This window comes from Burkholderia sp. LFS061 (assembly GCF_047978125.1).
Taxonomy (GTDB): domain Bacteria; phylum Pseudomonadota; class Gammaproteobacteria; order Burkholderiales; family Burkholderiaceae; genus Burkholderia; species Burkholderia pyrrocinia_C.
The window spans coordinates 1-48,313 of record NZ_JBFPFS010000050.1 but is presented as its reverse complement, the minus strand read 5'-3'; the positions used below and the strand labels follow the sequence as shown (position 1 = coordinate 48,313).

41 protein-coding genes and 1 pseudogene are annotated in these 48,313 nt (G+C 67.0%); 13 read left to right on the top strand and 29 right to left on the bottom strand.

Going from position 1 to position 48,313, the window contains the following annotated elements:
* Together ACNQQL_RS30670 and ACNQQL_RS30665 are read right to left on the bottom strand one after the other, a co-directional pair.
* Positions 1-213: pseudogene (locus tag ACNQQL_RS30670) on the bottom strand (ammonia channel protein); the annotation flags it as partial.
* 37 nt (positions 214-250) lie between these two features.
* Positions 251-589 (bottom strand): P-II family nitrogen regulator, encoded by a 339-nt coding sequence (locus ACNQQL_RS30665; RefSeq protein ID WP_006398175.1) that lies wholly within the window; start codon positions 587-589, stop codon positions 251-253.
* 355 nt (positions 590-944) lie between these two features.
* Here ACNQQL_RS30665 and ACNQQL_RS30660 point away from each other — a divergent pair, with 355 nt between their 5' ends.
* Both ACNQQL_RS30660 and ACNQQL_RS30655 read left to right on the top strand, forming a co-directional pair.
* Positions 945-1,196: an accessory factor UbiK family protein gene (locus tag ACNQQL_RS30660; RefSeq protein ID WP_034179125.1), complete on the top strand. Its 252-nt coding sequence runs from the start codon at positions 945-947 to the stop codon at positions 1,194-1,196.
* A gap of 213 nt (positions 1,197-1,409) precedes the next feature.
* Entirely contained in the window at positions 1,410-3,014 is a 1,605-nt protein-coding gene (locus tag ACNQQL_RS30655; protein WP_347067917.1) for a YifB family Mg chelatase-like AAA ATPase, read from the top strand.
* 972 nt (positions 3,015-3,986) lie between these two features.
* On the opposite strand, the gene ACNQQL_RS30650 is transcribed toward ACNQQL_RS30655, so the two are convergent.
* Positions 3,987-4,307 (bottom strand): hypothetical protein, encoded by a 321-nt coding sequence (locus ACNQQL_RS30650; protein WP_347067915.1) that lies wholly within the window; start codon positions 4,305-4,307, stop codon positions 3,987-3,989.
* A gap of 33 nt (positions 4,308-4,340) precedes the next feature.
* Here ACNQQL_RS30650 and ACNQQL_RS30645 point away from each other — a divergent pair, with 33 nt between their 5' ends.
* Genes ACNQQL_RS30645 through ACNQQL_RS30625 form a run of 5 tightly spaced genes read left to right on the top strand, consistent with a single transcriptional unit; the run spans position 4,341 to position 9,830 of the window.
* Complete coding sequence (locus ACNQQL_RS30645) at positions 4,341-4,685, top strand: hypothetical protein (protein ID WP_347067913.1); 345 nt, start codon at positions 4,341-4,343, stop codon at positions 4,683-4,685.
* The gene (locus tag ACNQQL_RS30640; protein ID WP_347067911.1) at positions 4,682-5,944 is read left to right on the top strand and encodes a heme-binding protein; all 1,263 of its coding nucleotides are present in this window, start codon (positions 4,682-4,684) and stop codon (positions 5,942-5,944) included. The genes ACNQQL_RS30645 and ACNQQL_RS30640 overlap by 4 nt, the downstream gene beginning before the upstream one ends.
* 19 nt (positions 5,945-5,963) lie before the next feature.
* Positions 5,964-8,045: a ferritin-like domain-containing protein gene (locus ACNQQL_RS30635; RefSeq protein WP_347067909.1), complete on the top strand. Its 2,082-nt coding sequence runs from the start codon at positions 5,964-5,966 to the stop codon at positions 8,043-8,045.
* A 10-nt stretch (positions 8,046-8,055) separates the two neighbouring features.
* Complete coding sequence (locus ACNQQL_RS30630; RefSeq protein WP_072437294.1) at positions 8,056-9,009, top strand: DUF692 domain-containing protein; 954 nt, start codon at positions 8,056-8,058, stop codon at positions 9,007-9,009.
* A gap of 17 nt (positions 9,010-9,026) precedes the next feature.
* Complete coding sequence (locus ACNQQL_RS30625; RefSeq protein ID WP_347067906.1) at positions 9,027-9,830, top strand: DNA-binding domain-containing protein; 804 nt, start codon at positions 9,027-9,029, stop codon at positions 9,828-9,830.
* A gap of 534 nt (positions 9,831-10,364) precedes the next feature.
* On the opposite strand, the gene ACNQQL_RS30620 is transcribed toward ACNQQL_RS30625, so the two are convergent.
* The gene (locus tag ACNQQL_RS30620; RefSeq protein WP_347067904.1) at positions 10,365-10,937 is read right to left on the bottom strand and encodes a hypothetical protein; all 573 of its coding nucleotides are present in this window, start codon (positions 10,935-10,937) and stop codon (positions 10,365-10,367) included.
* Positions 10,938-11,099: 162 nt separating this feature from the next.
* Between ACNQQL_RS30620 and ACNQQL_RS30615 the strand changes: the two genes are divergently transcribed.
* The gene (locus ACNQQL_RS30615; RefSeq protein WP_111016032.1) at positions 11,100-11,636 is read left to right on the top strand and encodes a peroxiredoxin family protein; all 537 of its coding nucleotides are present in this window, start codon (positions 11,100-11,102) and stop codon (positions 11,634-11,636) included.
* A 97-nt stretch (positions 11,637-11,733) separates the two neighbouring features.
* On the opposite strand, the gene ACNQQL_RS30610 is transcribed toward ACNQQL_RS30615, so the two are convergent.
* The 9 genes from ACNQQL_RS30610 to ACNQQL_RS30570 form a co-directional block, all read right to left on the bottom strand.
* Complete coding sequence (locus ACNQQL_RS30610) at positions 11,734-13,089, bottom strand: sigma-54-dependent transcriptional regulator (RefSeq protein ID WP_034179129.1); 1,356 nt, start codon at positions 13,087-13,089, stop codon at positions 11,734-11,736.
* Between the two features lie 80 nt (positions 13,090-13,169).
* A complete protein-coding gene (locus tag ACNQQL_RS30605) occupies positions 13,170-15,179 on the bottom strand; it encodes a sensor histidine kinase (protein ID WP_347067902.1) in 2,010 nt (669 codons plus the stop codon).
* A gap of 4 nt (positions 15,180-15,183) precedes the next feature.
* Positions 15,184-16,473: a dicarboxylate/amino acid:cation symporter gene (locus ACNQQL_RS30600; protein WP_034179131.1), complete on the bottom strand. Its 1,290-nt coding sequence runs from the start codon at positions 16,471-16,473 to the stop codon at positions 15,184-15,186.
* Positions 16,474-16,871: 398 nt separating this feature from the next.
* On the bottom strand, positions 16,872-18,557 hold the full coding sequence (locus ACNQQL_RS30595; protein ID WP_347067899.1) for a cation acetate symporter: 1,686 nt from the start codon (positions 18,555-18,557) through the stop codon (positions 16,872-16,874).
* 11 nt (positions 18,558-18,568) lie between these two features.
* Positions 18,569-18,874 (bottom strand): DUF485 domain-containing protein, encoded by a 306-nt coding sequence (locus ACNQQL_RS30590; RefSeq protein WP_014895931.1) that lies wholly within the window; start codon positions 18,872-18,874, stop codon positions 18,569-18,571.
* A 287-nt stretch (positions 18,875-19,161) separates the two neighbouring features.
* Complete coding sequence (locus ACNQQL_RS30585; RefSeq protein ID WP_347067897.1) at positions 19,162-20,367, bottom strand: CaiB/BaiF CoA-transferase family protein; 1,206 nt, start codon at positions 20,365-20,367, stop codon at positions 19,162-19,164.
* A 30-nt stretch (positions 20,368-20,397) separates the two neighbouring features.
* Positions 20,398-21,540 carry an acyl-CoA dehydrogenase family protein gene (locus ACNQQL_RS30580; protein WP_347067895.1) on the bottom strand — a complete coding sequence of 381 codons (1,143 nt, stop codon included), beginning with the start codon at positions 21,538-21,540 and terminating at the stop codon, positions 20,398-20,400.
* Positions 21,541-21,554: 14 nt separating this feature from the next.
* Positions 21,555-22,763, bottom strand: coding sequence for an acyl-CoA dehydrogenase family protein (locus ACNQQL_RS30575; RefSeq protein WP_347067893.1), 1,209 nt, complete (start codon positions 22,761-22,763; stop codon positions 21,555-21,557).
* A 29-nt stretch (positions 22,764-22,792) separates the two neighbouring features.
* Entirely contained in the window at positions 22,793-24,919 is a 2,127-nt protein-coding gene (locus ACNQQL_RS30570) for a 3-hydroxyacyl-CoA dehydrogenase NAD-binding domain-containing protein (protein ID WP_347067891.1), read from the bottom strand.
* A 154-nt stretch (positions 24,920-25,073) separates the two neighbouring features.
* On the opposite strand from ACNQQL_RS30570, the gene ACNQQL_RS30565 reads away from it, so the two are divergent.
* From ACNQQL_RS30565 to ACNQQL_RS30555, 3 genes are all read left to right on the top strand, one after another.
* Positions 25,074-26,036 carry a LysR family transcriptional regulator gene (locus ACNQQL_RS30565; protein ID WP_347067889.1) on the top strand — a complete coding sequence of 321 codons (963 nt, stop codon included), beginning with the start codon at positions 25,074-25,076 and terminating at the stop codon, positions 26,034-26,036.
* Between the two features lie 71 nt (positions 26,037-26,107).
* Complete coding sequence (ggt, locus tag ACNQQL_RS30560; RefSeq protein ID WP_347067887.1) at positions 26,108-27,982, top strand: gamma-glutamyltransferase; 1,875 nt, start codon at positions 26,108-26,110, stop codon at positions 27,980-27,982.
* A 268-nt stretch (positions 27,983-28,250) separates the two neighbouring features.
* On the top strand, positions 28,251-30,110 hold the full coding sequence (locus ACNQQL_RS30555) for a YadA family autotransporter adhesin (RefSeq protein WP_347067885.1): 1,860 nt from the start codon (positions 28,251-28,253) through the stop codon (positions 30,108-30,110).
* A gap of 152 nt (positions 30,111-30,262) precedes the next feature.
* Here the strand turns inward: ACNQQL_RS30555 and ACNQQL_RS30550 are convergent, their stop codons facing one another.
* The 6 genes from ACNQQL_RS30550 to ACNQQL_RS30525 form a co-directional block, all read right to left on the bottom strand.
* Positions 30,263-31,231 (bottom strand): ABC transporter permease subunit, encoded by a 969-nt coding sequence (locus ACNQQL_RS30550; RefSeq protein WP_347067883.1) that lies wholly within the window; start codon positions 31,229-31,231, stop codon positions 30,263-30,265.
* Positions 31,228-32,025, bottom strand: coding sequence for an ABC transporter ATP-binding protein (locus ACNQQL_RS30545; protein WP_347067881.1), 798 nt, complete (start codon positions 32,023-32,025; stop codon positions 31,228-31,230). The genes ACNQQL_RS30550 and ACNQQL_RS30545 overlap by 4 nt, the downstream gene beginning before the upstream one ends.
* Positions 32,026-32,059: 34 nt before the next feature.
* Complete coding sequence (tauA, locus tag ACNQQL_RS30540) at positions 32,060-33,076, bottom strand: taurine ABC transporter substrate-binding protein (RefSeq protein ID WP_347067879.1); 1,017 nt, start codon at positions 33,074-33,076, stop codon at positions 32,060-32,062.
* 255 nt (positions 33,077-33,331) lie between these two features.
* Positions 33,332-34,324 carry a lipoyl synthase gene (gene lipA / locus ACNQQL_RS30535; protein ID WP_105389606.1) on the bottom strand — a complete coding sequence of 331 codons (993 nt, stop codon included), beginning with the start codon at positions 34,322-34,324 and terminating at the stop codon, positions 33,332-33,334.
* Positions 34,317-35,072 carry a lipoyl(octanoyl) transferase LipB gene (lipB, locus tag ACNQQL_RS30530; protein WP_072437311.1) on the bottom strand — a complete coding sequence of 252 codons (756 nt, stop codon included), beginning with the start codon at positions 35,070-35,072 and terminating at the stop codon, positions 34,317-34,319. The genes lipA and lipB overlap by 8 nt, the downstream gene beginning before the upstream one ends.
* A gap of 83 nt (positions 35,073-35,155) precedes the next feature.
* Positions 35,156-35,482, bottom strand: a complete 327-nt coding sequence (locus ACNQQL_RS30525) for a DUF2917 domain-containing protein (RefSeq protein WP_072437656.1) — start codon at positions 35,480-35,482, stop codon at positions 35,156-35,158.
* Positions 35,483-35,584: 102 nt separating this feature from the next.
* Here ACNQQL_RS30525 and ACNQQL_RS30520 point away from each other — a divergent pair, with 102 nt between their 5' ends.
* Complete coding sequence (locus ACNQQL_RS30520; RefSeq protein ID WP_347067876.1) at positions 35,585-36,571, top strand: transcriptional regulator GcvA; 987 nt, start codon at positions 35,585-35,587, stop codon at positions 36,569-36,571.
* On the opposite strand, the gene ACNQQL_RS30515 is transcribed toward ACNQQL_RS30520, so the two are convergent.
* The 10 genes from ACNQQL_RS30515 to ACNQQL_RS30470 all read right to left on the bottom strand — a co-directional run bounded on the left by ACNQQL_RS30515 (position 36,555) and on the right by ACNQQL_RS30470 (position 45,801).
* Positions 36,555-36,863: a YbeD family protein gene (locus ACNQQL_RS30515; RefSeq protein ID WP_011546305.1), complete on the bottom strand. Its 309-nt coding sequence runs from the start codon at positions 36,861-36,863 to the stop codon at positions 36,555-36,557. The genes ACNQQL_RS30520 and ACNQQL_RS30515 overlap by 17 nt on opposite strands.
* Positions 36,863-37,789 (bottom strand): D-amino acid aminotransferase, encoded by a 927-nt coding sequence (locus ACNQQL_RS30510; RefSeq protein WP_347067874.1) that lies wholly within the window; start codon positions 37,787-37,789, stop codon positions 36,863-36,865. The genes ACNQQL_RS30515 and ACNQQL_RS30510 overlap by 1 nt, the downstream gene beginning before the upstream one ends.
* A gap of 48 nt (positions 37,790-37,837) precedes the next feature.
* Complete coding sequence (locus ACNQQL_RS30505; protein WP_347067872.1) at positions 37,838-39,154, bottom strand: D-alanyl-D-alanine carboxypeptidase family protein; 1,317 nt, start codon at positions 39,152-39,154, stop codon at positions 37,838-37,840.
* 630 nt (positions 39,155-39,784) lie between these two features.
* Positions 39,785-40,429 carry an alpha/beta hydrolase gene (locus tag ACNQQL_RS30500; RefSeq protein WP_347067871.1) on the bottom strand — a complete coding sequence of 215 codons (645 nt, stop codon included), beginning with the start codon at positions 40,427-40,429 and terminating at the stop codon, positions 39,785-39,787.
* Positions 40,430-40,442: 13 nt separating this feature from the next.
* On the bottom strand, positions 40,443-40,760 hold the full coding sequence (locus ACNQQL_RS30495) for a (2Fe-2S) ferredoxin domain-containing protein (protein ID WP_011694422.1): 318 nt from the start codon (positions 40,758-40,760) through the stop codon (positions 40,443-40,445).
* Between the two features lie 150 nt (positions 40,761-40,910).
* A complete protein-coding gene (locus tag ACNQQL_RS30490) occupies positions 40,911-42,062 on the bottom strand; it encodes a VanZ family protein (protein WP_347067868.1) in 1,152 nt (383 codons plus the stop codon).
* Between the two features lie 19 nt (positions 42,063-42,081).
* A complete protein-coding gene (locus ACNQQL_RS30485) occupies positions 42,082-42,720 on the bottom strand; it encodes an ABC-type transport auxiliary lipoprotein family protein (RefSeq protein ID WP_416392785.1) in 639 nt (212 codons plus the stop codon).
* Positions 42,721-42,793: 73 nt separating this feature from the next.
* Positions 42,794-43,723 carry an MlaD family protein gene (locus tag ACNQQL_RS30480; protein WP_347067864.1) on the bottom strand — a complete coding sequence of 310 codons (930 nt, stop codon included), beginning with the start codon at positions 43,721-43,723 and terminating at the stop codon, positions 42,794-42,796.
* Positions 43,724-43,750: 27 nt separating this feature from the next.
* A complete protein-coding gene (locus ACNQQL_RS30475; protein WP_347067862.1) occupies positions 43,751-44,680 on the bottom strand; it encodes an ABC transporter ATP-binding protein in 930 nt (309 codons plus the stop codon).
* Positions 44,677-45,801, bottom strand: coding sequence for an MlaE family ABC transporter permease (locus ACNQQL_RS30470; RefSeq protein ID WP_072437319.1), 1,125 nt, complete (start codon positions 45,799-45,801; stop codon positions 44,677-44,679). The genes ACNQQL_RS30475 and ACNQQL_RS30470 overlap by 4 nt, the downstream gene beginning before the upstream one ends.
* Before the next feature lie 277 nt (positions 45,802-46,078).
* Here ACNQQL_RS30470 and ACNQQL_RS30465 point away from each other — a divergent pair, with 277 nt between their 5' ends.
* Complete coding sequence (locus ACNQQL_RS30465) at positions 46,079-48,142, top strand: bifunctional 2',3'-cyclic-nucleotide 2'-phosphodiesterase/3'-nucleotidase (protein WP_347067860.1); 2,064 nt, start codon at positions 46,079-46,081, stop codon at positions 48,140-48,142.
* The last annotated feature ends 171 nt before the right edge of the window (positions 48,143-48,313 follow it).

Below are 48,313 nucleotides of genomic sequence, written 5' to 3'. Positions count from 1 at the left end.
GCCCGAAGCCGGTGCGGCGGCGGCCGCTGCGGCGGATGCGTCGGTTGCAGCCGGCGCCGAAGCTGCCGGAGCAGCGGCAGCCGATGCGTCGGAAGCCGTTGCGGCGGGCGCGGACGCAGCCGCAGCGGACGCCGCGTCGTCGGCGAGCGCGGGGCCGACGCCGGCCGCGATCAGCGAGCCGGCCATCAGCAGGGACATCAGAAGTTTGCGCATCTTGGGTTTCCTCTTGTCGCTTGTCTTGTCTGTTCTGTTACAGCGCGTCAGCGCCCGTCTCCCCGGTGCGAATCCGGATCACTTGTTCGATCGGCGTGACGAAGATCTTGCCGTCGCCGATCTTGCCGGTGCGCGCGGCCCGCTCGATCGCCTCGACCGCCTGGTCGACGAGATCGTCGGACACGGCCGCCTCGATCTTCATCTTCGGCAGGAAATCGACCACGTATTCGGCGCCGCGATACAGCTCGGTATGCCCTTTCTGGCGCCCGAACCCTTTCACCTCCGTCACCGTGATACCCGAGACGCCGAGCGCCGACAGCGCTTCGCGCGTCTCATCTAGCTTGAACGGCTTGATGATTGCGGTAATGAGTTTCATGAAGTCCTCTCGCTGGGTTGTCCCGTCGAATTGGTTGGAATGTTGTAACGGACTCTTCTCAGCAACTCGCATGCCATGTTCGTCCGAGCGCCGTCTCGAAGGGCTCCGTAACGGGGTCGCATCCCGTGATGTAAGGTGCGAAAGCCCGGCCGAATGGCCAACATGGCCCGGTTTGCTGGCGCGGCGAAAGGATCGTTGCTAGAGTGCACGCACGTCCCGGCTCGCCGGGACATTCACCCATGCGGGCGCCATGCCCGGAATTCGCGCTCCGGGCGCACCATTTCCGGTCATGCGTGCATCATGGGCACGTACGCAACTGAAGATGCACAATTTTTGTGCAAGGAAGGGAAATCACATGAAGCAACCCAGCGACGTTTTCCACGATCTGCAGTCGCGCGTCAGCGATCTGCTGAAGAACTCGCCGGCCAAGGACGTCGAGCGCAACGTGAAGGCCATGCTGTCGCAAGGCTTCTCGAAGCTCGATCTCGTCACGCGCGAGGAATTCGACACGCAGGCGCAGGTGCTCGCCCGCACCCGCGTGCGCCTCGAGGAACTCGAAAAGCGCGTCGCGGAGCTCGAGCAGAAGCTCGCGGCACCGCAGGCCTGACGCCCGCCGCCCCGAAGCCGTACCGCCGTTCTTCGTAGTCCGTCGTTCTTCGCAGCTCCCCGCTCTTCGCCGTTCATCGCTCTTCGCAGTCCGTCGTTCCGCAGTCCCTCGTTCTTTTCCCGCGCCACGCCGGCAAGCGCGCACCGATTCCTCCGATTCCCGCGGCATGCGGCCCCGAACGGCCGTCGCCCGTCTGTTTACAGGAGCCTCGCCATGTCGCTCGCCGTGGTGCGCAGTCGCGCGCCCGCATCCGGCCGCGCGCCGGACGTTACCGTCGAAGTCCATCTCGCCAACGGGTTGCCGTCGTTCTCGATCGTCGGCCTGCCCGATCTCGAAGTCCGCGAAAGCCGCGAGCGCGTCCGCGCCGCGCTGCAGAACTGCGGATTCGAGTTCCCCGTGCGCCGCATCACCGTCAACCTCGCGCCGGCCGATCTGCCGAAGGAGTCGGGCCGGTTCGACCTGCCGATCGCGCTCGGCATCCTCGCCGCGAACGGCCAGATCCCGGCCGACGCGCTGGCCGGCCGCGAATTCGCGGGCGAGCTGTCGCTGACCGGCGCGCTGCGGCCGATGCGCGGCGCGTTCGCGATGGCGTGCGGTGCGGCACGGGACTGGCGCGCGGGCGAAACCGGATCGGGCCCCGGTTCCGGTCCGGGCCCGAATTCGGTCGCCCTGTCCGGCTCCGCGGCAACGGCGCGTCCGCCCGAGCTGTACCTGCCGCTCGACAGCGCGGCCGAGGCGGCGCTCGTGCCGGGCGTCACGGTATTCGGTGCGCCCGACCTGCCCGCGCTGTGCGCACACCTCGCCGATGCGCCCGACGGGCGGCTGATGCCGGTCGCGGCGCCCTGCCTCGACGGCCTGCCGGCGCCAGCCGCGCCCGACCTCGCGGACGTGGTCGGCCAGCGCGGCGCCCGGCGCGCGCTGGAAGTCGCCGCCGCGGGCGGTCATCACATGCTGATGGTCGGCCCGCCGGGGGCCGGCAAGTCGATGCTGGCCGCGCGGCTGCCTGGCCTCCTGCCGCCGCTGACCGACGACGAGGCGCTGACGTCGGCCGCGCTCCTTTCCGCGAGCCGCCTCGGCTTCTCGCCCGCGCAATGGCGCCGGCGGCCGTTCCGCGCGCCGCATCACTCGTCGAGCGCCGCCGCGCTGGTCGGCGGCCGCAACCCGCCGCAGCCGGGCGAAATCACGCTCGCGCACCTCGGCGTGCTGTTCCTCGACGAACTGCCGGAATTCGACCGGCACGTGCTCGAGATGCTGCGCGAGCCGCTGGAAGCCGGCCGCATCACGATCTCGCGCGCGGCTCAGCAAGCCGACTTCCCGGCCGCGTGCCAGTTGATCGCCGCGATGAACCCGTGCCCGTGCGGCTGGCACGGCGATCCGTCAGGGCGCTGCCGCTGCACGCCGGACGTCGCCGCGCGCTACCTGCGCAAGCTGTCGGGGCCGCTCGTCGACCGCATCGACATCCAGATCGACCTGCCCGCGCTGTCGCCGGCCGAACTCGCGTCGCGCGCGTCGGCGCCCGGCGAGCCGAGCGCCGCGGTGGCCGCGCGGGTTGCGCAGGCGCGCGCGCTGCAGCTTGGCCGGCAGGGCAAGACGAATCACATGCTGAGCGGCCGCGAGACCGACGATCTGTGCCGGCCGACCGACGAAGGCGAACGGCTGCTGCGCGAGGCCGGCGAGCGCTTCGGCTGGTCGGCGCGCGCGTATTTTCGCGTGCTGAAGGTCGCGCGGACGATCGCCGATCTGGCCGGCGACCCGCTGCCGACGGCCGCGCAGATCGCCGAGGCGATCCGCTACCGGCGCGTGCTTACGGCGCTCTGAGCGCCCCCGGAGGACAAAATCCGGCTGCCGAGACTTGATCTATGCACAATTTCGCGAATCCGGCCCCGGATTGCAGCTCGCCGGGGCCCGCTCATCGAAAAATTCGCATCTCTTTGTTTTATTTATTTTTCAAAAAACCAGACGAATTGCAAAACGGGGTGGAGGGTCGCCCGACGCGGTTCGGCAGCCGCGCGAAATCACGCTGTTCCTCGACGAACTTGAGGTTAGGTGTTCTTTTAGGTTGTATGTCTGCTTTATATATCTATCGAGACACTTTGGGGGATACCGGGGGGACTGCTGGTGCCCTGCACAAGGGAGCCTTAGTCATCATTCATTTCAAATCGGGTCAATCAGTCGACCGCACAATTCGAACGACTACAGTCGAGGCGCTTATGCGCCGCCCCTCTTACAGGCCGTATCTAGTCAAAGAACTCAATCCGTGGTTCTGACCGCATAGGCGTAAGCGCGATTGGAGTGCAGCCGATTACGCGCGATTACATCCTGCCAGCTCGATCGCCCGCAGGCACTTCCCTGGCAACCGATTACGGGATAGACGCCATAATTTCCTCAAGTGTCGTTTACACAATTTCCGGATATCGACTCCAGGAAAATCGGACGTTTGGAATCTATATTTTTATCTTATTTATTGCAACCCCATGTACGTTAAACAATTGTTACGCCAAGGCAGTGCCACGGCAAAATTACAAATGAAAACGATATAACGCGAACCCAAGCCAAGTGCGAGCCTCATGAAAAATGCTGAAAACTCATTTTGCCGATCACTTTTCTCCTGCGAAGATTCGAGGCAAAAGCCCACAGTCGATGGCTCGCGCATACGAGCCGCTTAATTCGTCCGATAGCCCGATAATAGCCGGCACACGGATTCCGTCGCTGCCTCGTTAGCATCGACCGTATCAGTGTGTTGCATCGGCTTCACACAGAGCTCGCCGACCCACGTCACGGGCCACTCACTCAAGCCACCGCCAGCGATGTATTCCACATCAGCTCGCCCTGGGCGGTGATTCCGGCGAGCCGTGCAGGCTGCGGGGCACTTTGCCATTCGACCCGTTGGTCCAGTGCGCCCGGCGCTTGAATAACCCAGTAAAACTCCCCGACGACCAACCCGTCTCTTTGCACCATCTCACACCTTGCGCAAAATCGCTTCGTCAACACGATGGTAGCCGAGATCGTCGGCAGACAAACGTCGCCAGTGATTTTCTTGTCGAAATTCCCATCGAATCTCACTATTTGCGCCGCAAGGTCGAAAACACCATTATGGATTTTCGCCGACAATTTGCAAGGACGTTAACCGGGATCGGATCACTCATGAAAAAAGACCCGTCCACCGATATTCTCATCGAGATGGCGCCCATACCCGGCCAAGGAAAATTTCATCACTTTCAAGAGCACTCATTTCAGGGCCAGATAATCTGGCCACCGAAAACTCAACCTGTCAACGTTAACAGCTACTCTTTTATCTTCTCGGCGAGTGGAATCAACGAAAATTCGCGGGCCTGCCGTTTAGATCCTAGAATTATCGAAAACCAACGTCGGCACCTACCATTTAAGGCGGGCATATGGACCGGGGATTTCCATCGCAAGCGGTTACGGTGGCTGCAAATCAAACTTGGCACTCGACGGGAATCACGGTTGACGGCGACCTTGGCGTGACCATCGCCTATCAAACCGGCATGTGGCAAGTGGATGACGACGGCGTGGACTACGATGCGAACGGTAACCCGATGTACGACGCCTCCAGCAGCGGTGCTCCGTTACCCGGCTGCGCGGTAGGCGGGCTTGTCGGGCGCATCGGCACGGGCCATCCGTTCTGGGTCGGCGACGGTCCCACGGTAGTTCCGAAAGGCGAGTCGGGCCCGCTCGAGCTGGTCATCAATGACGATCTGACCAAGGACATGAGCGCCAATATCGGCAGCGTCACCGTATTCGTCTATCTCAGCAACACCGCTCCCGACCTGTCGATACCGCTCGTCAGCGACCCGCAGCAAATCGTGCCATGCATTCCGGCCAGGAAACTCATGCCGCTGCAGTACTTGATTGGCACGTGGACTAACCAACCGCTGGGCAGCTCCGGCAAAGGCGGCCCCGACTGTCCGTTCTCATACAACGTGATGCCCTTGCCGCAAGCCGATCCCTCGTCGCCCCTGGGCTATTTCCTCAAGAACTTCGCCTATTACGAGGAGCTGACCTTTACCGCCATTCATGGTCCGGTGCTCAATCGCAACGGCAACGGTGCACAGGTCGCCTATACGCTTTTCTATGAGCAGCGCGTCTACTTCGCGGGGGGCTCCAACAAGGACGCCCTGGTACATGCCGAAAACGGCTCCCTCTTGCTGCTGGCCGACCAGGAGCAGCCTCTCGGTCCGTACGGAAATGGTTTCAGTGAAGGCTTGGGCAATCAGACTGTCGCATTCAGCGTTGCGCCCACTCAGGCGTTCAACCTCGCCAAGCAGATGTCAGTCCCGCACGGCAACTCGATCCTTGCCCTGGGTTCATACGCCACTGGCACCGGAGTCCCGATCATTCCACCGGCGGCGGTGCTGCCTTCGGAGGACGTCGACAGCTTTCCGTACTTCTGGAAGAACGCGGCAACGAATCCGAATCTGACCTACACGTCAAATCCGAACCAAGCGCTCGTTGACGCGCTCGCCATCCAAGCACCGAGCGATTTCATAACGTTGGCCGTCAGCTCTTCCAACGGAAACGGCGCTGTCAGCAATATCGGCTTCGAACAAAAGAACAGCAATGTCACCGCCTACGACTTTACCTGCTGGCTGGAAAGTTTCGATGGGGGAACCAGCTTTCCGCAGCTGCAATACACCCAGACCATCACGATGCTCCTGACGGTACGCGGCGGCCGCGTGTCCTTCCCGCATGTGACGGTCAATACGTTGACGAAGAAATCATCATGACCGACCTGGAGAAATGAGCATGTCCCATCTCGACTCAACGGACAAAGATATTCCCGTGCGCCCCCTCAGCGAAGCAGAGCAACGCCTGGTGCGCCATATCGACGAGCATTGGAATCGCGCCCGCGCATTGACGGAATTGCGCGACGGGTTGCAGACCGCGGTCGAGATCGAACTGGCGACGGTGCCGCTCTATTTGTTCGCCTACTACTCGATCAACCGCACCCCGGAAGGCTTTCCGGCAACGGACCTGTCCCGCTTCGCCGGCCAGGCGGGGGGCATCATGATGAGCGTGGCTGTCGAGGAAATGCTGCATTTGTCCTTGTCGTCCAACATGCTTTATTCGCTCGGCGTACAGCCCCAACTCTATTTGCGCTCGCCCTCACCGTACCCGACCGACCTCCCCGGTCATGCGAGGCTCGGCCCGGACCGTAAGCCAATGGCGCTTCCGCTGGCTAAATTCTCGTCCGAGCAGTTATGGCATTTCCTCGAAGTCGAATACCCGGCCGCAGCGGACGCCCCGCCCGAGCTGAACAATTGGCAAACAATCGGCCAGATCTATTCCTACCTTCGGTGCATCATTAGCTCGCAGCACATCACCGACGACGATTTCAAAGCGGGGCGGGCGCCGGCCCAGATCCAGCCGTCCAACTATTCGCCGAACAATATCGACTCGGTCTATCCGACTGCCAGCTTCAATTTCGGTTGCCCGGTACCGACACCGGTTGGCGGCTCCGCGGCGAACGCAGCCGCCTATGCGAGCCGCGGCGACAGCCATGCCGGCCGCAGCGCGCTGATGACCATTGCGTCACGCCAAGATGCTTTGAAGGCGATCCAGACGATCGACGCCGAAGGCGAAGGCTTCGGCCCTCACAAGTTCGACGATGAGTCGCATCACGAACTCTCGCATTACTACAAGTTCCTGACTTTGCAATCGCAACTCGCAGGCTACGATCCCCACGACGAAAAACTGCGGAACCTGCCGCCTCCTCCGCCGCCGGCGGCACGTCAGTTCGGCCGCGAAGAGCTGGCAAAAATCATGTTCGATTTTCCCGACAATCCGGTGGCCGCCGCATACCCGCCTGGGCGCCGCGAGCTCGCCGACATCGTCAGCGGCCTATATCAGTACATGCTGATCATGACCGAGAGCATCTTCCTCATCGAACCAAGTCAGCAGAAGCTGTATTTCAATCAGACGCTGCACCGATCGATGATTTGGATCCTGGATAAGGTCATCCAGGCCATGCGGAAAATCCCCTTGTCCGGGACCGACAGCTACCCCAGCACTTTAAAGTTGGCGCCGACTTTCGAGAATATCAATCTTGGCCCGCGTAACCAGGCCTTCGCTACGCTGGTCGCGATGTGTAACCGGATGGACGCCAAATATGGCAGCGAATCCTGGTACAGCAGCGACGCGCAATACTTCGTCGACATGATCCCCTCGTTGCCGGATGTCAGCGGCCTATGGCAGGCGCAGCCCGATCAGCCGACCTTGGGCAAGCCCGGCTGCGATGTCAGTAAGTATCAGGGCATTCCAGTGTTCCCCGCGGCGCCGCCCGCGCCGGGCGTGTTACTGCCTGGCGAGGTACGGCATGCCTGCATGGGACTGAATCAATGCAAGGGGCAAGGCCGTACTCGTGACAATGCGTGCGCGGGCCAAGGGTATTGCTCGACCGCGCTTGAATTCAATTTTGCCGAACCGAACTCGCCAAGCGTATCGGATCACACCTGTCGCGTCCAAAACGCGTGTGCGGGTCAAGGTGGTTGTGGCCTGTATGGCACAGGACGGGAGCAGGAAGCGCCTGGTGCGAACGCTTGCGCCACACAAGGCTGCTGTGCCACGCCGATCAATGCCGAGCGCTTCAGCACCGACGGGCGCAACCGTGGCAAGAGCGTCTGGCTGCGTGCACGTGAAGTGTTCGCCGAGCAAACCTGGCCCGAACTGCGCAAGAAAAACGCGGCGTTGCCGCCCCAGCCGCCACAGCCGCCGCATCCCGAATTGTTCCAGTACGGCCCGACCATCGAATGGATCCAGGAATATAGCGGTCATGGCATGACGGCGTGCGGCTCCAGCGGCATGAGCGGCGCCGGCAGCTGCAGCTAAGGAGCGCCGCATGATTGAACTTCGAAGGGGTGCGGCCGGACACCAACTGGGATTCGGTGTCGGGCTGCGCAACCAGCATTTCGACCATATCTTGACAACGCGGCCGCCGGTCGATTGGTTCGAAGCGATCTCGGAGAATTTCATGGATTCGGGTGGACGGCCGCGCGCCGTCCTGCGACAGATCGCTGAGCGATATCCGATCGTGCTACACGGTGTGTCGATGTCGATCGGCAGTACCGACCCGCTCGATCGCGACTATCTAGCCCGTTTGCGGCGGCTGGCCGACGAGGTATCGGCGCGCTGGGTCAGCGACCATCTGTGCTGGACCGGCGCGCTCGGGATCAACAGTCATGATCTCCTTCCGCTGCCGCTCAACGAAAGGACGCTCAAGCATGTGAGCGCCCGGGTCGTCGCGGCACAGGAGTTACTGGGACGGCCGTTGGTGTTGGAAAATCCCAGCACCTATGTCCGCTTTCGCCAGTCGACTACGGACGAACCCGCCTTTCTGCGCGAGCTCAGCCGCGCAACGGGCTGCTGGCTGCTTCTCGATGTCAACAACGTTTATGTCAGCTGCTTCAATGCCGGCACCGATCCAATGGATTACCTGAACCAGTTCCCATTCGATCGCGTCGTGCAATTGCATTTGGCGGGACATCAGCATTGCGGCACTCATATCGTCGACACGCATGATCGCCCGGTTTCTCCGGCGGTGTGGAATCTGTTCCGCCTGGCTTGGCAACGCAGCGAGCAAGCTGCCACTTTGCTCGAATGGGATGGCGATGTGCCGGCCTTTGAGCGCGTGCACGCCGAATTGATGCGGGCGCGACAGATCATCGACGGCGACGCGCCCACCCGGGTCGAAGCTACCGGGCGGCCGCAGCCAGACAACGTCGAGGCCGTGTCCACCCCAGTTGCGTTTCTCGTGCCCGAGATCATGAGCAACAGCGCCGTGTGCTCGTCATGAACGCAGGAGACGATCGCTTGCAGTCGCTACAACGCTGGATGCTCGACGCGCTGATCGCGCCGGATGGCACCGATGCCGACACCATCGCCGACACGTTTCTACCGGGGCCGAATCTGTCATCCGCGGCTTGTCTGTCGATCTATCAGTGCAGCTATATTCTGCGCTTGCGAAAATGTTTGGAAGAGCAGTTTCCCGCCAGCCGCCACACTTTGGGAAGCGCTCTTTTTGCCGATTTCGCCGACGAATATCTGCGGACGTATCCGTCCGACAGCTACACGCTGTACGAACTCGGTCGGCGCTTTCCGAAATGGCTCGAGGACAATCGTCCTGATCGGGACCAACCGCCGGAAAGACGCGAGTCATGGATCGACTTCATGATCGACCTGGCCGCTTATGAGCGCGATTTGTACCGCCTGTTCGACGCACCGGGCCACGAGGGACTGCCCTGGCCCGACGCGTCGGTCGACGATGAGGCACTGATCCTCCAGCCTTGCTTGGCTCTGATCGAGTATCGCTATCCTGTCGCCTGGTATTACCACGAGGTTCGCGCCGGCCGCTCGCCACCGTTTCCCGCTGCCAAGGATTCCTATGCGGTGATCCTGCGTCGCGACTTTCTCACCCACACTTTTCCGGTCACCCGCCTACACCATCGATTCTTGTCGCTGGTGGAACGAACCCGACACGTCCCAACATCGATAAAGGCAATCGCGGTCGAGGCGGAGTATCCCGTTGATGAGGTATGGCGATCCTGGCGCCACGAGGTACGCCACCCTTGGCTAGAGGCGGGCTTCTTCATCGAGAGGGCGGTACTGGAAAGCTAACGGAACGCTGCCAGGCTTTAGATTCGTGCAGCAACGGAGGAATGCGGGTGCCTCCGATGACTCTCAGCGGCCATGAAGAGACATTGGACGAACTCAGAAGGACTGTCGACAATCCACCCCTCGTCTGCGGCGGCTCGATGGCGGACTCGTTAGTGTATTCACGCTATCCGCTACCCGCGCGTGCTTACGGCGCTCTGAGCGCCCCCCCCGGAGGACAAAATCCGGCTGTCAAGACTTGACTTATGCACAATTTCGCGAATCTGACCCCGGATCACGGCTTGCCGGGGCCTTTCCGGCACGGAATCCATATCTCTTTGTTTTTATTGACTTTTCGCAAAACATGAACAAGCCGCGAAACGGGCCGGAGGGCCGTCTGGCGCGGCTTGGCGGGAAATCCGGCCGACTTTTCAACAAAGTTATCCACATGCGCTGTGGATAGCCGAAAAAACCTCGCAAAATCCGGCGACTAGCGCCGAAAGCTGCGAATGAACTTTCGGTTGCCACACCGTGTCTGATCGCCCTCTCCGGCCGTCGTCAGTCGAGTTTGAACGAGCCGAAAAACTGGTCGAACTGCTCCTGGGCGATCGGGCCGTCGGCGATCACGACAGCCTGGTACGCGTGCCGGCCGCGCGCGGCAAGCCGCGCGACGATCGTCTTGCGCGCGCGATCGCCGCCGGCGGCCGCGCCCGCGATGCGCAGCTCGAGCCCGTTCACCGCGCCGCCGGCCGCCAGCGGCACGGGCACCGAAGCCGTCTGCGGCGCGCCTTCGAGATTGCGCGACAGCCCGGCGCGCAGGAACTCGAGCGCCGCGCGGCGCGTGTCGTCGCGGTCGTCGGGCAGCGTCAGCGTGCCGACCGCGAACACCGCGCCGTCGACGTGCGCGGCCTGCATCCGCATCGGCATCGACGTGCCGCCGATCGCAACCGGCTGCTCCTCGACGGTCGGCTTCGCCGGCAGGTCGATCGTGTAGCCGACTTCGTTGTGCAGCGTGCGCCAGTCGTACGACGGCGAGCACGCGGCCAGCACGGCGCTCGCGCAGGCAAGCGCGGCGAAGTGTCGCAGCGGACGAAACAGGGGGCGCAACGAATCGAAGACTTCCTTCGGCATGGCGTGGATCGGGCAGGCAAAACGGCCATTATCCGCCGAACGTGAAAACCGGGATGCGTGGCCGCCGCCGGTGCGCGCACCGCATTCGCGCTAAAATAAGCGCCGAATTTCGACGTCCTTTGCATCGATCCGCGTCATCGACCGACTCCGAGAGCACCGCAGATGAACACCACGCCTCCCGCCCGCCGCAGCGCCGGCCCCGCCCGCTACATCGTCGCGGCCGTCGTCGTCGCGGCCATCGCCGTAGCCGGCTTCTTCGCGTTCAACGGCAAGTCCAGCGCGCCGGACGCGACGTTCACGCTGCTGTCGGGCCAGAAAGTCTCGACCGCCGGCGACCTGAAGGGCAAGGTCTATCTCGTGAACTTCTGGGCGACGAGCTGCGCGACCTGCATGCAGGAAATGCCGCAGATGGTCGATACCTATAACCGCTTCAAGGGTCAGGGGCTGGAATTCGTCGCGGTCGCGATGAACTACGATCCGCCGATGTACGTCGCGAACTACGCGCAGACGCGTCAGCTGCCGTTCAAGGTCGCGCTCGACGACGGCAGCGTCGCGAAGCAGTTCGGCAACGTGCAGCTCACGCCGACGACCTTCGTCGTCGACAGGAACGGCAAGATCCTGAAGCGCTACGTCGGCGCACCGCAGTTCGCGGAACTCGACGCGCTGCTCAAGAAGGCGCTCGACAGCAACGCGGCTTGAGCGCCGCCCGACAACGGCTCGAAGGGCAGCGCGCAGCGCCCTTCCCCTCCAACGGACCGCACGACCGGCCAGCCCGGTTCCGCGGTCCGTTTGCTTTTCAGCGCTCGGTTTCGCCTTTCGCCGACAGCCCGTAGCGCTTCATCTTCTCGTAAAGCGTCGCCTTGCCGACATGCAGCCGGTCGGCCGTCGCGGCGACCGCGCCGCCCGTCTGGTTCAGCGCCTCGGCGATCACCGCGCGCTCGAACTGCTCGATGCGCTCCTTCAGCGTCTGCTCGTTGTCGGCAGCGTCGCCGCCCGCGCCCGTTTCCTGCGGCATGTCGGCCACGCCGAGCACGAAACGGTCGGCCGCGTTGTGCAGCTCGCGCACGTTGCCGGGCCAGTCGCGCTGCATCAGGCTCGCGCGCTGCCGGTCGGTCAGCACGGGCGCGGGCCGCCCGTAGCGCACGGCCGCATCGAGCATGAAGTGCTCGAACAACGGCACGATGTCCTCGCGGCGCTCAGCGAGCGGCGGCAGCGCGATCGTCACGACGTTGAGCCGGTACAGCAGGTCGCGCCGGAACGTGCCGGCCGCGACGAGCTCGCTCATGTCGCCCTTCGCGGCCGCGACGACGCGGCAGTTCACGCGGATCGGCTGGTTCGAGCCGAGCCGCTCCAGCACGCCGTCCTGCAGCACCCGCAGCAGCTTCACCTGCAGCGCGAGCGGCATGCTTTCGATTTCGTCGAGGAACAGCGTGCCGCCGGACGCGTATTCGAGCTTGCCGACGCGCCGCTTCGCGGCGCCGGTGAACGCGCCGGGCTCGTAGCCGAACATCTCCGACTCGAACATCGGCTCGGGCAGCGCGCCGCAATTCACCGCGATGAACGGCTTGTCGCGGCGCGGCGACAGCTCGTGCAGGCTGCGCGCGATCAGTTCCTTGCCGGCGCCGGTGTCGCCGTTGATCAGCACCGACGCGTCGGTGGGCGCGACGTTCGCGATCAGCTTGCGCACCTGCTCGATCGCGGGGCTGCGGCCGATGATGCGCGGCGCGACGACGTTCTGCCCGGCCAGTTCGCGCCGCAGCGCATGGTTCTCGAGCACGAGCTCGCGCCGCTCGAGCGCACGGCGCACCGTCTCGATCAGGCGCTCGGCCGCGAACGGCTTTTCGATGAAGTCGTATGCGCCGTCGCGCATCGCCTGCACGGCCATCGAGATGTCGCCGTGCCCGGTGACGAGGATCACGGGCACGTCGGGCACGCGCTCGCGGCACTGCGCGAGCACGTCGAGCCCGCTTGCGCCGGGCAGCCGGATGTCGCTGACGATCGCGCCCGCGGTGTCCGCGACGATCGCCTTCTCGGCCGCTTCGGCCGACTCGAAGCCGGCGACGTCGAAGCCCGCCAGTTGAAGGCTCTGCACGCTCGCCCGGCGAACGAGCGCATCGTCTTCGATATAGATCACTTGCAGCCGGTTGGCCATCGTACTCACTTGCTCCTGACGGGCCGCGCGGCAGGGTTGCGCGCGCGGCGGCGTTGATGCCGGTCGTTCGCCGACCGGGCCTAGTGCGAGCCCGCCGGCTCGGACACGGAGTCCGGATGATGCGTGCGCGCGCGCCGCAGCGTCAAGACGAACAGCGCGCCGCCCGACGGCGCGTTGCGCGCGGTCAGCGCACCGCCCGCGTCGCTCGCGATCGACGACGAGATCGCGAGGCCGAGCCCGAGCCCGCGCCCCATTTCCTTGGTCGTGAAGAACGGCTCGAACAGGCGCGGCAACAGGTCGGGCGCGATGCCGGGGCCGTTGTCGCGCACCTCGACCGCGAGCGTCGCAGCCGACACCGCGATCGTCACTTCGATCGCGGGCGCCGCGATGCCCGCGACCGCGTCGAGCGCATTGCCGAGCAGGTTGATCAGCACCTGCTCGAGGCGCAGGTCCTCGCAACGCGCGACGAGCTCGGGGTAGTCGCGCGCCAGATCGAGCGGCACGCCGTGCGCGGGCGATACGGTCGCGTCCTGCAGCGTCAGCGTGAGCGCGACGCCGCGCAGGCGATCGCCGAGCAGCGACAGCACGCTGCGCAGCGCACGCACGACGAGCGCCCGCTCGTTGCGCGGCTTCGCGCGGCCGACGAACAGCTTCAGCTGGTTCGTGATCTTGCCCATCCGCTCGGTGAGCGCGGCGATCGCCTCGAGGTTCTCGCGCGCGGCCGCCTGCTCGCCGCGATCGAGCAGCACGCGCGTGTTGTCCGAGAAGCTGCGCAGCGCCGCGAGCGGCTGGTTCAGTTCGTGCGTGATGCCGGCCGCCATCTGGCCAAGCGCGGCCAGCTTGCTCGCCTGGATCAGTTCGTCGTGCGCCGCGCGCAGCTCCTGCTCCGCGCGGATCCGGTCGCCGACTTCCTTCTGCAACTGCTCGTTCGCTTCCGACAGGTCGGCCGTGCGCTCCTCGACGCGCCGGTTCAGCTCCGCGTACGCCTGCTGCAACAGCGCGCGGCCGCGGATCATTTCGCGCACGCGCGCGCGGCGCATCCGCCAGTAGAACGCGAGCAGCGCGACCGACACGAAGCCGAAGCCCGTGACGATCGTCGCGTTGCGCGCATCGGCGTCGATGGGCGCGATCGGCGCGAGCGTGACGAGCAGCCAGTCGGGCTCGCCGATCCGCCGCTTGCTGGCCAGGAAACGCGGCGCGCGCAGGCCCGCGCCGAGGCGCACGATCTCCGCATCGGCGCCGAGCGTCTGCTCGATGCGCAGCGGCAGCGGCGTGACGGGCTGCTGCGCGTACTGGCGCGTCTCGTAGATCGACGCGGCCACGGGCCCCGTCAACGGCCGCAGCGTGTGGTACTTCCACGCGGGCACCGACGACAGGAACACGACGCCGTGATCGTCCGCGACGACGAGCGGCTCGGACGCATCGGCGCCCTGGAACCATTCGAGATTGAGCTTCACGACGACGACACCCGCGATCTTGCCGTCGCGCCACACGGGCTGCGAGATGTAGTAGCCGGGATCGCGCGAGATCGTGCCGATCCCGAAGAAGCGGCCGACCCGGCCGTTCATCGCGTCGAGGAAGTAGGGGCGGAAACGGTATTCGATCCCGACGAAGCTGTCGGGCGCACGCCAGTTGCTGGCGGCGACGCACAGGCCGTCCGCGCCGATCACGTAGGTGACGGTCGCGTGCGCGTGTTCGTTGAGATCTTCGAGATAGCGGTTGACGCGCGCGGTGTAGTCGCCGCGCTTCGGCTCGGCGAGCAGGTCCTGCACATACGGATGGCTGCCGAGCAGATAGGGCAGCGATTCGTAGCGGTCGAGCGTGCTCTTGAGCGCGTTGGTGGTGCGGTCGACGCGCACCGCGGCGTTGCGCTGCAGCTCGGCGACGCCGCGCTGCCAGGTAATCGTCCACGTCAGTGCGCACGCCGCGACGAGCGCGGCGGCAAGCACGACGAGGATGAGCAGGCGGCGCGTCACGGTCGAGGCTTCCTGGCGATGCGGATCGCCTATTGTGTCATAGGCCTCCCTGTCAACGCCTCGGCCGCCGCGGGCGGTGCCGCCGGCGGGCGGTCCCGCCGCCTGCTCCTTCATGACGTCAGACGCCGGCCGTCTCGGTCGCCGAAACCTCGCCGCCGCCCTTCAGCGCCTGGCGCAGCTTGTTGCGGTCGAGCTCCTTCTCCCAGGCCGACACGACGACCGTCGCGACGCCGTTGCCGACGATGTTGGTCAGCGCGCGGCATTCGCTCATGAAGCGGTCGATGCCGAGGATCAGCACCATACCCGACAGCGGGATCGTCGGCACGACGGCCAGCGTCGCGGCGAGCGTGATGAAGCCTGCGCCCGTCACGCCGCTCGCCCCCTTCGACGTCAGCATCGCGACCGCCAGCAGCGTGAGCTGCTGCATCCACGTCAGTTCGATGTTGGTCGCCTGCGCGATGAACAGCACGGCCATCGTCATGTAGATGTTGGTGCCGTCGAGGTTGAACGAATAGCCGGTCGGCACGACGAGGCCGACGACCGAACGCGAGCAGCCGGCCTTCTCGAGCTTTTCCATCAGCTGCGGCAGCGCGGCTTCCGACGAGCTCGTGCCGAGCACGATCAGCAGCTCTTCCTTGATGTAGGACACGAAGCGGATGATCGAGAAGCCCGTGAAGCGCGCGATCGCGCCGAGCACGACGAGCACGAACACGACCGACGTCAGGTAGAACGTGCCGATCAGCTTGAGCAGCGGCACCAGCGAGCCGACGCCGTACTTGCCGATCGTGAACGCCATCGCGCCGAACGCGCCGATCGGTGCCAGCTTCGTGACGATGTGCACGATGCCGAACAGCACGCGCGTGAGCCCGTCGATGAAGTCGGTAACGACCTTGCCGCGTTCGCCGAGGTGCGCGAGCACGCTGCCGAACAGCAGCGCGATCAGCAGGATCTGCAGGATTTCGCCCTGCGCGAACGCGTCGACCATCGTGTTCGGGATGATGTGCATCAGGAAGTCGACCGTCGACTGCCCGTGCGCCTTCGCCGCGTACGACGCGACGGCCTTGCCGTCGAGCGTCGCCGGATCGATGTTGAAGCCGACGCCCGGACGCAGGATGTGCGTGGCCGCGAGGCCGAGCAGCAGCGCGAAGGTCGACACGACCTCGAAGTACAGCAGCGCCTTGCCGCCGACGCGGCCGACCTTCTTCATGTCCTCCATGCCGGCGATGCCGGTGACGACCGTACAGAAGATGATCGGACCGATCACCATCTTGATCAGCTTGATGAACCCGTCGCCGAGCGGCTTCATGTCGGTGGCGAGCGCCGGGTAGTAGTGGCCGAGGATCACGCCGACGATGATGGCGAAGATCACCTGCACATAGAGCACTTTGTAGAAGGGTTTCTTCTTCACGATGGTTCCTGCTGAAGTAGATGAGCCGGTGGAAACGGCGTCACGCGCGCAGGCGAATGCCAGGGGAGTCATTCGCCCGCGCGGCTGCCGTGCCGCAACAAGCGATGCCTCACGACATCCGGAGGGGGAGGAAGGCAGTGGTCATCGATTGTCTCCTGTCGACCCGAGTCAGCGCTTCAGCGCTTACTTGGGTCCCATGCAACGCTTGGTTTAATAGTCAGGCCGAGTGGGCGGCCATGCGTTTTATATCGCAAGGTCGATGCCAGGTTTCCGTAACCCCTCAAACCATTGTTTTTATTGTATTTCTCATAATGCGGCAGGCAAGGAAATCCGGGATTCCGGATTTCCGGAAAATATCCGTCCGGCGATCCGGACGGATGGGGCTTTAGTCAGACCAATCAGTGCTGCACGGCCTCGCCGGCCAGCAGGCCGGTTTGCGCGTAGAACTCCTGCTGCGCGAACGCGTCGCGCTCGCGCCGTGCGCGCTCGCTGCGATCCGCGAGCGAGCCGGCGACGATCCCGACGAACGCGAGCGGCACCGACACGAGCGCCGGGTTGTCGAGGAACACCGGCGCGTGCGCGTGGTGCAGCACGTCGACCCACACCGACTTCGACAGCACCGTGAGCGCCACCGCCGACACGAGGCCGAGGCCGCCGCCGAGCACCGCGCCGCGCGTCGTCATCCCGCGCCAGAAGATCGACATCGCGAGCACCGGGAAATTCGCGCTCGCGGCCACCGCCGCGACGAGCCCGACCATGAACGCGACGTTCACGTGCTCGAACAGGATCGACAGCCCGATCGCGACGGCCGACAGCACGATCGTCGCCGCGCGCGAGATGCGCATCTCGAGGCGCTCGTCGGGCTTGCCGCGCGCCCACATCTGCGCATACAGGTCGTGCGAGATCGTCGTCGCGCCGGCGAGCGTCAGGCCCGCGACCACCGCGAGGATCGTCGCGAACGTGACGGCCGCGATAAAGCCGTAGAACCAATTCCCGCCGACCGCCTGCGCGAGCTTCACCGCGACCATGTTCGAGCCGCCGAGCAGGTCATGCGTGAGGTTGAACGTGCCGTTCGCGCCGAGCTTGAAGAACTCGGGATGCTGCGCGAGCAGCACGATCGCCGAGAAGCCGATCACGAAGGTCAGCAGGTAGAAGTAGCCGATGAAGCCGGTCGCGTAGAGCACCGACTTGCGCGCCTCCTTCGCGTTCGGCACCGTGAAGAAGCGCATCAGGATGTGCGGGAAGCCGGCCGTGCCGAACATCAGCGCGATGCCGAGCGACAGCGCGTTGGCCGGATCGCGGATCAGCTTGCCAGGCCCCATGATGCCGAGCGCGCCCGGATGCACGGCCACCGCGCGGCGGAACATCTCGTCGACGCTGAAGCCGAATTCGCCGAGCGCGAGCAACACAAGCAGCGTCGCGCCGCACAGCAGCAGCACGGCCTTGATCACCTGCACCCAGGTGGTCGCGGTCATCCCGCCGAAGAACACGTAGACGACCATCAGCACGCCGACGATCAGTTCCGCCGTGCCGTACGACAGCCCGAACAGCAACTGGATCAGCTTGCCCGCGCCGACCATCTGCACGACGAGGTACAGCACGACGATCGTCAGCGCGTTCGCGGAGGTCAGCAGCCGGATCGGCCGCTGCGCGAAGCGGTACGCGACGACGTCGACGAACGTGAACTTGCCGAGGTTGCGCAGCGGTTCGGCGATCAGGAACATCACGAACGGCCAGCCGACCAGAAAGCCGATCGAATAGATGAGCCCGTCGAAGCCGAACATGAACACCATCCCGGACAACCCGAGGAATGACGCGGCCGACATGTAGTCGCCCGCGATCGCGAGCCCGTTCTGCAGCCCGGTGATGCCGCCGCCGGCCGTATAGAAGTCGCGCGTCGAGCGCGTGCGGCGCGCGGCCCAGCGTGTGAGCGCGAGCGTCGCGAACACGAACGCGAAGAACATCCCGATCGCGACCGGGTTCAGCTCGACCTTGTCGGGCATCGGGCCCGCGACCGATACCGCATGGGCGGCGGAGGAAACGAGAATGGCAAGCGCGCCGAGCGCGATCGATGTGCGTCGCATGTCGGCCTCCGTCAGGAACGCTGCAGGATTGCGTCGACCCGGCGGTCGAACGCACGATTCGCGCGCAGCACGTAGCACGCGGTCAAGCCGATCGCGACCAGGATGATCGCGACGCCCGCGGCGATCCCGACCGTCGTCGTCGCGCCGCGATACAGCGGCGCCGCGAGCACGTGCGGCGCGAGCGCGACGAGCAGGATGAAGCCGTAGTAGGTCGCGATCATCAGCGCCGTCAGCGTGAAGCTGAAGCGGCGCCGCGCGCGCACGAGTTGCTGGTAGTCGCGGCGCGCCGTGACCGATTCGATGACGGAAAGCTCCATGTTGTCTCCTGTGTCGACCAGAGTTAGCGCTTTAGCGCTTACTCTGGTCCCATGCTTCGCGGTCGACCGGAGTTGGCGCTTTAGCGCTTGCTCCGGTCCCATGCTTCGCGGTCGACCGGAGTTGGCGCTTTAGCGCTTACTCCGGTCCCATGCTTCGCGGTCGACCGGAATCGGCGCTCGAGCGCCGCCCCCAGTCCCCGCAGGGCCCCTCGTCGTTTCGCGAGGGTTATCTTGTAGATGGCCGGCGCGTCAATCGATCCGCCCGCGCCGCGGCGGCAAAAATCGCGTTACACGATGCGATCCGCACGCAGCCGCGCGACCTCGTCGGCCGACATCCCGAGCCAGCCGCCGAGCACCGCGTCCGTATCCGCACCGAGCACCGGCGGCGCGCCGCGCACCGGCAGCCGCGCGCCGTCGAAGCGGTACGGCGGCGCAAGCACGTCGACACCGCCCGCGACCGGATGCGGCTGCCGCGTGACGAGCCCCGCACTGGTCGCACGCTCGGACCTCAACGCTTCGTGCAATCCGAGCACTTCGCCGCACGGGATGCCCGCGTCGGCGAGCGCCGCAAGCAGCGTCGCGCGCGACCGGCGCGCGAGTTCGCGGCGAAGCTCGGGCAGCAGGTCCGCGCGGTTTTCCGAGCGGCCGAGGTTGGTCTTGTAGCGCGCGTCGGCCGCGAGATCAGGCCGCTCGATCGCCTCGCAGAAGCGCGCGAACTGCGTGTTGTTGCCAACGGTGATCACGAGCGGGCCGTCGGCCGCGTCGAACACGCCGTACGGCACGATCGACGGATGCGCGTTGCCGTAGCGCGGCGGGTCCTCGCCCATCAGCAGCGCGTCGAGCCCGTAGTACGCGGTGATCATCAGCCCGCAGTCGAACAGCGCCATCTCGATGCGCCGCCCGCGCCCGGTCGCATGACGCTCGTACAGCGCGGCGAGGATCGCCTGCGCCGAATACATGCCGGTGAACAGGTCGACCGCCGCGACGCCGAACTTCAGCGGCGGCTGGCCGGCCTCGCCGTTCAGCGCCATCAGCCCGGCCTCGCCCTGCACGACGAGGTCGTAGCCGGGCCGCGCGGCCTCGGCGCCCGAACGGTCGTAGCCGGAAATCGCGCAGTGCACGAGGCGCGGGTTCAGTTCGGCCAGCGCGTCGTAGCCGAGGCCGAGCTTTTCCGCGCCGCCGAACTTGAAGTTGTGGATCAGCACGTCGGCCTGCGCGGCCAGTTCGCACGCGACGCGCTGCCCGGCTTCGGTCTGCAGGTCCACGCAGATCGAACGCTTGCTGCGATTCACGCTGTTGAAATAGGTCGTCTCGGTAGCGCCGATCCGCAACCCCCAGTCGCGCGTGTCGTCGCCGCGCACCGGATGCTCGACCTTGATCACCTCCGCGCCGAAATCGGCGAGCACCATCGCGCACCACGGGCCCGCGAGCACGCGCGAGAAATCGAGCACCTTCACGCCGGCCAGCGGCAATGCGGCCGATTCGTTCGTCATTCTTGTCTCCTCCATTCGCGTTGTCCGCTTTTACTGTTTCGACAGCGCGATGTAGCGTGCGAGATGGTGATCCTCGTCGCCGAGCTGGTGATCGATCATCACGAGACGCTTCGCGTAATGCGACAGCGGCAACTCCCACGTCATCCCGATCCCGCCGTGCAACTGGATGCTCTCTTCGGCGACGAGCGCGCCGATCCGGCCGATGCTGTACTTCGCCGCCGCAAGCGCGCGCTCGCGCACCGCGCGCGGCGCATCGAGCTGCGCAGCCGCGTTGATCACGGCCGAACGCGCCTGCTCGACCTCGAGCAGCAGGTCGGCCATTCGGTGCTGCAGCGCCTGGAAGCTGCCGATCGGCAATCCGAACTGCTTGCGCGTGCGCAGGTATTCGAGCGTGTGCTCCTTCGCAACGTCCATTGCGCCGAGCGCTTCCGCCGACAGCGCGAGCAGCCCGTAGCCGACCACGCGTTCGAGCAGCGCCGCGCCAGCCTCGCCGTCGCCGCTCGGCTCGCCGAGCGCGGCATCGGCCGGCAGCGCAACGCGATCGAAGCGCACCTCGGCCGCACGGCCGCCGTCGATCTTCCGGTAATCGCGCAGCGATACGCCCGGCGCATCGGCCGGCACGACGAACAGGCCGATGCCGGCCGCATCGTCGTCGCGACCGGACGTGCGCGCGCTGACGACGAAGAACGCCGCCTGCGCGGCCTGGTCGACGACGCCCTTCGCGCCCGTCAGCACCCAGCCGTCGCCCGAGCGTTCGGCGCGCGTGCGCACGGTCGTCAGTTCGTAGTGCGAGCCCGGCTCGTCGTGCGCGAACGCGGCGCTCGCGCTGCCGTCGATCAATGCCGCCAGTCTCTCGCGATGCGCATCGCCACCGGCGAGCGACAGCGCGCGGCCCGCAAGCAGCGCGCCGAGGAACGGCTCGACGACGAGCCCGCGCCCGAGGCATTCGAAAACCACGGCGATGTCGAAGCCCGCGCCGCCGAAGCCGCCGTCGGCTTCGGGAAACAGCGCGCCGACCGTGCCGAGTTCGGCAAAGCGCTGCCACATCGCGCGATCGAAGCCTTCGGCCGACTGCGCGATGCGATCGCGCACCGGGAACGCGTACTGTTCGGCGATGAAGCGGTTCAACGTGTCCGCCAGCATCCGGCGGTCTTCTGTGTGCTGGAAATCCATCGTCGCGCTCCTCGTTACAGCCCGAGCATCATCTTCGCGATGATGTTCTTCTGGATCTCGTTCGAGCCGCCGAAGATCGACAGCTTCCGGTTGTTGAAGTACTGCTGCGCGGCGCTCGCGGCTTCGTCCGGGCCGACCGGTTCGCCGTCGTAGTCCGCATCGAGCGCTTCGTCGATGAACGGCTGCGCGTAAGGCCCCATCGCGCGCCGCATCAGCGACGCGATCTCCTGGCGAATCTGCGTGCCGCGGATCTTCAGCATCGAGCTTTCCGCGCCCGGCGCACCGCCGCCCGCGACCGCGGCCAGCACGCGCAGGTTGGTCGTGCGCATGTTCTCGAGCTCGATCTCGACACGCGCGACGCGCGCTGAGAAAAACGGATCGTCCGCGAGCGGCCTGCCGTTCTTCGCCACCTTCGCGGCGACCGCGCGCAGCCGGTCGAGCGCGGCCGTCGAGAAGCCGATCCCGGCGATGTTGGTGCGCTCGTACGTGAGCAGGTATTTCGCATAGGTCCAGCCGCGGTTCTCTTCGCCGACGAGGTTTTCCGCCGGCACGCGCACGTCGGTGAAGAACACCTCGTTCACCTCGTGCTCGCCGTCGAGCGTGATGATCGGCCGCACGTCTACGCCCGGCGTGTTCATGTCGATCAGCAGGAAGCTGATGCCCTCCTGCTTGCGCACGTCGGTCGCGGTGCGCACGAGGCAGAAGATCATGTTCGCGTAGTGGCCGAGCGTGGTCCACGTCTTCTGGCCGTTCACGATGTAGTGCTCGCCCTGCGCGTCGATGCCGCGCACCGCGCTCGTCTTCACCGCCGCGAGATCGGAACCGGCGCCCGGTTCCGAGTAGCCCTGGCACCACCAGTCGGTGCCGTCGAGGATGCGCGGCAGCCAGTGGCGCTTTTGCGCTTCGTTGCCGTACTTGATCAGCACCGGGCCGAGCATGTTCACGCCGAACGGCACGATGCGCGGCGCACCGGCGAGCGCGCATTCGTTATCGAACAGGAACTTCTGCGCGACGCTCCAGCCGGGGCCGCCGTATTCGCGCGGCCAGTGGCTCGCGAGCCAGCCGCGCGCGTTGAGTGTCGCGTGCCATTCGCGCATGTCGTCGCGCGTGAGGTGCAGGCCGCCCTTCACCTTGCGCGCGATGCGCTCGGGCAGTTCGGCTTGCAGGAAGCGCAGCACTTCCGTGCGGAAGGCTTCCTCTTCGGGAGTGAAATCGAGGTCCATCTTCGGTCCGTTGCGAATGCAGTTGGCGTTCAGTCGATGCGGTTCAGGCTCGCGAAATCGGCGCCGCGCGCGACGAGTTCGACGATCAGCGGCGACGGCTTCCAGAACAGCGGATCCTCCTTCGCGAACGCGCGGATATCGGCGAGCACGTTCGCGAGACCGATCGTGTCCGCGTAGTGCATCGGGCCGCCGCGATAGCGCGGGAAGCCGTAGCCGTACAGGAACACCGCGTCGACATCGAGCGGGCGCAGCGCGATCTTCTCGTGCACGACGTTCGCGCCTTCGTTGATCATCGCGGCGAGGTAGCGGCGCTGGATCTCGTCGTCGGTGAACGTGCGCGGCGTGACGCCCTTCTTCGCGCGTTCTGCCGCGACGATCGCTTCGACTTCCGGGTCCGGCGTGCCGACGCGCGCGCCGTCCGGATACAGGTAGTAGCCGCGCGACGTCTTCTGCCCGAACCAACCGCGCTCGCACAGCCGGTCGGAAATCTCGACATAGCGCGCGCGCGGATCGCGTGTCGCCGCGCGGCGCTTGCGGGTCGCCCAGCCGATGTCGCCGCCCGCGAGATCGACCACCTGGAACGGCCCCATCGGGAAGCCGAATTCGCGCACCGCGCGATCGATCTGGTACGGCGACGCGCCGTCTTCCATCAGGTAGTCGGCCGCCGTGCGATAGACGGCGAGGATCCGGTTGCCGATGAAGCCGTCGCATACGCCCGCGCGCACCGGCGTCTTCTTCAACTGCTTGGCGAGCACGAACGCGGTCGCGACGACGTCCGCGCTCACGCTCGCCGGCACGACGATCTCGAGCAGCTTCATCACGTTGGCCGGCGAGAAGAAATGCAGGCCGATCACGTCGGCCGGGCGGTCGATGCTCGCGGCCAGCTCATCGATGTCGAGATACGACGTGTTGGTCGCGAGCACCGCGCCCGGCTTGCAGACGCGCGCGAGCTCGGCGAACACGGCCTTCTTCACGGCCATGTCCTCGAACACGGCCTCGATCACGACGTCGGCCTGAGCGAGCGCGTCGTACGACGTGCTGCCCTTGAAGCGCGCGAGCCGCGCCGCGTGCGCGGCCGGCGTCATCCGCCCTTTCGCGACGAGGCCGTCGTACACCTTCTCGACGTGCGCGCGGCCGCGCGCGAGCGACGCTTCGTCGCGTTCGATCATCGTCACCGGCAGCCCGGCGTCGAGCGCCGCGACCGCGATGCCCGCGCCCATCGTGCCGCCGCCGACCACGCCGATCCGCTCGACCGGCCGCGCGCTCGCGCGCCGCGCCTCGGGTGCCTTCGCGGCTTCGCGCTCCGCGAAGAACGCGTGCACGAGGCCCGCGCGCTGCGGGCTGTCGATGCACTGCAGGAACAGGCTGCGTTCGAACTTCATCCCCGCGTCGAACGACTGCGTGAGCGCGGCCTCGACCGCTTCGACGATCTTCGCCGGCGAGAACAGCCCGCGCGACTTCTTCGGCAGTTCCGCGCGCGCCGCGTCGATCGCGGCCTGCGCGGCCGCGCGATCGGCGAGCCCCTGCGCATCGCGCGTGCGGCGCACCGGCGCGCCGAGCGACACGAGTTCCTGCGCATAGGCGAGGCCTTCGGCGAGCGTGTCGTCGCTGTGCGCGACGCGATCGACGAGGCCGAGCGCGAGCGCTTCGTCCGCGCTCGCGTGGCGGCCCGTCAGCATCAGGTCGAGCGCGGCCTTCGCACCGATCAGGCGCGGCGCACGCTGCGTGCCGCCCGCGCCGGGCAGCAGGCCGAGCGTGACTTCGGGCAGCCCGAGCTTCGCGCCGGGCACCGCGAGCCGGTAATGCGCGGCCAGCGCGACTTCGAGCCCGCCGCCGAGCGTCGCGCCGTGCAGCGCGACCACGACCGGCTTCGCGCTGGACTCGATCCGCTCGCACACGTCGGGCAGCGACGGCGGCACGGGCGGCTTGCCGAATTCGCGAATGTCGGCGCCCGCGATGAAGTTGCGGCCGGCGCCGACGATCAGCACCGCGCGGATCGCGTCGTCGGCCTGCGCAGCGTCGAGCGCGTCGGCGAGGCCGCGCCGCACGTCGGCCGACAGCGCGTTGACGGGCGGATGGTCGATCGTGACGACGAGCACCTTGTCGCGCCGCTCGCGCGTGACCGTGCCGGCTTGGGGTGAGGTGGGTGAATTCATGGTGTCTCCTGTCCTGTCATATGCACCAGACATGCACCGATTCTCGATTGATCGAGATTCATTGACAATTCCCGCACGCCTTTACAAGCTGTCAAGTCTGACTTGACACTGAATGCTTTCCGACCGTTAAACGGGACGGATCAGGAGCGAACGCATGGACCTGAACGCGCTGACGCTGCTCGTCGAGATCCTCGACGCCGGCAATCTCAGCAAGGCCGCGCAGCGGCTCAAGATGAGCCGCGCGAACGTCAGCTACCGGCTGAACCAGCTCGAGCGCTCGATCGGCCAGCAGCTCGTGCGGCGCACGACGCGGCGCATCGAGCCGACCGAAATCGGGCTGAAGCTGTACGAGCACGGCCGGCGCATCCGCAACGAGCTGCTCGCCGCGGAGGAATCGGTGACGACGCTCGGCCAGGACCTGCAGGGCCGCGTGCGGCTGTCGGTGCCGAGCGGCTACGGACAGATGGTGATGTCCGAATGGCTGCTCGCGTTCAAGCGGCTGCATCCGGGCATCGTGCTCGACGTCGTGTTCGAGAACCGCGTGGAAGACCTGATGCGCGACGAGATCGACATCGCGGTGCGCGTGATGCCCGAGCCGCCGCAGAACCTCGTCGCGCGCGACATGGGCGCGGTGCGCTACGTCGCGTGCGCGTCGGCCGCGTTCGCGGCCGCGCACGGGATGCCCGCGAGCCTCGGCGCGCTGGCCGCCGCGCCGGTTGTCACCGCGACGGTGATGGGCCGCCAGCTCAGGATCGCCGCGTATCTCGGCGACGAGCGCCACGAGGTGCTGCTCGAACCCACGCTGATTTCGGAGAACTTCCTGTTCCTGCGTCAGGCGATCCTCGCGGGGGTCGGCGTCGGCATCGTGCCCGACTACGTGATGCAGGACGACATGCGGCGCGGCACCGTCGTCACGTCGCTCGACGCGTATCGGCTCAGCATCTTCGGCACGCACATGTACATGCTCTACATGCCGAACCGGCACCACACGCGCGCGACGTCGACGTTCATAGAGTTCATCCTCGAACAGGCCGGAAAGGCCGGCCGGGGCGGGCCCGGCGCGATGCGTCAGGGTTTCCTGTCGGGTGACAATCCGCCGGCCGCGCAGCGACAATAGCGCGCCGGGGCGCGCAGCCCCGTTGCGCCTGCACCATCGCTTCATTCGAATTCACTGCTGCCGAGGGTTCAATGTTCGACCGGATTCGTCCGCATTCGCGTCCCTGGACGCTGCTCGCCGCCGTCGCGCTCATCGCGTTCAACGCCGGCTGCACGTCCCCGTCAACGCCGTCGGGCGCCGTCGTCCCGGTTGCCTCCGCGTCGGGCGCAGCCGTCCCGCTGCCCGGCTTCCATGCGCCCGAGCTGTCGTCCGGCTGGGTCGACAAGCCGGGCTGGACTTCGCAGCACAGCATGATCGCGGCCGCGAACCCGCTCGCGACACAGGCCGGCTACGAGATGCTGAAGGCCGGCGGCACCGCGATCGACGCCGCGATCGCGACGCAGATGGTGCTCGCGCTCGTCGAGCCGCAATCGTCGGGAATCGGCGGCGGCGCGTTCATGCTGTACTTCGACGGCAACGCGACGCAGGCGTATGACGGCCGCGAAACCGCGCCGGCCGCCGCGACCGACCGCCTGTTCTACGGGCCGACCGGCCAGCCGATGGGCTTCTACGACGGCGTCGTCGGCGGGCGCTCGGTCGGCACGCCGGGCGTGCTGCGCATGCTCGACGCCGCGCACCGCGCGCACGGCAAGCTGCCGTGGCGCCGGCTGTTCCAGCCCGCGATCCGGCTCGCCGAGCACGGTTTCACGATCAGCCCGCGGCTCGCGACGCTGATCGCGAACGACAAGTACCTGAAGAACGACCCGGCCGCGCGTGCGTACTTCTACAATCCGGACGGCACGCCGAAGGCGGCCGGCACGGTGCTGAAGAACCCCGCGCTCGCAACCGTGCTGCGCCAGGTCGCCGAGCGCGGCGCGAACGCGTTCTACACCGGCGCGATCGCGCGCGACATCGTCACCAAGGTCCGCAAGCACCCGACCAATCCGGGCCTGCTGTCGCTCCAGGATCTCGCACGCTACAAGGCGAAGGTGCGCACGCCGCTGTGCGCCGACTACCGGCGCTCGGTCGTCTGCGGGATGCCGCCGCCGTCGTCCGGCGGTCTCGCGATCGCGCAGATGCTCGGCATCCTCGAGGCGATGCCCGACTGGCAGCAGATCGGCGCGCAGAAACCGGTGCGCAACGACGTCGGCTACGAGCCGACGCCGTTCGCCGCGCACCTGTTCAGCGAAGCCGGGCGCCTCGCGTATGCGGACCGCGCGCGCTATGTCGCCGATCCCGATTTCGTGCCGCTGCCGGGCGGCAACTGGGCAAGCCTCACCGACAGGACCTACCTCGCGCAGCGCGCGCGGCTGATCGGCGACAACAGCATGGGCGTCGTGCAGGCCGGCGCGCCGCGGGGCGCGACGCTCGCGATGGCCGACGATCGCAGCCCCGAATTGCCGTCGACGTCCGACATCGCGATCGTCGACCGCTACGGCCAGGCGCTGTCGATGACGACGAGCATCGAGGATGCGTTCGGCTCGCGGCTGATGGTGCGCGGCTTCATGCTGAACAACCAGCTCACCGATTTCTCGTTCGTGTCGAACGACAACGGCCGGCCGGTCGCGAACCGCGTGCAGCCCGGCAAGCGGCCGCGCTCGGCGATGTCGCCGGAGCTCGTGTTCGACAAGAAGACGAAGCAGGTGACGATGATCGTCGGCTCGGCCGGCGGCCCCGCGATCATCAATCACGTCGCGAAGACGCTGGTCGGCGTGCTCGACTGGGGGATGACGATGCAGCAGGCGATCGCGCTGCCGAACTTCGGATCGATGAATGGGCCGACTCAGCTCGAGCGCGGCCGCGTGTCGGACGCGCTCGCCGACGGGCTGAAGGGCCGCAGGCACGACGTGCAGGTCGTCGAGATGAATTCGGGGCTGCAAGGGATCCAGCGGCTGAACGTGCAGGGGCAGACGGTGTGGTTCGGCGGCGCGGACCCGCGGCGCGAAGGGATCGCGATGGGCGATTGAGCGGTTCCCTGCGTGGCGGCGCGACGCGCCGCCGCGATACCGTTCGCCCGCTCCGCCGCGACGAAATTCCGACTCGTCCGACACACGTTGGCCGCCTCCTGTTCGCGCGTCTTGTCCAACTGCGACATCCCGATCGATACGCGATGTCCTGTCCCATACCGCTAACTTCAATTTCGTAATTGTCTGATCGACGACGCATCTGCCGCTCCGTATAGTCGCTGACTCACGTCTCGGCCATTCGACTCCGGCGTGCCGTTCGCGGACAACGTTGCAACGTCCCGTTGCCAATAGAAGCAAATCGGCATTGACCGTCCGAATGCACACAATCCATCATTCAGGACTACGATTCATGATTCGCCTACTTGCCATCTCCTTCGGCAACGCACGCCCGCACGGTTCGACAAAGCGGCAACCCATGACTGCCATCCGCATGTCGGCGCTTGCGCTCTCGGTAAGCGCGTTGGTGCCCGGCTACAGCCATGCTGCCGACGATCTCGTTCTCGACAACCTGATCGTCAATGCCGGCACCGGCGGCAATCCGGCCGCGTCTGGTGCCGGCTCGATCGCCATCGGTCCCGGCGCGAACGCAAACGGCGAGTCCGGCGGCGACTACTCGGCCATCGCGATCGGCGCGACGTCCGTCGCCGACGGGCGAGCTACCGTCGGCGAAAACGCGAACGTCCACGGCGATCGCTCGAGCGCGTTCGGCGTCTCGTCGAACGTCAACGCGAACCGCGCCCTCGCGCTCGGCGCGGACACAAAGGTCACCGCGCACGGCGCGGTCGCACTTGGCGAGGGCAGCGTCGCCGACCGCGCGAACACTGTCTCGGTCGGCGACGCAGGCAGCGAGCGCCAGCTCGTCAACCTCCGGGCCGGCACGCGCGACACCGACGCAACCAACCTGTCGCAGCTCAAGCCTGTCGTCGACGCACTCGGCGGCGATGCCGTTGTCAGCACGGACGGTACCGTTCGCGGCCCGAACTACACGATCGACGGGAAATCGTTCAACAACATCGGCAATGCGCTGACGAATCTCGACGGCCGCGTCACGACGATCGACGGTCGCGTCTCAACGGTCGAAACCGACGTCAAGTCGATCCGCACCGACGTCGACGATCTCGGTGCGCAGCTCGACAACGGCACGACCGGCCTCGTCCGGCAGGACCCGGCGAGTCTCGCGATCTCGATCGGCGCCGACAAAGGCGGCACGTCCGTCAGCGTCGCCGGCGCGAACGGCACGCGCACGCTGACCGGCCTGTCGAACGGCACTGGCGATACCGACGCCGTAACGGTCGCGCAGCTCAAGGCGGCTGGCCTGATCGACCCGAACGGCAAGCCGCTCGGCGCGATCGTGTACGACGACCTGACGCTCGGCAGCGCGACGCTCGGCGGTGTGGGCGGCACCTTGCTCGACAACGTCAAGGGCGGCGCAATCGCGGCGGGCAGCATGCAGGCCGTCAACGGCGGGCAACTCTTTGCGATGGAGCAGAAATTCCAGAGCAGCGTCGATTCACTGAATTCCCGCCTGACGAATGTCGAGCAGAACGGCACCGGCGCCAACCCGTCGACGGGCGAGCATGGCAGCCAGCTGGCCCAGCTCGGCGACGGCTCCGGAGCGACCGGATCGGATTCGATGGCGCTCGGCCAGAACTCGAACGCATCCGGCAATGGCGGCGTCGCGCTCGGGAACAATGCGACGGCATCGGGCAATAATTCGGTCGCGCTCGGCGCGAACTCCGTCGCCGATCGCGACGACTCGGTCTCCGTCGGCTCGCCCGGCCACGAACGACAGATCACCAACGTCAAGGCCGGCACCGCGCCGACCGATGCCGTGAACGTGCAGCAGTTGAACGACCAGATCGGCAGCGTTCGATCCGACATCGATCACTACCGGCGCGACGCAAGCGGCGGCATCGCATCCGCCGTCGCGATCGCGAACCTGCCGCAAGCATCGCTGGCGGGCGAAAGCATGGTATCGATCGCCGGCGGCACGTACAGCGGTCAGTCGGCCGTCGCGTTCGGTTTGTCGACCGCTACCCGCAACGGTCGCTGGGTCATCAAGGCGTCCGGGTCGACCAATACCCGAGGCACCGTGGCAGTCGGCGCCGGCGCCGGCTATCGCTGGTAAGCCGTCGCGGCATTGCCGACAGCATCATTCAGAACGGGCCGGGTTTCGATCGACACGAAACCCGGCCCGTTCTGTTCGCGACCCTGTACGCTCATCACCGTCACGCGTCGCGCCATACACCCGGCGTACATCACCCGCGCGCCGTGCCGCCCCTATCCTCTCCCCTTCCACGGCACCACCCGCCGCTCGACCCACCGCATCGCGAGATCGAACAGCCACGCGATCGCGCCGATGATCAGGATCCCCATCACGACGATGTCGGTGCGCAGGAAGCTCGATGCGTTGAGCACCATCTGCCCGAGCCCGGCCGTCGCGGCAACCATCTCGGCCGCGACGAGCGTCGTCCAACCGAAGCCGATCGCGATCCGCAGCCCGGTGAGAATCTCCGGCAGCGCGGCCGGCAGCACGACATGGCGCACGATCTGCGCGAAGCTGCCGCCGAGCGAATACGCGGCGTTGATCTGCTCGACCGTCGCCGCGCGCACGCCGGCACGCGCGGCCATGGCGATCGGCGCGAAGCACGCGAGGAAGATCACGACGAGCTTCGCCGTTTCGTCGATACCGAACCAGATCACGACGAGCGGCAGGTACGCGAGCGGCGGCAGCGGCCGGTAGAACTCCAGCAGCGGATCGAGCACGCCTCGCGCGACGCGGCTCACGCCCATCATGATGCCGGCCGGCACGCCGATCGCGGTCGCGAGCAGGAATGCGCCGAACACACGCGCAGTGCTCCACAGCAGATGTTCGGACAGCGGCAGGCCGCCCTGGATGCGGCCGTGCCACGCGTCGACGAATGCCGCCCACACGGCTTCCGGCGCGGGCAGGAACAGCGGCGGCAGCCACTGCCGATGCGTCGCGACCCACCACAGCACGGCCAGCGCAGCGACCGTCGCCGCGCTCAGCCCTGCGGTCTTTCCCTGCCCCGGCAAGCGGTAACGGCGCGACGCGCGCGTAGGGCGCGCCGCCGCGGGTCGCCGCGTCGTGTGTTCGTCCTGCTCGAAACTCGCGGCCGTGCGATCGGCCGTCCACGAATCCTGCGTGCTCATGCTGTCCTGCCTGTGCAAAATACTGTTCCGGCCGCGCCCGACGGCCACGCCCTGCCGCGCGAGCTCGCGCGTCACGCGGCTTCCCCGACGGCTTCGTCGCGATGCAGATATGCGATCAGACGCTCGCGCCACCCGATGAAATCGGGCGACGACTTCACCGCGCGCGCATCGCGCGATTCGACGTAGCGTCGCGCGAACGGCAACTCGAAGGTTTCGGCGATCCGGCCGGGGCCCGGCGTCATCACGACGAGACGCGTCGCGAGGAACAGCGCCTCCTCGACGTCGTGCGTGATGAAGAACACCGTCTTGCCGGTGCGCGCCCACACGTCGAGCACGAGCGCCTGCATCGTGCCTCGCGTCATCGCGTCGAGCGCGCCCATCGGCTCGTCCATCAGCAGCACGCGCGGGTCGCTCGCGAGCGCACGCGCGATGCCGACACGCTGCTGCATCCCGCCCGACAGCTCGTACACACGCGCATGCGCATGCTTGTCGAGCCCGACCAGCGCGAGCATCTCCCGCGCGCGCGCTTCGCGTTCGGCCTTCGGCACGCGCGCGAAGCGCAGCCCGAGCGCGACGTTGTCGAGCACGTCGAGCCACGGCAGCAGCGCATATTTCTGGAACACGACACCGCGATCGGCGCCCGGGCCCGTGACCGGCACGCCGTCCACGCGCACGTCGCCGGTCGTCGGCGTGACGAAACCGGCCATGCAGTTCAGCAGCGTCGTCTTTCCGCACCCGGACGCACCGAGCGCGACGACGAACTCACCGGCATCGATGCGCAGGTCGACGCGCGTGAGCGCCTGCGTCGTCGGCCGACCGCGCTCGCCCGGATAGGCAACCGATACCTGACGAACTTCCAGCGTGCTCATGAGCGATGCTCCGCGATGCGCTGCGTGGCCGCGCTCAGCGCGCGGCCTTCTGCAAGAACTGCGGATCGACGCCGGCCGAATAGTCGGACAGCACCGTCTGGATCGTGCCCTGCGATTTGAGGAACGTGGCCGTGGCGGCGAGCGACTTCGCGGCGCCCGATTGCGCACCGCCGCCGAGCCACGTCGGCGACGCCTGCTCGGCCGCCGTCGGGAATGCGTAGAGCGCGAGGCTGGCCGGCACGTCCTGCACGTTCGCGCCCGATACCTTCGCCAGCGCCGCGACCTGCGGCGACCCGGCCTTCCACGCGGCCGCATGCACACGGTAATCGGCATCGGCGGCCGCGAGCACCTTCACGAAGCGCGTGACGAACTCGGGGTTCTCGCGCGCGAACTTGCGGCTCACGACGAAGCCGTCGAAGGTGGCCTTGCCGCTTTCTTTCGCAACCTGGCCCGACGTCGTCAGTACGGTGCCCGACTGCTTGACCTTCGCCAGCACGGGGTCCCAGATATAGGTCGCGTCGATGTCGCCGCGCGCCCACGCGGCCGCGACTTCGGGCGGACGCAGGTTGACGATCTTCACGTCGTTCGGATTGACGCCCGCGGCCTGCAGCGCGACGAGCGTATGGAAATGCGACGTCGACACGAACGGCACGCCGATCTTCCTGCCCTTCAGCGCCGCGATGTTGGTGACGCCCGAGCCATTGCGCGCGACGAGCGCCTCGGCGTCGTTGATGTTGTCGAGTACCCAGAACAGCGAAATGTCGAGCCCCTGCGACAACCCGGCCGCGATCGGGCTCGACCCGGCTTCGCCGAGCTGCACGGAGCCCGACGCGAGCGCGCGGATCACGTCGGCGCCGCTGTCGAGCTTGCGGAACGTTACCTTGTAGCCGGTCGCCTTTTCGACTTCACCGCTCGCCTGCGCGTAGCGCCACGGCACGACCATGTCCTGGTACGCGATCACGACTTCGCGCGATTCGGCGTGCGCCGCGCCGAGCGCGGCAAAGGCGGTCAGCGCGACGACGGCGCGGCGGATGAAGCTGAAACGGGACATGCGGCTCTCCTTCGGAATGCGGGCATTGCTGCGGGAGAGCCGACTATAGGAGCTTTGCGCGCGGCGGGAGCGAACTTATCCTGCGAAGCTATCGATGCCGTTTCAGCTTTGCTTCCCACGCTGAATTGGATCGTGCGTCCGGTCGGACGGCGATTGCCGTGCGAATGCGGGGATCGCAGCCGCACCAGCAAAAAAGCCCGCATCGTTGCGGGCTTTTTCGACTGCGTGAAGGCTGCGGTAACGCTAACGCGGCGCTCAGACCACGCCGGCCCCATGCGCCTGCAGATCGGCGTGATAGCTCGAACGCACCATCGCGCCGACGGCCGCGTGCGTGAAGCCCATCTTGTATGCCTCTTCCTCGTACATCTTGAACGTATCCGGATGCACGTACGCCCGCACCGGCAGGTGGTGCTCGGACGGCTGCAGGTACTGGCCGATCGTCAGCATGTCGACGTCGTGCGCGCGCAGGTCGCGCATCACCTGCAGGATTTCCTCTTCGGTCTCGCCGAGGCCGACCATCAGGCCCGACTTCGTCGCGACGTCCGGATGCAGCGCCTTGAAGTCCTTCAGGAGCTTCAGCGAGTGCGCGTAGTCCGAACCCGGGCGCGCTTCCTTGTACAGGCGCGGCACCGTTTCGAGGTTGTGGTTCATCACGTCGGGCGGCGCGGCGTTCAGGATCGAGATCGCGCGGTCGAGACGGCCGCGGAAGTCCGGCGTCAGGATCTCGATGCGCGTTTCCGGCGACTGCTCGCGCACTTCGCGGATGCACTCGACGAAGTGCGCGGCGCCGCCGTCGCGCAGGTCGTCGCGGTCGACGCTCGTGATCACCACGTACTTGAGCTTCAGCGCGGCGATCGTGCGCGCGAGGTTCTTCGGCTCGTCGGTGTCGAGCGGATCGGGACGGCCGTGGCCGACGTCGCAGAACGGGCAGCGGCGCGTGCACTTGTCGCCCATGATCATGAACGTCGCAGTGCCCTTGCCGAAGCATTCGCCGATGTTCGGGCAGCTCGCTTCCTCGCACACGGTATGCAGGTTGTGCTCGCGCAGGATCGTCTTGATCTCGTTGAAGCGCGAACTGCCGGTGGCCGCCTTCACGCGGATCCACTCGGGCTTCTTCAGCTTCTCGATCGGAATGACCTTGATCGGGATGCGCGCCGTCTTCGCCTGCGCCTTCTGCTTGGCAGTCGGATCGTAGGCAGCGGTCGCGGCCGAATCGGCCGGTGCGGGAGAAGCGGTAACGTCAGTCATTCGATTGTTCCAGTGCCTGCGGCTTGTCGGCGGCCGCGGATGCGCCGTCGAGGTTGGCGATCAGACGGCGCACCAGCGTGTGGGCGACGTCGTTCCAGTCGGCGGCAACCTCGAGGCTCGCCATGTCGACGGTTTCCAGTCCGGCATAGCCGCACGGGTTGATCGCAAGAAACGGGCGCAGATCCATCTTCACGTTCAGGCTCAGCCCGTGATAGCTGCAGCCGTTGCGGATCTTCAGGCCGAGGGCCGCGATTTTCGCGCCTTCGTGCACGCCGGATGCCACGTAGATCCCCGGCGCGCCCGCCTTGCGGACCGAAGCGAGATTATACGCCGCGAGGGTTTCGATCACGGCCTCCTCGATCTTCGTCACGAGCGTGCGCACCATCAGCTTGCGCCGGCGCAAGTCCAGCAGCAGGTAGACGACGATCTGGCCGGGGCCGTGATAGGTGATTTGCCCGCCGCGGTCGACCTTCACGAGCGGCACGCCGCTGTCGGCCACCAGCAGGTGGGCCGGGTCGCCCGCCTGGCCGAGCGTGTAGACGGGCGGATGCTCGACCAGCCAGATCTCGTCGCCGGTGTCGGCCGTGCGCGTGTCGGTGAACGCGCGCATCGCGTCGAAGCTCGTCTCGTAGGCCTCGACGCCCCGCCAGCGCACGGTGACCGGGTGATCCGGCTGAACCGGCGACTCGGCGGGCGATGCGGAAGCGGCGACAGGCGTGGACACGATGGAAACCGGCGAAACGGACATGGGCGGTAGTTTACCGAAAACCCATGGGTCTCGCCGGCCGGGGAAAGGGACGGATGGTCAGTATCCGTCGGAGGAAATGGCGGTCAAACCGTGCGCCATCCGTCGTGGAACAGCGCGGCGACGCGTTCGCGCAGCCGTGCCAGCCCGCCGAGCGCGACTTCCCTGGGCGGCCGCGACACCGAGAACGCGACGCACGCACCCTCCCGGCCTTCCGCGCTGAGCCACAGCCGCTCGCCGCGGCGCAACTTCAGCGTCTCGCCATCGACCAGGAAGTAGTCGTCGACGTCGTTGCTGCGCGTGGCCCAGACCGGCCCGCACTGGACGATCAGCCGCGTGCTGCGTTGCACCTTCATCGGCACGGTTTCGCCCACGGGGATTTCGAACGTGATGCTTGAGGAAATTTCTTGCATGATCGACTCCGCCAATAAGTGCTTCGATGGCTACAATCGTAGTCACTTCAAGGCGTCCGACAAAACGACCAATTTTCACGTCGATGTGAGGAAAATTAGCAAATGGACCTCCGCCAGCTACCTGCGCTGAACGCGATTCGCGCGTTCGAAGCCGCCGCCCGTCACGAGAATTTCTCGCGCGCCGCCGACGAGTTGTTCGTCACGCACGGCGCGGTCAGCCATCAGGTGCGCGCGCTCGAGGAAGAGCTCGGCGTGCAGCTGTTCACGCGCAACGGCAAGCGGCTGTGTCTGACCGACGCCGGCATGCGCTACGCGCAGCAGATCCGCACCGCGCTGATGGTGATCGCCGACGCGACGCGCGACGTGCGCGCGAGCGACCGCGACCGGCGGCTGGTGGTGTCGATGCTGACGTCGTTCGCCGCGCGCTTCATCACGCCGCGCATCGGTACGTTCATCGAGCGGCATCCGGAAATCGACGTCGAGCTGCAGTCGACCAACTCGCTGACCGATTTCGCGCGCGACGACGTCGACATCGCGATCCGCTTCGGTCAAGGTAACTATCCGGGGCTGCATGTCGAGCCGCTGTTCGACGAGGTGTTCTTTCCCGCATGTTCGCCGACGCTGAACGGCGGCAAGCTGCCGCAAACCCCTGCCGATCTCGTGCACTACAACCTGCTGCGCTCGGACGACGAGCTGTGGCGGCCATGGTTCGACGCGGCGGGGCTCAAGACGCTGACCGAGCCGAAACGCGGGATCCTGTACCAGGATTCGTCGAACCTGCTGCTGGCCGCGATCGACGGCCAGGGCATCGCGCTGGTGCGCCGCTCGCTCGCGGTGCACGACTTGCTGGACGGGCGCATCGTGCGCCTGTTCGACATCGACGGACCGAGCCCGTGGCACTATTTTTTCGTGTGTCCGCCGCCGCTGCTGAACACGTCGCGCGTGCAGGCGTTCAGGACCTGGCTGCTCGAGGAAGTCGCCGAATACAAGCGGCTGTGCGACGAGCTGGACGCGCGGCGCGCGGCGGGGAAGACCCCCGCCGAGTGCGCGCGGGAAGGAGGATGGAAGGCGCTTAGAGTACGACCTTGACCATCGGATGGCCGGTCAGTGCGCGGTAGATGTTGTCGAGCTGTTCTTGGCTTGTCGCGCGCACGGTGATCGTGAGGCCCGTGTAATTGCCGCCGCTCGACGCGCGCTCCTCGATCTTCTCGACATCGATCTCGTTGTCGTGAACGGCGACGACCTTGAAGATCGTGTCCTTGAACTCGGGGTGCGCCTTGCCCATGATCTTGATCGGGAAATCGCACGGGAACTCCAGCAGCGACTCCTTCCGGGTCTCGATCGCGCCGGTGACCTCGACGGTTTTGGTCGGTTCGCTCATCATTTTCTCCGGGTTAGGTCAAACTGTTCAAACTCGCGTGCCTTCGCACGCTGGTACGCGTCGTACAGCGCCGCGAACACGGGGCCCGGCTTGCCGCCCTGCACGGGCAGATCGTCGAGCGACGTGACGGGCAGCACTTCCTTCGTGGCCGACGTGATCATGATCTCGTCGGCCGCGCGCAACTCCACTTCGCCGATTTCGCGCGCGATGAACGGAATGCCGCATTCGTCGGCCAGCTGCTCGACCAGCGCGTAGCGGATCCCCTCGAGGATCTTGTTACTGCGCGGCGGCGCGATCAACTCGCCGCTCTTCACGATCCATACGTTCGACGACGAACCTTCGGTCAGGTAGCCGTCGCGCAACTGCAGTGTCTCGAACGCGTCGCGTTCGGCCGCATGCTGCGCCATCAGCACGTTGCCGAGCAGCGAGATCGACTTGATGTCGCAATGCAGCCAGCGGCGATCCTCGGCCGTCACGCAACGCACGCCCTTCGCGCGCTCCTCTTCCGACGGCAGGCGCAGCGGGCTCGTCATCGCGAACACCGTCGGCACCGCATTCGCCGGGAACGCATGGCCGCGCTTCGCGACGCCGCGCGTCACCTGCAGGTAGACGAGCGCGTTGCCGTCGCCGAGGCCTTCGGCATTCGCCGCGACGACGCGCTCGATCAGCGCGCGCCAGCCGGCGGCGTCGTGCGGGTTGTCGATGCCGACCTTCTTCAGGCTGCGCGCGAGCCGCTCCAGATGCTGCTCGATCCGGAACGGCACGTGCGCGCCGTCGTGCGCATAAACGGGGACGACTTCATACACGCCGTCGCCGAAGATGAACCCGCGGTCGAGCACCGGGACACGGGCTTCGGACAGCGGCACCAGTTCCTCCTGCGACGAGACGCTGAGGTAGACGATCGGTTCGAATTCGGCTTGGCTCATGGTGATGACAGATGGGGATGAAGTCGTAAAAACAAAGGCCCGTCTCGCTTACTTCTTCTTGCTGAACATCAGCAGGATCGAGTCCCAGATACGGCCGAAGATACCGGCTTCCGGCACGGCCTGCAGCGCGACGACCGGGAATTCGGACAGCGTCTTGCCGTCGGCGACGATCTTCACGGTGCCGACCTGCTGGCCTTCCGCGAGCGGCGCGATCAGCGGCGCGTTGACGTCGACTTCCGTCTTGACCTTGTCGCCGAGGCCGCGCGGCACGGTCGCCCACTGGTCGCCCTTCACGCCGACCTGCACGGTGTTCGCCTTGCCCTTGTAGATGCGCGGCGTCGAGATCGCCTGGCCGCCCTTGAACAGGCGCACCGAATCGAACGCGCTGTAGCCGTAGTTCAGCATCTTCATGCTGTCCTGCGTGCGCTCGCCTTCCTTCTGCTCGCCCATCATCACCGACACCAGGCGGCGCTGGCCGTCGACACCCGGAATCGCGCGCTTGGCCGACGCGATCAGGCAGTAGCCGGCTGCCTGCGTATGGCCCGTCTTCAGGCCGTCGACCGTCGGGTCGAGCCACAGCAGACGGTTGCGGTTGCCCTGGCGGATGTTGTTGTACTTGAATTCCTTCTCCGAGAAGATGCCGTAGTACTGCGGAAAATCGCGGATCAGGTGCGCGGACAGCTTCGCGAGGTCGCCGGCCGTCGTGTAGTGGTTCGGGTCGGGCATACCGTTGACGTCGGCGAAGTGCGTGCCCTTCATGCCGAGGCGCTGCGCCTCGTCGTTCATCAGCGTGACGAACTGCCCTTCGCTGCCGCCGACGAGTTCGGCCAGCGCGATCGCGGCGTCGTTGCCCGACTGGATGATCATCCCGTACACGAGGTCGTGCACGGACACCGGCTTGTTCGCCTCGATGAACATGCGCGACTCGTCGCGGCCGACGCGGCGCACCGCTTCGCTCGGCGTGACGATCTGCTCCATCGAGATCTTCTTCTTGTCGAGCGCCTCGAACACGAGGTAGGCCGTCATCAGCTTCGTCAGCGAGGCAGGCTCGACGCGCTCGTCCGCATTGCCCGATGCGAGCACTGTGTTGCTCGTCGCGTCGACGAGCACCCACGAACGCGCATTCACGCCCGGCGGAGGCACCACGCCCGGCATGTAGACTGCGGGCGCGCCGGTGAACTGCTCGGCAGCGGCGGCCGGCGCCGCATGCGCGGCCTTGGCCTTGGCGGCCGGCTTCGCCTCGGCGACGACGATCGTCGACGCGAGCGCGACGGGCAGCATCACGCCGAGCGCGACGTTGCGCGCGGCGGTGCCGAAGGCGATGGAGGAAGCGAGGGACTTGAGGCCTTGGGGAGACAGACGCATGATCGATTCAGGCTGATGGCAGAAAGTGCGGTGCGAAACGCGCAGGGTTGAACGGCAAGGCGGCGGGCGTTTCGGGCACTCGCCGACATCGTCGGGCGACGCGAAACGCGCCGGTTGGACTCGTGCGGACGCGTTCGGTTCGCGGCCGTCGCGAGCGGGCGGACAGGCGGCGAAACGAGCGCCGCATGCGCCCAGCCGGGCCGCGGGCGACGCGAAATGCGGCCATTATACGTGGCCGCGAACGGCGTTTTCGCGAACCTGGTGTCGTGTCCCGTGCCACGCGGTGTCGACGTGCCGGCGCAATCGTGCTCGCGGCAACGCGCAAACCGCGGCGATATCCGGCGGCATCGCGAGAATTTGCAGCGCCGCCACGGCGCCCGAAGGCGCAGTACGTCGGTGCCGATTTGCGCCGAACACCACGATCGCAGGACGGCCGCACACCGGCTTCAGGAGGATAGCGCGGGCACGCTGCGGGAAATCGCCCGAAGCCGCGCGAAAGGCGCGCGCAGGCGGTGTGCAAGTCCGGTTGCGCGCGCGGTGCGGCGCGATGTCGTGTGGTCGATCGCGCATTCGGCGGGTGCCGGTGCGCAACGCGAGCCGCCGGCCGTTACGCCGGCGCCCGCGTGCCGGCTAGCGCCACGCGTCGACGATGATGCGCTTCAGCACATGCAGCTTGCGATGGAGAAAATGCTCGGCGCCGGGGATCACGACGACCGGCAGCTCCTGCGGCCGCGCCCAGTCGTACACCGACGCGATCGGCACCGTGTCGTCGGTTTCGCCGTGGATCACGAGCGTGTTCTCCGGCACGTCGGCCACCTGCCAGCGGCTTGCGGCCGTGCCGACGAACACCATCCGCTCGATCGGCACGCCCGCGTCGCGCAGCCGCTTCGCGACATGCGACAGCACGAAGGTGCCGAACGAGAAGCCCGCGAGCACGAGCGGCAGGTCCGCATACGCGGGCTGCGCGCGCATGTGCGCGAGCACCGCGAGCAGGTCGTCGGCCTCGCCGGTGCCGTTGTCGTGCACGCCTTCGGTCGCGCCGACGCCGCGGAAGTTCGACCGGTAGACGACGTAGTCGAGCTGCACGAGCGTGCGCGCCAGGGTCTGCGCGACCTTGTTGTCCATCGTGCCGCCGAACAGCGGATGCGGATGCGCGACGAGCGCGATGCCGCGCGGCGCGGCGCCGCCTTCGCGCACGGCGTCGGGCAGGTCGACCGCGATTTCGATCTGCCCGACCGGGCCCGCGATCAGCGATTTCTGCGTATGAACGTTCATTCGGCCGGCCCGCTCAGATCTTCAGGCGATCGACGACCTTGCCGTCGCGCAGGTGCGATTCGACGATCTCGTCGATGTCGGCCTGGTCGACGTACGTGTACCACGTGCCTTCCGGGTACACGACCATCACGGGCCCTTCCTCGCAGCGGTCGAGGCAGCCGGCCTTGTTGATGCGAACCTTGCCGGGCCCCGCGAGGCCGAGTTCCTTCACGCGCTTTTTCGCGTATTCCTGCATGGTCTGCGCGTCGCATTGCGCGCAGCTCGGCCGTTCGGCGCCCGGTTCGCGCTGGTTCAGGCAGAAGAAGACGTGGTGCTGGTAGTAGGAATCCATGATGGTGACGAGCGGCCCGGCGCGATGCCGGGCGGAAAGAGGGGCGATAGCCGTTGCGCGGTGCAACGGATGATGGTCCGGACGATTATAGCGACCGGCGCGCGCCGCTGCCCGCGATGCGGCCGGGGCTGCGCTGCCCGGCCTGCACCGTCAGCGGCGCACCGCGGCCGGCAGCCACGCGCGCTCGACGCGCTGGCCGAGCCAGATCAGCGCCGCGTACGGCCAGATCCACGCGAGCCAGCGCGCGATGCTGTTGAAGTGCACGTAGCGGCCCTGCCGCCAGCCCGACAGCGTGAAGTCGAAGAACGGATTGACCGGCAGCAGGTTGACGAGCGCCACGCCGGCCAGCAGCGCGAGTGCCGCCAGCGTCGCGCGCCAGGTCGCCGGCACGTGCAGCGCGACGAGCGCGGCCGCGAAGCCGAGCTCGATGCCGAGCCGCGCGCCGGGCGTCGCCCACACGACGACGAGGCCGGTGGCCGACTGCATGAACGTCGCGGCCGCCTTCAGCACGAGCGTCGCGGCGACGAATGCGATCAGCAGCCGGATGCGCGGCGCACTCGGCCGCATCGCGAGCGACGCGATCGCCAGCACGGCGAACAGCATCAGCCCGCCGAGCGCGGCCTCCCACGCGGAATCGGACAGCCAGCCGTCGACGCGCTCGGGCCATTCGCTCACGTGCCACGCGGCCGGCAGCCACGCGAGCAGCGTGTCCTGCATCGACGCGTCGGCGCGCTCCCACAGCGCGGCCGGCCAGTCGCCGATGCCGAACAGGAACGGCGACGGAAACAGGATCGCGAACGGCCACAGCACGGCCAGCAGCAGCGGCGTCGCGCCATCGGCCTCGAACCACGCGAAGCGCAGCCGGCGCAGCGCGCCGCGGTCGAGCAGCGCACCGGCGGCCGGCGCGACGAGCGCCGCGCCCAGCAGCGCGCCGAGCGCGTTGGCCGCGAGATCGAGATTCGACGCGATGCGCGTCGGCAGGTAGGTCTGCAGCGCCTCCATCGAGCCCGACAGCAGCACGCCGAGCGCGCCCGCGATCAGCGTCGCGGCAACCCCGCGCCAGCGCGGGTGCAGCGCGAGCACGCCGAGCGCGCCGAACGGCAAATACCCGAGCACGTTCGTGACCACGTCGAACGCGGTCACGTAGCGCTGCATCGGCGCGAACAGGTAGTCGAACGGCCCGATGCCGAGCGACGCCCAGCCTTCGAACGGATACAGCGACGCGTAGACGATGAGCGCCGCGTAGGCGGCAAAGGCCTGGCGCGCGAGCGGCGATTCGCGATGCGGGCCGGTCGCGTTCATCGCGGCTGCGCGGCGTGCGTCACGGCGTGCCCGCGTACGCCTGCATGCCGACCCACGCGGCGATCTGCCACACGAGCTCGTCGCTCGCCGTCGCGAGCGCACGCGCGCCGCCGGCCGCGTCGGGCGTGCTCGACGGCGCACGCGCGACGAACGTGCGCTGGCCGAGCACCTTGCCGTCGAGCGTCAGCGTCGCGCGCGCGGTGACGGCGCCGTGGCTTTGCGACTGCCCGTCGAACACCTGCTCGAATTCGTTCAGGTCGACCTTGAGGGTCGGCGCGCGCACGCCGTCGGACCCTTCGAGCACCGTGCCACGCGACGACAGCGCGCCGCGCAGCCGCTGCGTGAGCAGTTGCGCGGGCGGCGCGGTCCAGCGGCTGTCGCGATAGACGGCCACGTGCTGCGCATCCGCGTACGCGAGGCGGTACGCGAACTTGTCCGAATCGAGCGCGTCGGGCGCGGCGACGTCGAGCACCTTCAGCGCGGGGCCCGCACCGGCCGTCACGACCGGAGAAGCCGGCCCGAGGTCGTAGCGGACATTCGACAGCACCGCGCTGTTGCCGGCGCAGCCGGCCGCAAGCGCAAGCGTCAGCACGGCGAGCGCGGTCGCAGCCGGACGCAGCGCGCGGTCAAGGATTCGTGGCATGGCGTGTTCCTGCATGATGTTTCCGGTTTCGATGGACGTCACTGCCCGGCCGTTTCCGACCGGGCGATAGACGGGTTTCCGGCCTGCTTCACCTCCCGGCCGCCGCACCCGGCCAGACGAAGCCCGCTTCGCCGGGCCCCGGCGCCGCGCCGGGCGAACCGAACAACAGACTGCGCGGGTTGCGGCCGAGTTCACCGGCGACGTCCTTCAATTGCTTCGACGCGTCGCCGACGCTGCCGGCCAGCGCATTGAAGCGCGGCAGCGTGTCGTACTGCACGCGCGCGTTGAGATCGTTCAGCGCGACGCCGACCTGCTCGGCGGCCGTGCCGGCCTTATTCAGGTTCGACACGAGCGGCCCGTTCGGCTGCAGCAGCGTGTTCGCCGACGCCATCGTGCGGTTCACCTGGTGCATCGTTTCCGGTAGCGCGGCGACGGCCGGGGCGAGTTGCTTCGACAGCGTCGTCGCGCCATCGGCCGCGTGCTGCAGGCTTTCGGCCGTCGCGCGCAACTGCTCGCGCATCTCGGGCGACATCAGCGCGTTCGCGCTTTTCGCGGCCAGTTCGAGCTGCCGCAGCAGCACGTCGCCGCGCTCCTGGATCTGGTCGAACAGGCTTGGCCGCATCGGGATCTGCGCAATCGCCTTCGGCGACGACGGCAGCGGCGCCAGATCGCGGCCCGTATCCTCGAGCTGCACGAACGCGATGCCCGTCACGCCCTGGAAGCCGAGGCTGCCGTAGGTCGACTGCGTGATCGGCGCATCGTGGTCGACGAGAATCCGGATCCGGATCTGGCCCGGGTGCGTGCGGTCGAAACCGATCGACTGCACCTTGCCGACGTCGAGACCGCGAAAGCGCACGGCCGCGTCCGGGAACAGCCCCGTCACGTTGGTGCGCGCGAGCAGGTCGTACGGCACGCGCACGGTGCGGTCGACGTTGAACCAGAACACGGTGCCCGCGATCGCGAGCGTCAGCGCGATCGTGAACAGGCCGGCCCAGAACGCATGTGATTTGTTTTCCATTCGCGGGTTCCTTGCTCCTTGCCTTGCCTACAGCTCGACGCTCGACAGCGCCGGTTCGAGGGCCGCCTTCGGCAGCTTCGCGCGCCGCTCGGGCGGCAGCGCCTGCAATGCGCGGCGCCCGCGCAGCCCCAGGAAATATTCGTGGATGAACGGATGGTCGACGTTCGCGACCTCCTCGACCGGCGCGGCGACCAGCACCTTGCGGTCGGCCAGCACCGCGACGCGCGTCGACAGCGCGACCATCGTGTCGAGATCGTGCGTGATCATCACGACGGTCAGCCCGAGCGTGCGGTGCAGCGTCGCGATCAGCTCGACGAACTCGTCGGACGCCTGCGGATCGAGGCCGGCCGTCGGCTCGTCGAGGAACAGCAGCTCGGGCTCGAGCGCGATCGCGCGCGCGATGCCGACCCGCTTCACCATCCCGCCCGACAGCGCGGCCGGCATCTTCGACGCGTGCTTGCACGGCAGCCCGACCATCTCGAGCTTCAGCATCACGATGTCGTGCAGCAGGTCCGGCGGCACGCGGCCGAGCTCTCGCAGCGGCTGCGCGACGTTGTCGAACACCGTCATCGACGAGAACAGCGCGCCCTGCTGGAACAGCATCCCCGAGCGCGTGCGCATCATCCGCGCGCTCGCGTCGTCGATCGTCGCGGTATCTTCGCCGAACACCTTGATCGTGCCCGACGTCGGTCGCTCGAGGCCGAGGATCTGGCGCACGAGCGTCGTCTTGCCGGAGCCCGAGCCGCCGACGACCGACACGATCTCACCGCGCCGCACGTCGAAGTCGAGCTTCTGGTGAATGATGTTGCGCCCGTAGCGCTTGGTCAGGTTGCGCACCTCGATCACGAGGTCGCCGGCATCTACCGCTGCGGCCGGCGGCGTGCCGACCGACGCGACGCCGGCTGCCGCGGCATGAGCCGGCGCGGCACCGGCCGCCGATTCGTTCGATGCGTTCATCCGAGCCCCACGTTCTGGAACAGGATCGCGAACACCGCGTCGGCGAGGATCACGACCGTGATCGACGACACGACCGACGTGGTCGTCCCTTCGCCGAGGCTCTGCGAGTTCGCCTTGATCCGGAAGCCGAAATGGCAGGCGACCAGCGCGATCAGCATGCCGAACACGACGCCCTTGCCGACGCCGATGTACAGGTTCGCGATCGGCACGACGCCCGGCAGCGAGCGCACGAAATAGTTGACGTCGATCCCGAGCACGAGCTTCGCGGCGAGCGCGCCGCCCGTCAGCGCGATGATGTTGGTCCACATCACGAGCAGCGGCATCGCGACGCCGAGTGCAAGCACGCGCGGCAGGACCAGCCGCAGCCCGTGCGGGATGCCCATCACGCGCATCGCGTCGAGCTCCTCGGTCACGCGCATCACGCCGATCTGCGCGGTGATCGCCGAGCCCGAGCGGCCCGCGACGAGGATCGCCGACAGCACGGGGCCGAGCTCGCGGATCACCGACAGCCCGAGAATGTTCACGATGTAGCGGTTCGCGCCGAACATCTGCAGCTGCTGCGCGGACAGGTAGCTGAGCACGATGCCGATCAGGAACGCGACGAGCGCGGTGATCGGCAGCGCCTGTGCGCCGGCGCTGTAGATGTTCGCCGAGGTTTCCTTCCACGGCATGGTCTGCGGACGGCGCAGCACCGACAGCGCGTCGAGGATCACGAGGCCGAACATCGCGATGCCGCCCTGCAGGTGTTCGCCGAACGTGAAGATCGCCTGGCCGAGCCGCGTGACGGGATCGACGCGCACGACGCGCTCGGGCGCCTCGCGCCCGCTGTCGAGCCGCTCGATGCGCTCGAAGATCGTGCGCTGCGTGTCGCTCAGCGCGACGCCGGCCGGCAGCTTGCGGCCCCACACGCGCCACAGCGCCTGGCCGCCGACGTGGTCGAGCCGCTCGATGCCGGACAGATCCCATTCGCTCACGCGCCCGGACCCGATGCTCGCGACGCGGCGCGCGACCGCGCCGCGATTGCGCGCAAGCGCGATGGCGGTCCACTGGCCGGTCAGGCGCACCGTCTGGCCCTGGCTGCCGGCGTCGACCGACAGGCCGGGAGGAGTCTCGAAGTCCAAGGGCAGGTTGTTTGCAAAAGGATGACAGCGGCCATTGTAGCGAACCGCCCGGCACAGCGACGTGAGGATGTCGGTGGGGGCGCCCAGCCGAGAGCGCCCGGCCCGGGCCTGCCCGGAGGCCGCCGCACATCGCGGCCCGCTGCCGGCGTCATCGCCTTTCATTCTTCCGTCACGTTTCCTTTCGATACTCTCACGCGCCGCACCTCAGGCCGTCGGCGCCCCGCGCCGCCATTTCGTTGCGCACCTCGCCATAACAGAACACTAAACAGGACAACCGATGCGTTTCCCCCCGCTTTCCCGCCGCCGCGTACCGGCCGCCGCCGCGCTCGCCAGCCTGGCCTTTGCCCTCGCCGGCTGCGGCGGCGACGACGTCACCGCCCCGCCGCCGTCGCAGGCCCAAGCGCCCGTCGGCACGACGGCCACGCTCGCGCTGCTCGAGACGACCGACCTGCACACCAACGTGTTGTCGTATGACTATTTCAAGCTCGCCGCCGACAATTCGCTCGGCTTCGAGCGGGTGTCGACGCTGATCGCGCAGGCGCGCGCGCAGTACCCGAACACGCTGCTGCTCGACAACGGCGACACGATCCAGGGCACCGCGCTGTCGGACTACCAGGCGCTCGTGAAGCCGATCGGCTGCGACCAGACGCTGGCGATCTACAAGGTGATGAACGCCGCGAAATTCGACGGCGGCGGGATCGGCAACCACGAGTTCAACTACGGGCTGCCGTACCTGTCGCAGGTGACCGGCAACACGTTCGAGGTCGACGGGCTGCCGGCTCCGGCCCAGCAGAAGAAGTGCGCGGGCCCGAACTTCCCGCAGGTGCTCGCGAACGTGATCAGCGCGAAGACCAACGCACCGCTGTTCACGCCGTACACGATCCTGACCCGCACGGTGACGGCGACGACACCGGACGGCAAGACGGTCAGCGCGCCCGTGAAGGTCGGCATCATCGGCTTCACGCCGCCCGCGATCATGAGCTGGGACAAACGCTGGCTCGACGGCAAGGTCTACACGACCGGCCTGAAGGAAGCCGCCGAGAAGTACATTCCCGAGATGCGCGCGAAGGGCGCCGATCTCGTCGTCGCGATCTCGCACGGCGGCCTCGACAATTCCGCGTATTCGCCGACGATGGAGAACGGCAGCTGGTGGCTGTCGACGGTAGCCGGCATCGACGCGATGCTGATCGGCCACTCGCACCAGGTGTTCCCGGACGCGAACAGCACCGTGTCGCAGTTCAACCTGCCGGGCGTCGACAAGGTCAAGGGCACCGTCAACGGCGTGCCGACCGTGATGGCCAACTACTGGGGCAAGCACCTCGGCGTGATCAAGCTCGGCCTGAAGTTCGACGGCAAGACGTGGAGCGTCGACAAGTCGCAGACGACCGTCGAGGCGCGGCCGATCCAGAACGCCGACAAGACCTACGTCGCGGCCGACCCGTCGGTATCCGCCGCGATTGCCGCCGAGCACCAGGCGACGATCGACTACGTGAAGACGCCGATCGGCTCGACCGACTACCGGATGAACTCATACTTCGCGGATGTCGGCGATCCGGGCGCGATCCAGATCGTCAACGAGGCGCAGGCCGATTACGTGAAGACCTACGTGCAGGCGAACCTGCCGCAGTATGCGTCGCTGCCGGTGCTGTCGGTCAGCGCGCCGTTCAAGAGCGGCTTCGGCGGCGGCAGCGACTATACCGACGTCGCGCCGGGCGCGCTCGCGATCAACAACGCGGCCGACCTGTATCTGTATCCGAACACCGTGTACGCGGTGAAGGTGAGCGGCGCCGACGTGAAGAACTGGCTCGAAACCGCCGCGAAACGCTTCAACCGGATCGACCCGACGCAAGCGACGGTGCAGAAGCTCGTCAGCAGCTTCCCCGGCTACAACTTCGACATGTTCACGTCCGCCGATCTGTCGTACGAGATCGACGTCACCCAGCCGCTCGGCAGCCGGATCAGGAACCTGACGTACAAGGGCGCGCCGATCGACCCGAACGCGCAGTTCATCGTCGCGACCAACAACTACCGCGCGAGCGGCGGCGGCAATTTTCCGGGCCTCGACGGCAGCAAGACGATCTTCGCGTCGCCAGACGCGAACCGCGACGTGCTGATCTCGTTCATCAAGAAGCGCGGCGCGATCACGCGCACGGCCGACGGCGCGCAGCGCAGCTGGCGCTTCACGAAGCTCGCGAGCTCGGTCGCGCACGTGCAGTTCGCGTCCGCGCCGAACCGCCTCGGCGATGCTGCCGCCGCCGGCCTGGCCGGCATCACGCAGGTCGCGGCCGACGACGGTTCGGGCAAGAACCTCGCCACCTACGAGATCGACCTCACGCAATGAGACGCGCGACGCAACCGATCCGGACGATGCGGCCGGCCGAAACCGGCTTCGCCGCCGCCGCGCGGCGCCTGCTGCGCGCGAAACTCCCGCCGGCCGCCCTGCTCGCGGCGGCGGCCGTGACCGTCGCGGCCGTGGTAGCCGCGACCGGCTTGCGCGGCGCCGGCCCCGCAC

Coding starts and splice junctions, on each gene's coding strand:
- ACNQQL_RS30665 (WP_006398175.1), bottom strand. CDS start 589: ATGAAACTCATTACCGCAATCATCAAGCCGTTCAAGCTAGATGAGACG.
- ACNQQL_RS30660 (WP_034179125.1), top strand. CDS start 945: ATGAAGCAACCCAGCGACGTTTTCCACGATCTGCAGTCGCGCGTCAGC.
- ACNQQL_RS30655 (WP_347067917.1), top strand. CDS start 1,410: ATGTCGCTCGCCGTGGTGCGCAGTCGCGCGCCCGCATCCGGCCGCGCG.
- ACNQQL_RS30645 (WP_347067913.1), top strand. CDS start 4,341: ATGAAAAAAGACCCGTCCACCGATATTCTCATCGAGATGGCGCCCATA.
- ACNQQL_RS30635 (WP_347067909.1), top strand. CDS start 5,964: ATGTCCCATCTCGACTCAACGGACAAAGATATTCCCGTGCGCCCCCTC.
- ACNQQL_RS30630 (WP_072437294.1), top strand. CDS start 8,056: ATGATTGAACTTCGAAGGGGTGCGGCCGGACACCAACTGGGATTCGGT.
- ACNQQL_RS30620 (WP_347067904.1), bottom strand. CDS start 10,937: ATGCCGAAGGAAGTCTTCGATTCGTTGCGCCCCCTGTTTCGTCCGCTG.
- ACNQQL_RS30615 (WP_111016032.1), top strand. CDS start 11,100: ATGAACACCACGCCTCCCGCCCGCCGCAGCGCCGGCCCCGCCCGCTAC.
- ACNQQL_RS30610 (WP_034179129.1), bottom strand. CDS start 13,089: ATGGCCAACCGGCTGCAAGTGATCTATATCGAAGACGATGCGCTCGTT.
- ACNQQL_RS30605 (WP_347067902.1), bottom strand. CDS start 15,179: ATGAAGGAGCAGGCGGCGGGACCGCCCGCCGGCGGCACCGCCCGCGGC.
- ACNQQL_RS30595 (WP_347067899.1), bottom strand. CDS start 18,557: ATGCGACGCACATCGATCGCGCTCGGCGCGCTTGCCATTCTCGTTTCC.
- ACNQQL_RS30590 (WP_014895931.1), bottom strand. CDS start 18,874: ATGGAGCTTTCCGTCATCGAATCGGTCACGGCGCGCCGCGACTACCAG.
- ACNQQL_RS30585 (WP_347067897.1), bottom strand. CDS start 20,367: ATGACGAACGAATCGGCCGCATTGCCGCTGGCCGGCGTGAAGGTGCTC.
- ACNQQL_RS30580 (WP_347067895.1), bottom strand. CDS start 21,540: ATGGATTTCCAGCACACAGAAGACCGCCGGATGCTGGCGGACACGTTG.
- ACNQQL_RS30575 (WP_347067893.1), bottom strand. CDS start 22,763: ATGGACCTCGATTTCACTCCCGAAGAGGAAGCCTTCCGCACGGAAGTG.
- ACNQQL_RS30570 (WP_347067891.1), bottom strand. CDS start 24,919: ATGAATTCACCCACCTCACCCCAAGCCGGCACGGTCACGCGCGAGCGG.
- ACNQQL_RS30565 (WP_347067889.1), top strand. CDS start 25,074: ATGGACCTGAACGCGCTGACGCTGCTCGTCGAGATCCTCGACGCCGGC.
- ggt (WP_347067887.1), top strand. CDS start 26,108: ATGTTCGACCGGATTCGTCCGCATTCGCGTCCCTGGACGCTGCTCGCC.
- ACNQQL_RS30545 (WP_347067881.1), bottom strand. CDS start 32,025: ATGAGCACGCTGGAAGTTCGTCAGGTATCGGTTGCCTATCCGGGCGAG.
- tauA (WP_347067879.1), bottom strand. CDS start 33,076: ATGTCCCGTTTCAGCTTCATCCGCCGCGCCGTCGTCGCGCTGACCGCC.
- lipA (WP_105389606.1), bottom strand. CDS start 34,324: ATGACTGACGTTACCGCTTCTCCCGCACCGGCCGATTCGGCCGCGACC.
- lipB (WP_072437311.1), bottom strand. CDS start 35,072: ATGTCCGTTTCGCCGGTTTCCATCGTGTCCACGCCTGTCGCCGCTTCC.
- ACNQQL_RS30525 (WP_072437656.1), bottom strand. CDS start 35,482: ATGCAAGAAATTTCCTCAAGCATCACGTTCGAAATCCCCGTGGGCGAA.
- ACNQQL_RS30520 (WP_347067876.1), top strand. CDS start 35,585: ATGGACCTCCGCCAGCTACCTGCGCTGAACGCGATTCGCGCGTTCGAA.
- ACNQQL_RS30515 (WP_011546305.1), bottom strand. CDS start 36,863: ATGAGCGAACCGACCAAAACCGTCGAGGTCACCGGCGCGATCGAGACC.
- ACNQQL_RS30510 (WP_347067874.1), bottom strand. CDS start 37,789: ATGAGCCAAGCCGAATTCGAACCGATCGTCTACCTCAGCGTCTCGTCG.
- ACNQQL_RS30505 (WP_347067872.1), bottom strand. CDS start 39,154: ATGCGTCTGTCTCCCCAAGGCCTCAAGTCCCTCGCTTCCTCCATCGCC.
- ACNQQL_RS30500 (WP_347067871.1), bottom strand. CDS start 40,429: ATGAACGTTCATACGCAGAAATCGCTGATCGCGGGCCCGGTCGGGCAG.
- ACNQQL_RS30495 (WP_011694422.1), bottom strand. CDS start 40,760: ATGGATTCCTACTACCAGCACCACGTCTTCTTCTGCCTGAACCAGCGC.
- ACNQQL_RS30490 (WP_347067868.1), bottom strand. CDS start 42,062: ATGAACGCGACCGGCCCGCATCGCGAATCGCCGCTCGCGCGCCAGGCC.
- ACNQQL_RS30485 (WP_416392785.1), bottom strand. CDS start 42,720: ATGCAGGAACACGCCATGCCACGAATCCTTGACCGCGCGCTGCGTCCG.
- ACNQQL_RS30480 (WP_347067864.1), bottom strand. CDS start 43,723: ATGGAAAACAAATCACATGCGTTCTGGGCCGGCCTGTTCACGATCGCG.
- ACNQQL_RS30475 (WP_347067862.1), bottom strand. CDS start 44,680: ATGAACGCATCGAACGAATCGGCGGCCGGTGCCGCGCCGGCTCATGCC.
- ACNQQL_RS30465 (WP_347067860.1), top strand. CDS start 46,079: ATGCGTTTCCCCCCGCTTTCCCGCCGCCGCGTACCGGCCGCCGCCGCG.